Origin of the sequence: Clostridium sp. HCP1S3_C6 (assembly GCF_052066735.1) — a bacterium.
GTDB lineage: Bacteria > Bacillota > Clostridia > Clostridiales > Clostridiaceae > Clostridium.
Genome location: NZ_JBQHRN010000015.1, coordinates 1 through 55,535 on the forward strand (window position 1 = coordinate 1; position 55,535 = coordinate 55,535).

General features: G+C 25.4%; 65 protein-coding genes and 1 pseudogene. 14 read left to right on the top strand and 52 right to left on the bottom strand.

All coding sequences use genetic code 11. The features are described from left to right. Positions 1–139: 139 nt before the first annotated feature. From ACTNAO_RS07025 to ACTNAO_RS07120, 20 genes are all read right to left on the bottom strand, one after another. Positions 140–379 (bottom strand): hypothetical protein, encoded by a 240-nt coding sequence (locus ACTNAO_RS07025; RefSeq protein ID WP_441028356.1) that lies wholly within the window; start codon positions 377–379, stop codon positions 140–142. Positions 380–401: 22 nt separating this feature from the next. Next, positions 402–635, bottom strand: a complete 234-nt coding sequence (locus tag ACTNAO_RS07030) for a hypothetical protein (RefSeq protein WP_441028354.1) — start codon at positions 633–635, stop codon at positions 402–404. Next, complete coding sequence (locus tag ACTNAO_RS07035; protein WP_441028352.1) at positions 636–986, bottom strand: hypothetical protein; 351 nt, start codon at positions 984–986, stop codon at positions 636–638. A gap of 87 nt (positions 987–1,073) precedes the next feature. Continuing rightward, entirely contained in the window at positions 1,074–1,268 is a 195-nt protein-coding gene (locus tag ACTNAO_RS07040; protein WP_441028350.1) for a hypothetical protein, read from the bottom strand. Between the two features lie 4 nt (positions 1,269–1,272). Continuing rightward, positions 1,273–1,431, bottom strand: a complete 159-nt coding sequence (locus tag ACTNAO_RS07045; protein WP_441028348.1) for a hypothetical protein — start codon at positions 1,429–1,431, stop codon at positions 1,273–1,275. A gap of 2 nt (positions 1,432–1,433) precedes the next feature. Further along, positions 1,434–1,646, bottom strand: coding sequence for a hypothetical protein (locus ACTNAO_RS07050; RefSeq protein WP_441028346.1), 213 nt, complete (start codon positions 1,644–1,646; stop codon positions 1,434–1,436). 15 nt (positions 1,647–1,661) lie between these two features. Beyond that, the gene (locus ACTNAO_RS07055) at positions 1,662–2,672 is read right to left on the bottom strand and encodes a phosphoadenosine phosphosulfate reductase domain-containing protein (RefSeq protein ID WP_441028344.1); all 1,011 of its coding nucleotides are present in this window, start codon (positions 2,670–2,672) and stop codon (positions 1,662–1,664) included. 312 nt (positions 2,673–2,984) lie between these two features. Beyond that, on the bottom strand, positions 2,985–3,380 hold the full coding sequence (locus tag ACTNAO_RS07060; protein WP_441028342.1) for a single-stranded DNA-binding protein: 396 nt from the start codon (positions 3,378–3,380) through the stop codon (positions 2,985–2,987). Further along, on the bottom strand, positions 3,373–3,984 hold the full coding sequence (locus ACTNAO_RS07065; protein WP_441028340.1) for an HNH endonuclease signature motif containing protein: 612 nt from the start codon (positions 3,982–3,984) through the stop codon (positions 3,373–3,375). Before ACTNAO_RS07065 ends, ACTNAO_RS07060 begins: the two co-directional genes overlap by 8 nt. Before the next feature lie 4 nt (positions 3,985–3,988). Next, positions 3,989–4,243: a hypothetical protein gene (locus ACTNAO_RS07070; RefSeq protein WP_441028338.1), complete on the bottom strand. Its 255-nt coding sequence runs from the start codon at positions 4,241–4,243 to the stop codon at positions 3,989–3,991. Positions 4,244–4,256: 13 nt separating this feature from the next. After that, complete coding sequence (locus ACTNAO_RS07075) at positions 4,257–4,574, bottom strand: hypothetical protein (protein ID WP_320924754.1); 318 nt, start codon at positions 4,572–4,574, stop codon at positions 4,257–4,259. Continuing rightward, the gene (locus tag ACTNAO_RS07080) at positions 4,528–4,725 is read right to left on the bottom strand and encodes a hypothetical protein (protein WP_321064211.1); all 198 of its coding nucleotides are present in this window, start codon (positions 4,723–4,725) and stop codon (positions 4,528–4,530) included. The genes ACTNAO_RS07075 and ACTNAO_RS07080 overlap by 47 nt, the downstream gene beginning before the upstream one ends. Further along, positions 4,697–5,485: a phage replisome organizer N-terminal domain-containing protein gene (locus tag ACTNAO_RS07085; protein WP_441028336.1), complete on the bottom strand. Its 789-nt coding sequence runs from the start codon at positions 5,483–5,485 to the stop codon at positions 4,697–4,699. The genes ACTNAO_RS07080 and ACTNAO_RS07085 overlap by 29 nt, the downstream gene beginning before the upstream one ends. A 2-nt stretch (positions 5,486–5,487) precedes the next feature. After that, positions 5,488–5,862 carry a hypothetical protein gene (locus ACTNAO_RS07090; protein ID WP_441028334.1) on the bottom strand — a complete coding sequence of 125 codons (375 nt, stop codon included), beginning with the start codon at positions 5,860–5,862 and terminating at the stop codon, positions 5,488–5,490. Positions 5,863–5,869: 7 nt separating this feature from the next. Next, positions 5,870–6,049, bottom strand: coding sequence for a hypothetical protein (locus ACTNAO_RS07095; RefSeq protein WP_321064208.1), 180 nt, complete (start codon positions 6,047–6,049; stop codon positions 5,870–5,872). A gap of 10 nt (positions 6,050–6,059) precedes the next feature. Continuing rightward, positions 6,060–6,224, bottom strand: a complete 165-nt coding sequence (locus ACTNAO_RS07100; protein WP_321064207.1) for a hypothetical protein — start codon at positions 6,222–6,224, stop codon at positions 6,060–6,062. A gap of 94 nt (positions 6,225–6,318) precedes the next feature. Continuing rightward, positions 6,319–6,540, bottom strand: a complete 222-nt coding sequence (locus tag ACTNAO_RS07105) for a hypothetical protein (protein WP_441028331.1) — start codon at positions 6,538–6,540, stop codon at positions 6,319–6,321. Next, positions 6,533–6,676 carry a hypothetical protein gene (locus ACTNAO_RS07110; RefSeq protein WP_321064205.1) on the bottom strand — a complete coding sequence of 48 codons (144 nt, stop codon included), beginning with the start codon at positions 6,674–6,676 and terminating at the stop codon, positions 6,533–6,535. Before ACTNAO_RS07110 ends, ACTNAO_RS07105 begins: the two co-directional genes overlap by 8 nt. Position 6,677: 1 nt before the next feature. Next, positions 6,678–7,385 (bottom strand): Rha family transcriptional regulator, encoded by a 708-nt coding sequence (locus tag ACTNAO_RS07115; protein ID WP_321064204.1) that lies wholly within the window; start codon positions 7,383–7,385, stop codon positions 6,678–6,680. Positions 7,386–7,428: 43 nt separating this feature from the next. Continuing rightward, complete coding sequence (locus ACTNAO_RS07120) at positions 7,429–7,632, bottom strand: helix-turn-helix domain-containing protein (protein WP_321064203.1); 204 nt, start codon at positions 7,630–7,632, stop codon at positions 7,429–7,431. A gap of 187 nt (positions 7,633–7,819) precedes the next feature. Here ACTNAO_RS07120 and ACTNAO_RS07125 point away from each other — a divergent pair, with 187 nt between their 5' ends. From ACTNAO_RS07125 to ACTNAO_RS07135, 3 genes are all read left to right on the top strand, one after another. Next, on the top strand, positions 7,820–8,242 hold the full coding sequence (locus tag ACTNAO_RS07125; protein WP_321064202.1) for a helix-turn-helix domain-containing protein: 423 nt from the start codon (positions 7,820–7,822) through the stop codon (positions 8,240–8,242). Between the two features lie 17 nt (positions 8,243–8,259). Further along, on the top strand, positions 8,260–8,688 hold the full coding sequence (locus tag ACTNAO_RS07130) for an ImmA/IrrE family metallo-endopeptidase (RefSeq protein WP_321064201.1): 429 nt from the start codon (positions 8,260–8,262) through the stop codon (positions 8,686–8,688). A gap of 79 nt (positions 8,689–8,767) precedes the next feature. Next, positions 8,768–10,417 carry a recombinase family protein gene (locus ACTNAO_RS07135; RefSeq protein ID WP_321064200.1) on the top strand — a complete coding sequence of 550 codons (1,650 nt, stop codon included), beginning with the start codon at positions 8,768–8,770 and terminating at the stop codon, positions 10,415–10,417. A gap of 190 nt (positions 10,418–10,607) precedes the next feature. Here ACTNAO_RS07135 and ACTNAO_RS07140 read toward each other — a convergent pair whose 3' ends face one another. The 4 genes from ACTNAO_RS07140 to ACTNAO_RS07155 form a co-directional block, all read right to left on the bottom strand. Continuing rightward, entirely contained in the window at positions 10,608–10,760 is a 153-nt protein-coding gene (locus tag ACTNAO_RS07140; RefSeq protein ID WP_441028032.1) for a hypothetical protein, read from the bottom strand. A 12-nt stretch (positions 10,761–10,772) separates the two neighbouring features. Continuing rightward, positions 10,773–11,675, bottom strand: a complete 903-nt coding sequence (locus tag ACTNAO_RS07145; RefSeq protein WP_441046130.1) for a GH25 family lysozyme — start codon at positions 11,673–11,675, stop codon at positions 10,773–10,775. A gap of 80 nt (positions 11,676–11,755) precedes the next feature. Next, entirely contained in the window at positions 11,756–12,316 is a 561-nt protein-coding gene (locus tag ACTNAO_RS07150; RefSeq protein ID WP_441028034.1) for a rhomboid family intramembrane serine protease, read from the bottom strand. Positions 12,317–12,398: 82 nt separating this feature from the next. Then, positions 12,399–13,058, bottom strand: a complete 660-nt coding sequence (locus ACTNAO_RS07155; protein WP_441028035.1) for a DNA-3-methyladenine glycosylase — start codon at positions 13,056–13,058, stop codon at positions 12,399–12,401. 149 nt (positions 13,059–13,207) lie between these two features. Between ACTNAO_RS07155 and ACTNAO_RS07160 the strand changes: the two genes are divergently transcribed. Beyond that, complete coding sequence (locus ACTNAO_RS07160; RefSeq protein WP_441028036.1) at positions 13,208–14,911, top strand: diguanylate cyclase domain-containing protein; 1,704 nt, start codon at positions 13,208–13,210, stop codon at positions 14,909–14,911. Positions 14,912–14,946: 35 nt separating this feature from the next. Here the strand turns inward: ACTNAO_RS07160 and ACTNAO_RS07165 are convergent, their stop codons facing one another. From ACTNAO_RS07165 to ACTNAO_RS07185, 5 genes are all read right to left on the bottom strand, one after another. Next, positions 14,947–15,822, bottom strand: a complete 876-nt coding sequence (locus tag ACTNAO_RS07165; RefSeq protein ID WP_441028037.1) for a GNAT family N-acetyltransferase — start codon at positions 15,820–15,822, stop codon at positions 14,947–14,949. Between the two features lie 69 nt (positions 15,823–15,891). Beyond that, positions 15,892–17,808, bottom strand: a complete 1,917-nt coding sequence (locus ACTNAO_RS07170; RefSeq protein ID WP_441028038.1) for a bifunctional 4-hydroxy-3-methylbut-2-enyl diphosphate reductase/30S ribosomal protein S1 — start codon at positions 17,806–17,808, stop codon at positions 15,892–15,894. A gap of 35 nt (positions 17,809–17,843) precedes the next feature. Next, complete coding sequence (gene cmk, locus ACTNAO_RS07175; protein WP_441028039.1) at positions 17,844–18,503, bottom strand: (d)CMP kinase; 660 nt, start codon at positions 18,501–18,503, stop codon at positions 17,844–17,846. Between the two features lie 87 nt (positions 18,504–18,590). Next, entirely contained in the window at positions 18,591–19,802 is a 1,212-nt protein-coding gene (locus ACTNAO_RS07180) for an NAD(P)/FAD-dependent oxidoreductase (protein ID WP_441028040.1), read from the bottom strand. 4 nt (positions 19,803–19,806) lie between these two features. Then, complete coding sequence (locus ACTNAO_RS07185) at positions 19,807–21,180, bottom strand: SGNH/GDSL hydrolase family protein (RefSeq protein WP_441028041.1); 1,374 nt, start codon at positions 21,178–21,180, stop codon at positions 19,807–19,809. Between the two features lie 158 nt (positions 21,181–21,338). On the opposite strand from ACTNAO_RS07185, the gene ACTNAO_RS07190 reads away from it, so the two are divergent. After that, positions 21,339–21,785 carry an RrF2 family transcriptional regulator gene (locus tag ACTNAO_RS07190; protein ID WP_441028042.1) on the top strand — a complete coding sequence of 149 codons (447 nt, stop codon included), beginning with the start codon at positions 21,339–21,341 and terminating at the stop codon, positions 21,783–21,785. Between the two features lie 53 nt (positions 21,786–21,838). Here the strand turns inward: ACTNAO_RS07190 and ACTNAO_RS07195 are convergent, their stop codons facing one another. From ACTNAO_RS07195 to hydE, 9 genes are all read right to left on the bottom strand, one after another. After that, a complete protein-coding gene (locus ACTNAO_RS07195; protein ID WP_441028043.1) occupies positions 21,839–22,279 on the bottom strand; it encodes a hypothetical protein in 441 nt (146 codons plus the stop codon). 89 nt (positions 22,280–22,368) lie between these two features. Next, positions 22,369–23,304, bottom strand: coding sequence for a MurR/RpiR family transcriptional regulator (locus tag ACTNAO_RS07200; protein ID WP_441028044.1), 936 nt, complete (start codon positions 23,302–23,304; stop codon positions 22,369–22,371). Between the two features lie 40 nt (positions 23,305–23,344). Further along, positions 23,345–24,061, bottom strand: a complete 717-nt coding sequence (locus tag ACTNAO_RS07205) for a pseudouridine synthase (protein ID WP_441028045.1) — start codon at positions 24,059–24,061, stop codon at positions 23,345–23,347. A gap of 103 nt (positions 24,062–24,164) precedes the next feature. Beyond that, entirely contained in the window at positions 24,165–24,380 is a 216-nt protein-coding gene (locus tag ACTNAO_RS07210; RefSeq protein WP_441046132.1) for a hypothetical protein, read from the bottom strand. Between the two features lie 73 nt (positions 24,381–24,453). Beyond that, positions 24,454–25,074, bottom strand: a complete 621-nt coding sequence (locus ACTNAO_RS07215; protein WP_441028047.1) for a hypothetical protein — start codon at positions 25,072–25,074, stop codon at positions 24,454–24,456. An 80-nt stretch (positions 25,075–25,154) separates the two neighbouring features. Next, on the bottom strand, positions 25,155–26,897 hold the full coding sequence (locus ACTNAO_RS07220) for a methyl-accepting chemotaxis protein (RefSeq protein ID WP_441028049.1): 1,743 nt from the start codon (positions 26,895–26,897) through the stop codon (positions 25,155–25,157). A 148-nt stretch (positions 26,898–27,045) separates the two neighbouring features. Continuing rightward, entirely contained in the window at positions 27,046–28,575 is a 1,530-nt protein-coding gene (gene cls / locus ACTNAO_RS07225) for a cardiolipin synthase (protein WP_441028051.1), read from the bottom strand. 12 nt (positions 28,576–28,587) lie between these two features. Continuing rightward, positions 28,588–29,787 (bottom strand): [FeFe] hydrogenase H-cluster maturation GTPase HydF, encoded by a 1,200-nt coding sequence (hydF, locus tag ACTNAO_RS07230; RefSeq protein WP_441028053.1) that lies wholly within the window; start codon positions 29,785–29,787, stop codon positions 28,588–28,590. 42 nt (positions 29,788–29,829) lie between these two features. Next, the gene (gene hydE, locus ACTNAO_RS07235; RefSeq protein WP_441028055.1) at positions 29,830–30,915 is read right to left on the bottom strand and encodes a [FeFe] hydrogenase H-cluster radical SAM maturase HydE; all 1,086 of its coding nucleotides are present in this window, start codon (positions 30,913–30,915) and stop codon (positions 29,830–29,832) included. Positions 30,916–31,113: 198 nt separating this feature from the next. Here hydE and ACTNAO_RS07240 point away from each other — a divergent pair, with 198 nt between their 5' ends. Then, positions 31,114–31,320, top strand: coding sequence for a hypothetical protein (locus tag ACTNAO_RS07240; protein WP_441028057.1), 207 nt, complete (start codon positions 31,114–31,116; stop codon positions 31,318–31,320). A 158-nt stretch (positions 31,321–31,478) separates the two neighbouring features. Here ACTNAO_RS07240 and ACTNAO_RS07245 read toward each other — a convergent pair whose 3' ends face one another. From ACTNAO_RS07245 to ACTNAO_RS07255, 3 genes are all read right to left on the bottom strand, one after another. Next, positions 31,479–31,712, bottom strand: a complete 234-nt coding sequence (locus ACTNAO_RS07245; protein WP_441028059.1) for a hypothetical protein — start codon at positions 31,710–31,712, stop codon at positions 31,479–31,481. A gap of 132 nt (positions 31,713–31,844) precedes the next feature. Continuing rightward, on the bottom strand, positions 31,845–35,387 hold the full coding sequence (locus ACTNAO_RS07250; protein WP_441028061.1) for an AAA family ATPase: 3,543 nt from the start codon (positions 35,385–35,387) through the stop codon (positions 31,845–31,847). Next, the gene (locus ACTNAO_RS07255; RefSeq protein ID WP_441028063.1) at positions 35,387–36,595 is read right to left on the bottom strand and encodes an exonuclease SbcCD subunit D; all 1,209 of its coding nucleotides are present in this window, start codon (positions 36,593–36,595) and stop codon (positions 35,387–35,389) included. The genes ACTNAO_RS07250 and ACTNAO_RS07255 overlap by 1 nt, the downstream gene beginning before the upstream one ends. Before the next feature lie 104 nt (positions 36,596–36,699). On the opposite strand from ACTNAO_RS07255, the gene ACTNAO_RS07260 reads away from it, so the two are divergent. Both ACTNAO_RS07260 and ACTNAO_RS07265 read left to right on the top strand, forming a co-directional pair. Further along, positions 36,700–37,410 carry a tetratricopeptide repeat protein gene (locus ACTNAO_RS07260; protein ID WP_441028065.1) on the top strand — a complete coding sequence of 237 codons (711 nt, stop codon included), beginning with the start codon at positions 36,700–36,702 and terminating at the stop codon, positions 37,408–37,410. A gap of 43 nt (positions 37,411–37,453) precedes the next feature. Continuing rightward, positions 37,454–38,008, top strand: a complete 555-nt coding sequence (locus tag ACTNAO_RS07265; protein ID WP_441028067.1) for a hypothetical protein — start codon at positions 37,454–37,456, stop codon at positions 38,006–38,008. Positions 38,009–38,112: 104 nt separating this feature from the next. Here the strand turns inward: ACTNAO_RS07265 and ACTNAO_RS07270 are convergent, their stop codons facing one another. The 3 genes from ACTNAO_RS07270 to ACTNAO_RS07280 all read right to left on the bottom strand — a co-directional run bounded on the left by ACTNAO_RS07270 (position 38,113) and on the right by ACTNAO_RS07280 (position 41,416). After that, entirely contained in the window at positions 38,113–38,865 is a 753-nt protein-coding gene (locus ACTNAO_RS07270; protein ID WP_441028069.1) for a hypothetical protein, read from the bottom strand. Positions 38,866–39,355: 490 nt separating this feature from the next. Next, the gene (gene hisJ / locus ACTNAO_RS07275; RefSeq protein WP_441028071.1) at positions 39,356–40,147 is read right to left on the bottom strand and encodes a histidinol-phosphatase HisJ; all 792 of its coding nucleotides are present in this window, start codon (positions 40,145–40,147) and stop codon (positions 39,356–39,358) included. Between the two features lie 12 nt (positions 40,148–40,159). After that, positions 40,160–41,416, bottom strand: a complete 1,257-nt coding sequence (locus tag ACTNAO_RS07280; protein ID WP_441028073.1) for a VanW family protein — start codon at positions 41,414–41,416, stop codon at positions 40,160–40,162. 180 nt (positions 41,417–41,596) lie between these two features. Between ACTNAO_RS07280 and ACTNAO_RS07285 the strand changes: the two genes are divergently transcribed. After that, on the top strand, positions 41,597–42,949 hold the full coding sequence (locus ACTNAO_RS07285; protein WP_441028075.1) for a CCA tRNA nucleotidyltransferase: 1,353 nt from the start codon (positions 41,597–41,599) through the stop codon (positions 42,947–42,949). A gap of 1 nt (position 42,950) precedes the next feature. On the opposite strand, the gene ACTNAO_RS07290 is transcribed toward ACTNAO_RS07285, so the two are convergent. The 4 genes from ACTNAO_RS07290 to ACTNAO_RS07305 all read right to left on the bottom strand — a co-directional run bounded on the left by ACTNAO_RS07290 (position 42,951) and on the right by ACTNAO_RS07305 (position 46,944). Next, entirely contained in the window at positions 42,951–43,502 is a 552-nt protein-coding gene (locus ACTNAO_RS07290) for an ion channel (protein WP_441028077.1), read from the bottom strand. A gap of 307 nt (positions 43,503–43,809) precedes the next feature. Further along, positions 43,810–45,123, bottom strand: coding sequence for a S41 family peptidase (locus ACTNAO_RS07295; RefSeq protein WP_441028079.1), 1,314 nt, complete (start codon positions 45,121–45,123; stop codon positions 43,810–43,812). 1 nt (position 45,124) lies between these two features. Then, a complete protein-coding gene (locus ACTNAO_RS07300; RefSeq protein ID WP_441028080.1) occupies positions 45,125–45,256 on the bottom strand; it encodes a hypothetical protein in 132 nt (43 codons plus the stop codon). A 173-nt stretch (positions 45,257–45,429) separates the two neighbouring features. Next, positions 45,430–46,944: a hypothetical protein gene (locus tag ACTNAO_RS07305; RefSeq protein ID WP_441028082.1), complete on the bottom strand. Its 1,515-nt coding sequence runs from the start codon at positions 46,942–46,944 to the stop codon at positions 45,430–45,432. A 321-nt stretch (positions 46,945–47,265) separates the two neighbouring features. Here ACTNAO_RS07305 and ACTNAO_RS07310 point away from each other — a divergent pair, with 321 nt between their 5' ends. Next, positions 47,266–47,763, top strand: a complete 498-nt coding sequence (locus ACTNAO_RS07310) for a hypothetical protein (protein WP_441028084.1) — start codon at positions 47,266–47,268, stop codon at positions 47,761–47,763. Positions 47,764–47,783: 20 nt separating this feature from the next. Here the strand turns inward: ACTNAO_RS07310 and gshAB are convergent, their stop codons facing one another. From gshAB to ACTNAO_RS07330, 4 genes and pseudogenes are all read right to left on the bottom strand, one after another. After that, positions 47,784–49,991, bottom strand: coding sequence for a bifunctional glutamate--cysteine ligase GshA/glutathione synthetase GshB (gshAB, locus tag ACTNAO_RS07315; protein ID WP_441028092.1), 2,208 nt, complete (start codon positions 49,989–49,991; stop codon positions 47,784–47,786). A gap of 112 nt (positions 49,992–50,103) precedes the next feature. Beyond that, the gene (locus tag ACTNAO_RS07320) at positions 50,104–51,495 is read right to left on the bottom strand and encodes an exonuclease domain-containing protein (protein ID WP_441028086.1); all 1,392 of its coding nucleotides are present in this window, start codon (positions 51,493–51,495) and stop codon (positions 50,104–50,106) included. Between the two features lie 82 nt (positions 51,496–51,577). Next, positions 51,578–52,318, bottom strand: a complete 741-nt coding sequence (locus ACTNAO_RS07325; protein ID WP_441028088.1) for an RES family NAD+ phosphorylase — start codon at positions 52,316–52,318, stop codon at positions 51,578–51,580. Positions 52,319–52,653: 335 nt separating this feature from the next. Then, a pseudogene (locus tag ACTNAO_RS07330) lies at positions 52,654–53,064 on the bottom strand (transposase); the annotation flags it as partial. Between the two features lie 11 nt (positions 53,065–53,075). On the opposite strand from ACTNAO_RS07330, the gene ACTNAO_RS07335 reads away from it, so the two are divergent. The 4 genes from ACTNAO_RS07335 to tnpC all read left to right on the top strand — a co-directional run. After that, positions 53,076–53,240 carry a hypothetical protein gene (locus tag ACTNAO_RS07335; RefSeq protein WP_441028090.1) on the top strand — a complete coding sequence of 55 codons (165 nt, stop codon included), beginning with the start codon at positions 53,076–53,078 and terminating at the stop codon, positions 53,238–53,240. Between the two features lie 147 nt (positions 53,241–53,387). Then, a complete protein-coding gene (gene tnpA, locus ACTNAO_RS07340; protein ID WP_441048061.1) occupies positions 53,388–53,723 on the top strand; it encodes an IS66 family insertion sequence element accessory protein TnpA in 336 nt (111 codons plus the stop codon). Continuing rightward, on the top strand, positions 53,716–54,066 hold the full coding sequence (gene tnpB / locus ACTNAO_RS07345; protein WP_441029660.1) for an IS66 family insertion sequence element accessory protein TnpB: 351 nt from the start codon (positions 53,716–53,718) through the stop codon (positions 54,064–54,066). Before tnpA ends, tnpB begins: the two co-directional genes overlap by 8 nt. An 89-nt stretch (positions 54,067–54,155) precedes the next feature. Beyond that, on the top strand, positions 54,156–55,535 hold a 1,380-nt coding region (gene tnpC / locus ACTNAO_RS07350), incomplete at its 3' end, for an IS66 family transposase (RefSeq protein ID WP_441046295.1).

Genomic DNA, 55,535 nt, shown 5'->3' on the forward strand with positions numbered 1-55,535 from the left:
CTAACCAATTAGCATAAGATTTTAATTCTTCTGCTACTTCATCATCGATTACCCCCTCCTTTTCAGCTTTATTTATGAAATTTTCAATTATTATATTAATAGTTTTCATTTTTACATCTTCCTTTCTTAGTATTGTGAACTAATTATTCTCTCTTTTAATCAATTTTATTGAATCTATATCTTCGTATTTTATACTTCTAATATCACTTTTGTATTCTTTACTGGCGTCTATTTCAACATTGTTTGTATCAATAAATGTTATTCTCCCTAAACATTTTTTACTTATTCTATATAGTATTTCAACTACATCATTTTTTCTAAATTGAATAGTTCTTTTATCATCAGATACTTCCATAATATCAACACTTTCTATTTTCATCTTACTTCACCCTTTCTACATATTACGAATTAATTATTTTTATATCTTTAGGAATAAACTGAAATTCTCCAGCTACATCTTCTAATACTTTTAACTTATTATTTTCATCTATATAAATAACTGTTGCTTGTTCTAATAATGTCTTATCTTTTTTAGTTTCTTCGTCTATTCTATGAGAGATACATATTCCTAAATCTAAACAGTTCTTATACAATTCACCTTTGTAAATAACCATATAATTTTGTATATTAATCATTTATTCTTCCTCCTTCTTTTTATACTCTCTGCCCCAGAACTCTTCACATTCACTACAGTTAAAATCTCTACACCTGCATGTTGGAACATTTTCTCTAAAACAAATTTGTATAAAATTATCTCCAAATGTTTTTCTGATAATTTCTTTATACTTATCCGCATTGGTTACAAAAGGATGTTCTTTTTCCCAATCTTCAACTATTTTAATAGCTTCTTCTGGATAAAAAGTTTCAAATCTCTTACAACCTAGTTTTTTATTATTGTTAGCATGATATAATGGGCAATCAACACAATCCATTTCACATTTATTAGTCATTCTCTTTTTTATTTTAAAATATTCTAATGCATCCATTTATTCTTCACCTTCCAATTTAATATTGATTCTTTCTATTGCAACTATTCTGTAGAAATTAGGCTCATATTTATGTTCTTTTTGCTATTAAACTGCCCCCTCTTTCTTAAACATCCAAATACAATGCCCTTCAAATCTTATATCCCATGTTGGAAATCTAAGCACTATTGTATTTTTTTCTTTTAAATTTAATTCTTCATGGATCATTAAATGTACTGGTCCACTAGTATTATTTGTTCTGTCAGCTAACTTAACTATTATTCTTTCTAGTTCTTTAGTCATTAACTCACCTTCTTGTACAATTTCTATATCTAAGCTTTAACTTACTACACTCTATAAAGTATTTGCATTTATTCTTAGTGTTAGCTTTACACCTGCACCTTTTAACTTTTATTTCATCTTTATTTAAATATCTTTTATGAAATCTACAATATCCTGATGCCATAACTAACTCCTAAACTTATAAAGAAAATGTGTAATACCTTTTTTCTTTAATTCCTTTGCTAATATTTCTACAGCTTCAATTCTACTTTTAGCTTCAACTTCTGCTTTTTCATAATTTTGTGAATTTGTACTGTAAAATACAGAATATTTATTTAAATTCTTTCTTCCTAGAACGTCAAATACACTTATTTGACCTAAAACTTCTGTAGTTTCCAAAATATCACCTCACAACTATATCAATTTTGTTTGTAAATAACATTTCCCGTTGCATTTAATATGTTCTTTGTCTGTATAGGGAACATGTATATAATCAAGTACATCTGCCATTCCAAGACCTCCATCATCCCATTTTTTCATGCAGTAAGAATATAATTGTGGATGTGTTGTCTGCATTTTTTGAAATCTGTTCGGATATTTTTCTAAATGGCAACCAAATGCACAAAACATACAACCTGTTCTTTGTACTCCTGTTGTTCGATATATTCCATTTTCACAAACAATATCACCATACACACTACATATTTCAATGTTATTTTCTATTGCATATCTTAATATATCTTGCTTGGTCCAAAAGCCCAAAGGCTGACTTTTTGGAGCATTGGCATCATACACGTTGCAACCTGTCTTTTCGTATTGTCTTTGCCTTTGAAATCCTTCATCTTGTGTTATCCCTAGATATGGATATTTACCTGTTTCTTTATGGAATTTCTTAAATGGTTTTTTCTTCATAACATCACAACATTTTTCTGATGTATCAAATGGAGCATCTAATAAGAACTTCCACTTCTCTGCAAGTTTTCCCAACTTACCCCTTTCATCACCATTTAGTAAATAATTTCTATATCTTTCGCTTAAATTTCCATGTCTTAATTTTCTTATCTTCGCAGCAGTTTCTTTTGAGATTAAAGGATAACCATATTTTTTAATAACTTCTCTAAAGCTTATCTCTGGTCTTAAAATTGTTACATTATCAAATTTCCTTACGAACTGTTTTAACTCTGGATATTCAAGTCCAGTATCACAAAATACTGCCTCCACATCCGGGCAGAATTTTCTTACCATATGCAACAGGATTGTGCTATCTAATCCACCACTAAAACTAACATACACATCACCTTGCCAATAGCTGTACCAATCTCTTATTCTTCTCTCGCTTAACAATAATTTAAGGTCATAAGGTAGACCTTTTCTTTGTGCAAAAGCCCAATCCTTTAACTTTAAGTCAATATCTTGTATATACACTTTTAATCACCTGATTTATTTCTCTTGGCTACTTAAAACAAGGTTGAAAGTGTGTATTAATTCAGAGTACAAATATATTGTATGGAGGTATATTCACATCCTTTCATTTAAATTTTTTAATTAGTTAAAACTGACTAAGTAGATATTGAGAAAATATGTAAAAAAATTGGGGAGTGCTTCACATCCTTTCATAATTTAATTTGCACAATAGTCAGTTAAAACTTTAAGAGAATTAATACACAATGTTCTACGCTTACACCTCTATCTCAACCCTTTTTCAAGTAGCCAAGATTTTATTTTTTTATTTAATTTCTAAAATGGCATTTCTCCATCATCTTCTGGAACTACATCATTTGGAATACCTGCTCCGAAAGTATCATCATTACTGCTTGTACTATCACCCTTGTTGCCAATAAATTCAAATCTTTCAACATTCACATTAGTTGTGTATATTTTTTTACCTTCGTCATTTTCATAACTTCCAGTTCTTATATTTCCCTCAATAAGTATCTGTCTGCCTTTTACTAGATATTGGCTTATTGTTTCTGCTGTTTTACCAAATGCAACACAATTTATAAAATCTGCTCCATCATCTTTCTTTTTTCTATCTACTGCAACTGTAAATCTACATACACCTTTACCACTTCCTGCTGCAAATCTTAGTTCAGGATCTTTTGTTAATCTTCCCATTAAAACTACTTTATTCATTTATTCGCTCTCCTTTTTTAATAACTTTTTGAACCTTATCTGTAACTTTTGCAATAATAACTGCAGTTTCATTTAGTTCTTTATTATCTTTAAGTAAATTATCTCTATTGATAATTAATAACTCACTTCTAGAAACTAACTTTAAATTGTCTATTGAAGTATTTTGTTTATTTCTATCTAGAAATATCAATGCATGATTTCTTGGAAGTTTTCCATTATGTTTTTCCCATTCAGCTACATGCTTCAACCTCCATTTGTTAGGCTCTGCAACCTTAAGCATTATATATCCATCTTTAGTTATTCTCTCTGAACCTACTGGCTTGTGATTAATAGGGGTTTGTCCTTTTTTAAACCAACCTTTTTCAGCGCCTTTAGCACATACACCTTTTTGACCTTTATTGTGTGGAATTAAACCTTTTTCAAATCTTCCATCAAAACCAGTATTTAACTTATATCTACCTATTGCATTTTTAACTAATTTAACTGTAAATTCTCTATCGAATTTTTTATTCATAAGTTCTGCTATTTCCACATAATGATGACCTGGTGTTATTTCTTTCAGATATTCTTTTTCTTCATCTGACCATTTAATGCCATATCCCATACTATTAACCTTCTAACAACTTTGAAGTTTGAACTGTACTTCTTCCAAGTGTTTCAGCTTTGAATTTTTCTGCATTTAATACTAAATTTGCATTATCAACTATCTTAGCAGCTACATCTGTTATAGATTTTGCTCTAAGTATTTCATTTTTTAATTCATCACCTTTTAAATCTTTATCATTAAGTCTTTTCATTTCATCAAAAAGATAATTGTTAAGATCACCTAAATTATTATTGTCATTATTGTTGTTATTATTCATTATTTCATCACTCCTATAAACTTATTCTTATTTTAGGTCTGTTTTGCAGTATTTTTTTCTGCCTTCTTTCGTAATCCTTTTGTTCTTCTAATTCAAGTTCATTTAATTTTTTTATCAAATCAGGTCCTTTTAAATTAGTTTCTACCTTCTTTATCGCTTTTGGTGGTGGATCTAAATCTCTAGTCCATTTGTAAATTAAGTTTTTTGCTCCAGCTTTTGTATATCCAAATTTTTTAGAAACATCTATTATTAAATCTCTATTTGTTGTACTACTGTAATGTTTTCTAACATATACTCTTGCTTTTTGTGTTCTCTCTAAATCTTGTTTCAATTTCTTCCACCTCCTTCTTTGCTTCACTTAATAGCTTGTAATGTGAAGTATAGTCATAACTTTTATCTTGTAGCTTTACTGAATCATTCCAATGCGAATGGTCCAATAACTCACTATCAGCCTTAAGAAGCATTTTTATTTTCTTCATCATCTTTATCCCAACCTAACAATTTCTTTTCTAAATCCTCATAGTCATATTGTCTTGGTTCAAAATTATTGAAATTAGAAACAGAACTACTGTTTTTACTTCTAGTCCAATTATTTTCTATTGCTCTTATTAATGCTCCAATTCTATTATTGAAATTTCCATTATCAATTATTTCTAACTTTTCCTTAACAACAGCAACAACATTTTTACAATTAGATTTTTTACAAACAGATAAAATTATTTTACTTTCTGCTTTATTACAACCAACTATTTTTTCTATCTGTTGCTCTGTCTCTATCTCTATCTCTGTCTCTATCTCTGTCTCTGTCTCTGTCTCTGTGTTACATTTTGTTACAGTAGCGTTACATTGTAACGCTTTTTGCTCTCCATTTTTCTTCTTTTCTCTGTGTTTACGCACTCTTTCGGCACTTCTACCTTCTTTGCCGATACACTCTACAGTTTTTGGTAATAAGTATTCATCTTCCTGTACTTCTTCAATTAATTTGTTTTTAATAAGGAAATTTATGGTTACTTGGATATTATCTACATCTTCATCTATTTCTAATGCTAATTGCTCTGCAAGGTTTTCTTCTGTACCTTCAAATTTCAATATCCCCTCGTCCTGAAGAGTAAGCAATTGCATTTTTAAATAGATAATAGTGTAAGTGTCACCACCTGCTATTTTCCTTAATTTTTTAATTTCTTTTTGGTTAAAGAAATCTTTTTTTAACTTTAACCAATAATATTTTTTAGGATTTGACATTTTTAATCACCTGCTCTTATTAATTGTTTTCTTTTCAATAAATCTGTCAAAATATAAGCTGTAACGGTTATGTTAGGATAGTAACCATATTCAGCACTATGTTGACTTAAATTAATTAAGTCATTATCTATGCCTACAATAGTTCCAACTACCCCATTTTCATGCTTAAATTTATCTCCTACCTTGAAAATATAATTCCCAAGGTGTACACTGTTATTGAATGTATTTGCTTGATTACTGTTGCTTTGGTCGGTGCAGTAATCGGCATATTCTTTCAATGCTTTTTTATGTGCTTCTTTGTAATCTATTCCTTCTTCAACAAGTCTTGAAGCTTCTTCTAATATTTCATCTGAATAATCTGCAATATTTTTCTTCAACTTTTTTTCATCTCCTTATACTTACCAACTTTCCACTTGACATATGTTCAAATACATATCTATTTGTTAATTCCTCAACTAAATTAAAATCTCGTGGATCTACACCTGCGTCCACCAATTCAGCAATATGTCTTAATCGTAAATTGTTAATTTTTCCTCTTTTTCTAAATGCTATTTTCTTCTGCATATTTCCACCTTTAATTAACTAGATAAATAAATCCACCCATGCTACATACCATTAATGCAGCATACATAAAGAAATACCTATCATTGTCATCTTCCCATGCATTTTGTACACTTCCTGCACTTAGCAAAAAACTTATTACTAATGCAAGAATGCCCATTATTCTTAATACCTGCATATTACTTACCCCATATTCCATTGCTATTAATTATTAGACTTTCTTTTATGTACTTTTTATCTAATAATTTCTTTAATTTTTTTAACACTATTTATCACCTCTTTCTAATCTCTACTCCAAAACTTCTTAGCTTATTTGCTGTATGCCTGTACATTTTTAAAAATTCTAAATACTTTTTTTCATCAGGCTTACTGCCCTTTCTTTTATGAACTTCTACCATTTCCCAATAATATCTAAGCTTAATTAATAAGCTATTTACTGCATTTATATCTTTTACCTTGTTTGGTATTATTGCTTTATATTTTTTCTTATGCACTTTTCTCACCTTTTTTCTTAATTGGAGTAGTAAAAAAACCTATGTTTATTTTTGCTTTTTTGTAAGCTTCATCAATTTCCTCAACTGATTTATAACCAAATTTTTTCATCATATCTTGCACTTCTTTACTTACCATATCAAGACACCTCCATTGACATTTGATTATTAACTTGAAATATTTCACTATCTAATGCTAAAGGCAATTTGTAATTATTAATTACATCAATAGCTTTACTTAATTCACATCTTTTTATTGCCTTATAACTTCTTACTTGAAACTGTCTTTTTAATTCTCCATATATGTCTGTATAAACTCTTCTGCGTAAAGACTTATCTTTATATGCATTACTGTTTTTGCTTCCAAGTAATCTAACACCAACACCATGTACAGTTTTTGTAACTTCATCACAATCTACACCAAGCAATGGCAGATTGTTTTCTATGTTATCAATTCTCTTTTCAATTTCCACTGTTCTATTATCTAGAACAAAAATAGCTTGCAGTTCTTTAGAAAGTTGAGGAACAGATTGTTCCATTTTATTAAATGCTTGTACATATTCAGCTGTAAAAATAATGCCTTTTTCACCAGTCATTTTATTTGCTACCATTTCACAACCTTGTTTTGTTAATAAATAACAATCATAAGTTTTATTATTTCCTTCTACTTTGTAATTATCCCTGATGAAAAAATTTTGAGAATCCAATTTTGGATTTTCAGAAATTACTTTTTCATAACTTTGTATATCTCTCATCAAATGAGAATGCTTTTTTCCTATCATTTCTGCTACTTCTCTACTATCTACTACATTGATACCTTTGCAATTTTTAATTATTAATTCTTTCACATTCATTCCTCCTTAATAAAATATATTGCGTTTACGCAAGTTTTTAAATAAAAAAATATTCTGTTGGATTGTTTATATCTAGTATGTTCATAATTTTTTGCACTTCTTTTACTGTTAAGTTATCTCCATTCTTATTGTTAATTTTTCTGTTTAATGTAGATGGATCTATCCCTAGTAGTTTTGCTAGCTGAACTTGCGTAATTTTCTTTTCTGTCATTTTTGCTTTAATCTTTTGAGTATTTATCAAATTTTCACCTCCAATTTTTCTTGCGTAAACGCAATTACAATATTATACTAACATCACCATTTTTTTATGTCAACATTTTTTTTGCATTTACGCAAAAAAACATTGAATGATTAAATTAAATACTTGCAAATATGCAAATATATTATATAATAATATTATAGTTGCAATATAAAAGAGAGGTGTTAGCATGGGAGTAAATGATAAAATTAAAGAAAGAAGGTTAGAATTAAAATTAAGTTTAAAGGATGTAGCAAATGCTCTTGGGGTAGCCGAATCAACAGTTTCAAGATATGAAACTAAAGATATACAAAATATGGGAATAGATAAAATAGAAGCATTAGCTAAAGTTTTAGAATGTTCTCCTGGATATTTAATGGGATGGGAAGATAATAAAGCTACAGAATTATCTCATAAAGCTGAAAAAGATATTAAAAAAGCTTTAGGTGAAACATTAGAGCAATTAGAAAGCTCTCAAGATGCCTTAATGTTTGATGGTGAACCGATAGATGATGAAACTAGGGAACTGTTAAGGTCTAGTCTTGAAAATTCTATGAGAATTGCAAAAAAAATAGCAAAAGAAAAATACACACCTAAAAAATATAAAAAATAAAAATAGGTGGTGGGGGAATGAGAGAATATATAAAAAAAGAAGTTGTAAAACTTGTAAAGAAATACAAGACAAGAAACCCTTTTGAAATTGCTAAAAATGAAAATATTATTGTAATATATGAAGAACTTGGTTCTATCAATGGATATTATAATAAATTTGCCAGGCAAAAATTCATTCATATAAATTCAAACTTATCTGAACAAATGCAGATTGTTACATGTGCACATGAATTAGGACATTCAAGATTACACCCTAATGCTAATACTCCTTTATTTAGAAAAAATACCTTTTACTCTATTAATAAATTAGAAAGACAGGCTAATTACTTTGCATCTGAATTATTAATAGATACAGATAATTTTATTTACGAATATACAATAAACCAATTGGCAAATTACTATAAAGTGCCCATTGAATTAATAAAAATAAAATATAATGTTTTTTAAGCCATTAAAAGTAATATTTTTTTAATGGCTTAATTTATAAATCTATGCTAAACATATGTTTGCACAAGGAGGGTAAATAATGAAAATAGCAATGTATACCAGAGTTTCAACACATCATCAAATTGATAAAGATAGTTTGCCATTACAAAAACAAGATTTAATTAACTATGCTAAATTTGCATTAAATTGTGAAGATTATGAGATTTTTGAAGATGCTGGCTTTTCTGCAAAGAATACAGATAGACCAGAATATCAAAAAATGATGAATAAAATCAGAAAAAATGAATTTACACATTTGCTTGTATGGAAAATTGATAGAATTTCTCGTAATCTCTTAGATTTTTGTGATATGTACAATGAACTTAAAGAACATAATTGCACATTTATTAGTAGAAATGAACAATTTAATACTTCTAGTGCCATGGGCGAAGCAATGCTTAAGATTATATTAGTATTTGCAGAACTTGAAAGAAAACTTACAGGAGAACGTGTAAAAGCTATTATGTATGATAGAGCAAGTAAAGGTAAATGGAATGGTGCTCCTATCCCATTAGGTTATAAGTGGAATGATAAAATAAAATTCCCTGAAATTGATGATAATGAAGCTGCAACAGTAAAATTGATTTTTGAGAAATATGCAGAATTAAAAACAACTTTTGGTGTTAAAGAATTACTTAATACAAATAAAATAAAAACTAAACGTAATGGATCTTGGACCACTAAAACAATTTCTGATATTTTAAGAAATGTTTTTTATATTGGTACTTACAGATATAATTATAGAAATGGTTCGCATGGAAAAATAAAAGATGAGAAGGAATGGATTGTAGTTGAAGATAACCACCCTGCTATAATTTCTAAAGAACTTTTCAAAAAATGTAATAATATATTAGATGAAAATGCAAAAAGAAATTCTGCACTTTATAGAGCTAATTCTAAAGTACATGTATTTGCAGGATTAATTGTGTGTGGTGAATGTGGTCATAACTTTAATGCAAAACAAGATAAAGCACGAAATGATGGCTTTAGACCTTCTATTTACACTTGCAAAGGAAGATATGACCATTTAGGCTGTACTCAAAAAACCATCTCTGAAAACATTGTAGGTACTTTTTGTTTTAATTTTATAAGAAATATAATTAATTTATCTAATATTCTAGATAAATATAAAATTACTGAAAATGAATTTGAAAAGAAATTGATATCTGGAAGTTGTTTTAATAAAGTTATAGGAATATCTAATATTACTGAAATTTATAATGCTTATCAGGGAATTGTAAATGATAACTATAAAAATAAAACATCTGGTAGCAATAATGTAATTAATATAGATATAGAATTACTAAATAAAAATAAATTAAAATTTGAGAGAGCATTAACTAGACTTGATGATTTATATCTATTTGATGATAATGCTATGAGTGAAAAAGATTATATTATAAAGAAAAATAGTATAACTGAAAAATTGAAAGAAATAAACAATAAATTAAAAAATACTTCTAGCAATACGCAAAGCGACAATATTTTAATAGATAAGATGTTGTTTGCTGAATTAAGTAAAATTCTTAAAGGCGAAATTAATTATAGAAAAATTATTGATGATATTGGAAGAGAAAAATTAAAAGAATTTGTTAATGAATTATTTAACAGTATAACTGTAAAAGATAAAAAAATCTTGAATATAAAATTAAAAAATGAATTAGAAATTAATTTTATATATGCGGAATAGGCTATTTTATTGACTTAAAATTCTTCTTTACTTAAACTAACGGACAACCCCATGTTTCTATATAAAAATATTTATTTTCTTTATTCATTAATTTTTCTTTCCTTTCATTTGTAAATCTAAATCATTATATCATAAAAAAGACTGGCAATAAACCAGTCTCTTTTTTAAAAATATTTTTATGCTACATCTACTACCATTTTCTTTTATAGTTTTCAAATTTAGCATTAAAGTATACTTCATTTATTAAAAAAATCTCATAATAAAAGGTTCCAAGTTTAGTAAAGGCATGAATATGAGCTAAAGTTTCTAATCTCTCCAATTTTTTTCTCTCACACTCTTCCATTTTAGATACCTCCTATAAACCAAGTAATTTAGTCCAAGTCATAATACCTACAATACCATCATCATTTATATTCCATTTTCTTTGCATCCATTTAACTGCATTTTCTGTATCATTCCCAAAAATTCCATCAGGATTTGCACCACACCTTAATTGAATCCAAGTAGTAATATTTCCTCTGGCCCCTTTTTTAACCACAGGGCAGGCACTTAAAGTTAAAGGACCAGGTATCCCGTCTTCAACAAGTTTATTGCCATTTTTATCTTTAAATCCTTGCACATTTAATTCCCTTTGAAGTGTTAGACATTCATTTTCATTACTATAAGAAATAGGTGAAACAGGTGATGAATTATTTATAAATACACCTAAATTGAAATCATTTATATCACAAATTCCATTTACACCATTTACCCTTGCTGATTCTGAATATTGATGACCAATTCTTACATTAAAAAAGTTATTTGGCAGATTCCATGGCGAGTCATTATAATTAGCTTCCCATAATTTGTAATCCTTGAATTTACTGCTAATATAATTCTTTATAAAAGAAGTATAAGAATAAATGCCAATTTCCATATTACTTAAGGATATGAATTTATTAATAAACCTATACATATAGTCATTTAAATTAGTGAAATTCCTTTCAACATCTAACATAGGAACTAAATCATTTTTGTAATTTTTTATTTCATTAAAGAAATTTTCTGCCTGGGTTTCTGGGCTAGATGTGGCAACAAGGAAATGGTAAAATCCTACATATAATCCACTTTGCTTAGCCAAATTGTAAAATGTGTTTTTATATTTATCAACAAAAGTTGTTCCTTCAGTTGCTTTAACATATACACATTCAATTCCACTTGATTTTACATTACTAAAATTAATTGAGCCATTGTTATTACTTACATCTATTCCTTTCATTAATATCAATCCTTTCATAATATAATATTAAAGAGCAAGGCTTTTTGCCCTACTCTTTATAAAATTTTTTTATGTATAATTTACTCGGATTTTCTTGAAACTAGACCAAATATGCAACCACAAGCTCCACCAAGTATATGTGAAAGCTGAGATATGTTATCAGTATTTAATATTCCTGATATAACTTGGCCTCCTATGTATGTTAATGCAACTAAAATCAATGTAAGTGGTATTGCACCTTCAGATGTTTGAGTTATGGACGCTAATAGTATTAACATAAATACTATTCCACTAGCTCCAATAATGCCAGTATTAAAAAAAGCTAAATTAAATAATGATGTTATTAAAGTTGTAAAAAGGATCATTATTAATAATTTTTGACTACCATATTTCTCTTCAACCATAGGGCCTATAGCAAGAATAAGCATTATGTTTCCAGTAAAGTGTTCCCATGATGTATGACCTAATACATAAGCAAATAGTCTTATAAAAAATCTAAAATCATGCATGGAACTACGGTATACTGAAAAATACATCTTATTAGCATAACCATTAGTATAAGTATTTATACATAGCACTAAAAAAGCAAGAATAACAAAAGTAAGTATAACCGGTGAATTATATTTAATTTTTTTCAACAAAGCAATTAACCCCTTTCCCCAAAATACATATATAATTATACCATTATAAAGCCAATTATAACAACTTATAGAAAATAATTTATTAATTTTTATCTTTTATAGATACATATGGATTATCCTTAAAATAAAATCTATACAAATAATCCCTTGCTTCCATAGCATAATCAATGCCTATTCTTTTGCTTGAAACTATTAATCCTTCTTTTTCTTCATTTCTTTCTATCATATCTTTAGTATTCTTACAATTATCTAGTATATATAGATCATTTTCACCTAGTAACTTATCATTTTGTTCTTTTGTTATATTTAGGGCCATACATAATTTAGAAGGACCTGAAGTCAAATTTAATATTTCCTTTTTTGTAAGACTATTAAAAAGTTTATTATATCTAAATTGCGCCATAGAATCTAATGAAAATAAAGGTTCTATAGCTCTTATTAAAACACCCTGAGGTTCACCTTTTTTTACTGTAATAATATTTAAGCAAACATATTTTCCATAAATAGAATAAATATATGTATTTCCTGCATCACCATACATTGGCATAACCCTTGGAGTTTTTTTCCCACCATAAACATGGGCAGCTTTATCATTAATTCCTGTATATGCTTCTACTTCTACAATTTTTCCTCCAACTATTTTATCCTTTACTTTATGAACTAAATATTTTCCAAGTAATTCTTTAGCAACTGTAATAGTATCTCTTTCATAAAAGTTTTTATTTAATATTTGTAATTCCATATTAAACCCCTTTAAATAAATTTTATAAACATATTTTAACCAATTATATAACAAAGTATTAAATTTTTTCAAATTTATTATTTTCTTTTGTCTTTTTATAGTATACTTATAATATGTATATATAATAAATTTTTAAGGGGTGTTTTTTTTTGAAGGAACACAATAATAAAATATCAAATTTATTTAAAATATTATATATAATTATATTTGTTGTAACATTAATAGTTTTATTTTTTCGTATTTATGTGAGAAATGCTATATATTTTGCATCAAATGAAATAGTATTTACTGATGATACAAAGGTTAAAATAAATGATAATGAAGAAGAATTTGTTAATTTAAAGGATTTTTCTTTCAAGCCCTTATCTACTGGTGATACTTTTACTATAAAAAAGGTATTGCCAAATACAAAAATTGATAACCCTGTAGTAACTTTTTTAGTTTACCATGCAGTTATAGATTGTTATTTAGATGGAGACTTAATATATTCTTATGGACATGATTTATATAACAAAAATCTTCCAGTAGGTAGCGATTATTATAAAATTCCAATACCTGAAGATTTTCAAAACAAAGAATTAACTATTAAGCTTACTGTTACTGAAAAGAATGCCTTTTCAAGTATACATTCTGTTAAGTTACAAAGTTCAGAAAATACTTATAAAGGCTTTATAAATAGTAAAATATTTATAATATTAATTACAGTGCCTATGTTATTACTTGGACTTTCAGCATTTATAATTTCAACTAGTGCATTAGTATTTAAGGCAAACAAAACAAAACTTATATACATATCATTATTTGCTGTATCAGTGTCCTTATGGATTCTTAGTAGTAATCAAATATTTGGTTTAATTTTTCATAATACTTCAGTTATTTCAAATATTGAATATTTGTCATTATACTTAGCACCAATACCATTACTTTTATACTTTTTTAAAATGCAACAAAATGAACATTATAAAAAAGTTTTTTTGTTAATGGCTCATTTACTTATGATTTTTAATGTTTTAGTAATTATATTAAATTATTTTAATATAGATCACTTATGTAATTTTTTAACTTACTTTCAAATAATAGCAGGTTTATCAGCTATATTTATAGTATATTCTACATTTAAAGTATATAGACAAAAGCAACAACATGAAAAAATATTAACTAATGGTATTTTAATTATGCTTGCCATATGTTTTACAGATATAATTAGATTTTATATGGAAAAATATCTTCAAATAACTAACGTGCAACTTCAAATAAGTTTGGTTCCTTTTGGAGCATTTGTACTTGTTATTGCATTCTTGTATAGTTATGGAATAGAAACATTAAATATGCTTTATAAAAATTTAGAAAGGCAAACACTAATTAATCTTGCTTATGTAGATGTTCTTACTAAAATTCCTAATAGAGCAAAATGTGAAGCTACTATAAATGAACTGGAAGACAAAATAGATAGTGAAATTACTATTATAAGTTTAGATTTAAACAATTTGAAAAATGTTAATGATACATATGGGCATCAATATGGTGATGAAATGATTTCTAAATTTTCATCAATTCTTAATGAAGTTTTTTCAAACATTGGCTTTATTGCAAGAATGGGTGGCGATGAATTTATTGCTATTTTAACAGATGTAAGTAATAACAAAGTTGAAAAAGCTTTATATGATTTGTCAGAAGAATTATTAAGCTTTAATAAAACTTCTAAAACTAATTATTCCTTGTCAGTAGCTTATGGATATGCTACTAGAAATAAAAATGATAATGTTTCTTTATGGCATATATATGAATTAGCAGATAAAGCAATGTATAAAAACAAAAAAATTCAGAAACAAATGTTAAAAGTAAATATTTAAAAAAGAATCTCATTACTTTAAAAATAATGAGATTCTTATTTTTTATTTTCATATAACCAGGTAGAAATGATACCTTTATCCATAAATCCTGATTTCTCATATAGTTTTCTTGCAATCTTATTGTTAGAATCTACTCTTATGAAAATATTAGAATTTATTTTTTCTTTAAAATGTTTTATAAGGGCATTTAAAAAAACTCTTCCATACCCCTTAGATCTAAATTCTTTTATAACTCCAAAATTTACAATCATATATAATCCTCGTGTATATATAATTTGACCATAACCTATATATTTTTCTTTAAGTTTCATAAAAAGACTCATATTATCTAAAAAATAATCCTGCTTCTCATCATAATATATATCATCAATGCTCAAAGGTGCTCTATTTTCATTTTCAAAAATATTATTTTGAATTTCACATCTTATTTTTGCATCCTTATTTTTAGCATATTCAGCAAAAGAAACATCTTCTTGATTTTTTTCATTTAACAAATTATTATCTTTATACTCCATAATTTGTGAGATCCTAATTCTTTTCATATTTAATATTTTAAGTAATTCAATCATATATGATGTTTCATAGGTTTCAAATAATATATAATCAGAATTAAAGCTTTTTAGTATATATGAATTAAGATAGTAAAAATATTCCTTTCTTATATACAAATCATTAATAGTAAGAGTTTTTAAATACTTAAAGTCAAACCAAATATAGCCTACGCACTCTCCATTAACTAGAATTAACTTTACATTTTTTCTTATAAAATATTTTACTAAAAAAGATCTTTCATTATAATAACTATAAAAATCAAATTTAAATAATAAATCACTTTGTGATTCCTTTAATAACTGTTTAAAGGAACTTACATTGTTATTAGACAATTTTTCTATTGTCATTTTACCTCTCAATTTTTTGCCCCCATATTCATAAAAAGCTCCTATAAATAATAGGAGCTTAAAAATATTATTAACTAAAATTTAAACATCTTTCATGCTTAAGCTTATTCTCTTCTTTTCTTCATCTACTGATAAAATTTTAGCTTTAATTTCTTGACCAACAGTTAATACATCAGCTGGATTTTCTATTCTATCATGGCTTATTTTTGAAATATGAACAAGAGCATCAAGTCCTGGTTCAAGTTCTACAAAAGCGCCAAAATCATTAATTCTTACAACTTTTCCAAGTACTACAGAACCTTCTGGATATTTTTCTTTTGCATTTGCCCAAGGTTCTTTTGTTAATTGTTTTATACTTAATGATAATTTTTTGTTTTCTTTATCAAGATCTATTATTTTAACATCAACAATTTCACCTTTCTTTAAAACATCCTCAGGTTTTTTAACATGTTTCCAAGAAATTTGAGATAAATGAATAAGTCCATCTACACCATTTACTTCTGCAAATGCTCCAAAGTCTGTAAATCTTTTAATTTCACCCTTTACAACATCTCCAACATTAAAAGAATCCCAAGCCTTAGCTTCTTTTTCTTCTTTTTCCTTTTCAAGAATTACTCTTCTAGAAGCAATTACCTTTGATGGCTTTTCAGTACTGAATTCTATTAATTTAACTTGAAGTGTTTGATTTTTGTATTGTTCCTTATCGCTTACAAATTTAGTATCAATTTGAGATGCTGGTATAAATATTCTTATACCTTTGTAATAAGCAACTAGACCTTTTTCTTTTACTTCACTAATTTTAACTTCAAAAATTGTTCCATTAGTATATAATTCATTTAATTCATCAAGTATTTGTTTCTTTTCATACTCTAATCTTGATAATACAACATAACCATCTTGGTTTAATTTAATTATCTTTGCTTTTATAACATCTCCAACATTTAATGTTGAAGCCATTTCTTCAGGATCAACTGAATTTGTTAATTCTTTAAATGGAATAACGCCATCAGATTTATAACCAACTAAAGAAACTAATATTTCATCTCTTTTTATAGAAAGAATTTCACCTTCGATTTCATCACCGATAGAAAATCTTTTATCCATTTCCTCCATTAATTTAAGTTGTTCATCATTTTTGTTCATTTCATCTTGCATATTATTAATTACCTCCCTAATTATCCAATCTGGTGTAGATGCACCAGCTGTAACACCAATATTTTTAAATTTACTATTCTTAATATATTCTTCTGGCAATTCAGAAGAGTTTTCTATATGTATTGTATTATTACAATATTTTTTAGCTATTTGATAAAGCTTTGTTGTATTAGAACTATTTTTTCCACCAATTACAACCATTGCATCAACACTTTTAGCAAGTTCTAAAGCGCTTTGTTGTCTCACTTCAGTGGCAGAACAAATAGTATTAAAAGCTAATAATTCACCTTTAAAATCAGATAAATTATTCATGGTTTTTTCCCAATTTTCTTCCTTCTCAGTAGTTTGAGAAACTAAACATACTTTTTTGTATGATTCATCTGATAAATCAATATTTATACTACCATCTTTTGTAATGTAAGCTTTAGAATCACACCAACCACTTATACCTTTTACCTCTGGGTGATTTTCATCACCTAATATAATAATAGAGTAACCTTCTTTTGAGTATTTCTCTACCTTTTTTTGTATATTAGTTACAAAAGGACAGGTTGCATTATGAACAATTAATTGTTTGCTTTCAAGTAAATTTATTACATCTTTTGATACTCCATGAGATCTTATTACAATTACATCATTTTTATTTAATAAATCTATATTTGAAAGTTCAATGGCAAAAATATTATTTTCTTCTAAATATTTTACCACATCATTATTGTGTATAAGGGGACCAAGTGTATAAATCTTTTTATTATATTTTTTTTGAATCTTAAGTGCTTCTGTTACTGCCCTTTGTACTCCAAAACAAAAACCTGCTTCTTTTGCTAATTTTACATTTGGCATTTTTATTTTCTCCTAAATTAATTATATGCTAAAAATTAATTTTTTATATTTAATTTTACTTGTTCAACTATTTTATTTACAACTTCATTTATTGATAAATTAGTTGAATCAATAAGCACAGCATCCTTGGCTTTTTTTAATGGATCTACTTCCCTATTTTCGTCCAAAAAATCCCTATGCTTTATATTTTTTAATATTTCTTCATAATTACATTCAATATTTCTTTCAGTTAATTCTTTATACCTTCTGTTTGCCCTTTCCTCTGCTGTTGCAGTTAAAAAGAATTTAAAAGGCGAATCTTTTAATACTACTGTGCCAATATCTCTTCCATCCATTATAACATCATATTTCTTTGCCATATCCTGTTGAAGCTTTACTAAAAGAACTCTTACTTCTTTTATTGATGCATAAAGAGAAACAATACTGCTTACTTCTGGCATAGTTATTTTATCTTGAATGTTTTCTCCGTTTAAATATAAATCATCATTAATAAACTCCATATTAAAAGAACTTATTAATTGTAAAATTTCATTAACAGATTCTGGATTTAATCCTTTTTCTTTTGATTTTAAAGCTACCGCTCTATACATAGAGCCTGTATTTATATACATTAGGTTTAATTTTTTTGCAACCATTTTTGCAATAGTACTTTTGCCTGCACCTGCAGGTCCATCAATTGCTACTGATATTTTCATATTAATACTGCCTCCGTAATGTACTACCAAGATACATTATATATTTTTTTTTGTTAATAAACAAGCCAAAAAAATTATATTTTTATTTTAAATACTTGATCCTGCAATATATCCTGTAGATAAAGCTATTTGAACATTATAACCTCCTGTAAAGGCATCAACATCTATAACCTCCCCTGCAAAGGACAAATTGCTTATTATTTTAGACTTCATAGTTGAAGGATCAATTTCATGAGTATCAACTCCACCTTTTGTTACAATAGCTTCATTTAAACTTCTTAGACCTTTAACATTAAAGGTTAAATTTTTCAGTAATGAAACAAGATTCTTTCTTTCTTCTTTAGTTATTTCATTTACTTTTTTATCTTCTTTTATATTAGATAACATAATTATTGTGTCTATTATCTTTTTAGGTAATAAATCATTTAATGAATTTTTAAATTCTTTATTAGAATATTTCTTGAAATCACGAAGAATTCTATTATCTAATGCTTTAAAATCTAATGCTGGTTTTAAGTCTATAGAAACTTTATATTTTTCATTTTCTTTTATAAATCTGCTGCCACTTAAAACAAGAGGACCAGATATGCCAAAATGGGTAAAAAGCATTTCTCCTAATTCATTATAAACTACTTTGTTATTTTCAAATATTTTAAGGTTAACATTTTTAAGAGAAAGTCCCATAAGATTTTGAACAAATTTTTCTTCAAGTTCAATAGGAACAAGGGAAGGCTTTAGAGGAATAATTTTATGTCCCATTTTTTTTGCAAATTTTTGTCCCTCTCCTTTTGAACCAGTAGATTCATAGGATGCTCCACCAGTTGCAATAATGAAGTAATCTCCTTCTATTATCTTATCATTACATACAACAGAAATTATTTTATTATTTACAACATTTATATCAGTTACTTTATGATTAAATAAGATATTAACATTGTTTTCTTTAAGTGCCATTTTTAATCCTTTAATTATATCAGAGGATTTATCTGAAAGAGGAAAGACTCTATCACCTCTTTCTACCTTTAATTTTATTCCCCTGCTTTCAAAAAATTTCATAGTATCTTCATTTGTAAAAGAATATAGTGAACTATATAAAAACTCTGGATTTCCCTTTATATAATCAAAGAAATCTCCTATGTTTTTTGCATTTGTAACGTTACAACGTCCTTTTCCTGTAATAAATAACTTTTTACCTAGTTTATCATTACCATCTAGTAAAAAAACATTATTGTTTTTTGAAGCTTCAATTGCTGCCATCATTCCTGCTGGTCCTGCTCCTATTATTATAACTTTTTTCATTAAGCTATTCCTTTCTTGCTTTTTTTGTTTTTATTATTATAAATCTAGTAACTATACAAGTTAGCGCTAATATAAAAACAAGTAAAAATTTATACAAATAATCATATGTGCTTAATTTTTTACTTGAACTTTCATTTGTATTTGTTTCTAAATTTGAATTATTATCTTTATCCGAAACTTTATTTATATAGCTTGAATTATCAATATTAGTATTTAATGTACTATCTGTATCAGTATTTGAAATATCATCTTTAGATGAGTTATTTTCATCTTCTTGTATTTTTATAGAAGTACCTGTAACTGTAATATCACCATAAAGACATCTTGAAGGTAATATAGCCTTATATACTCCATTTGATATCTTTTCTGTTTTAACTATAGCTGTAAGGTTATCATATTTTGCATATAAATACATTGGTGCTCTATAACCTTTGTCAGTATAAATATATACAGTTGGTGATAAATTATCATTATTATATTCTAAAGTACAATTTGCATTATTTAAATTAAAATTAATGTTATTAGGATACTCAGATGTAAGAGTTTTATATAGTGATAAATATATATCATTGTGACCATATTTGTCTGGATGAATATCCATATCGCCTATGTTAGATACATCAAGACCACTTTCACTTTTCATATAAAAAGCTACATCAGAGGTAACTACATTTTTATTATCAGCAGCATTTATAATATGTGAATTTAATTCATTAATATAAGGATTTATAATATCACAAACATGATTAAACATGGCTATATTACTTAAGGGATTATATAGAGTTTGTAAAACTATTTTACTATTAGGATTTAATGATTTAATCCTTTCAATTACTTTTGGAAATGTTTCTTCAAAGGATTTTAAACCATAACTTATATTACTTTTTATTTCCTCATCATATTTACCATTTAATAAATCATTATAAAATTCTTCATATTTACCTAGTAAATCACTATAACTTGAATTTTCATCATCTGCATGAATATGCCTATTTATTATATCTAAAAGCGGAAGCATTACATCATTACCACCTATTGAAATGTTAATTATTTCAGCTTCTTTTACTTTATTTATGTAATCTTCATTGTTAAGTTGGTCTAATAAACTTTTTGAAGTTGAACCATTAACAGCAAGATTAGTATAATTCATATTAAGTTTAGTTGATAATTTTTTTCCATAAGAAAAATCTTCTGATGATAAACCATATCCAGTACCAATAGAATCTCCTAATACAAGAAAATTTTTATTTAAATAGCTATTTTTTATTTCTAATAATTGATTTTCAGAGTAAGAACTAATAGCAGCTGTAGCTACTATATTATTAGAAAAAATAAGTCCCATACATAAAATTCCACACATAATTTTTCTTTTAACCATAATAATCCCCCTAATCTCATAACATTATTACTATTAATTATACCATAAAAAATATACATGAGAATTTTTTAAATAAATATTTTATTTTAAATCTTGAAATACAATTTTATTATTGTATAATAATTCATATATGAATAGTATATAAAAGGAGTGATAATATGAAAATTTCTTCAAAAGGAAGGTATGGCCTTGCTGCTATGATATATATAGCTGATAAAAGTCGTAATGGAGAATACATTACAATTATTAGAATAGCAGAAGATTTGAAAATATCAAAAATATATTTAGAACAAGTTTTTTCTTTGTTAAAAAGAGCTAATCTAGTTGTTTCTATAAAAGGTGCTCAAGGAGGATATAGATTATCTAAAACCCCTTCTGAAATATCAGCAAGAGAAATATTAGAGGCTATTGAAATATCTCTTTTTGAAAAAGCAGATAAAACTGTGCCCAAAACTGCTCCAGGCATTGAAAATGCTATGGAAACTTTACTTTGGAATAATCTTGACAATGAAGTTGCAATATCTCTTGCAAAAGTTTCTCTTCAAAACTTATTAGAAGAATCAGAGAAATATATTGATAATAATGAAATTATGTATTATATATAACATAAAAAAACTATACAAAAAAGTTTTTAGCTTTTTTGTATAGTTTCTTTTTATTATTTGCTTTTTTTATGAAAATATACTCCAATAGATATTCCAATTATTCCTGCAGCAATTGCACCTGCAGCACTTGCTATTAAAAGCCTTTTATGTTCTTTGCATGTTTTCTTTATACAAGAACAACGACCATTTTCTTGTATATCTATTTCTTTTTCAAGTTTTCTTGCTACATAATAAGCTGTCATAAATTTTTCTTTAGAAAAATTTTCTTTTAATTCCCCTAATAGACTTTGTAAATATTCCATATTCCATTCTTTTGGCTCTGTCTTTAAATTATCATCAGTATTTTCTTCAAAAATACCATATGTTTCTGCAAGTTCTATAGCATCCTTAAATACTTCATGAGGATAATCAGTTCCTATTAATTCCTCTGTCATTATTTTTCTTGATTTATCAATATCCTTTTCACTTATTGCCATTTTTAAATCTTCTAGCATATTAACCCCTCCAAAATATATTCTTTTAAAATAAATTTTATCATATAATATTAAATTTAGTATGAATATTTAATAAATTTTTATTAATATTAATAATTATCTTCAGTACTTTTATTTTTATTATATGAATAAACATTGTAATCTTTCCAAATTAATTCAAGCCTATTAAATATATCAGAAATATTTTCCTTTTCACGCATTCCTACAGCAATTATAAGAGCATTAATAACTGATAAGGGAGCTACTAATGAATCTACAAAGGACGCCATATTACTTTGAGCAACAAGGGTAATATCAGCCTTACTTGCAAGTGGAGATGCATGACTATCAGTAATAGCAACAACATTTGCACCTCTGTTTTTTGAAAAATCTAATGCATCAATAGTTTTTGTTGCATATCTTGGAAATCCAATTCCAATAACAATATCACCTTTTTTCACATTTATCATTTGTTCAAAAACATCAGATATGCCATAACTTACAGTTTTTACATTTTGAAGTATAATATTCAAATAAAAGCCTAGAAATTCTGCAAGGGCTGTGGAGCTTCTAAGACCAATTATATATATATTATTAGCGTTGAATATTAAATTTAATACCTCTTCAAAGGCATTTTCATCTATTTTTTCAAGGGTAGTTCTTAAATTTTCCATATCAGCTTTTATTACTCCCCTTAAGGCATCTCCATTAGAAATATAATCTTTCGATAATTCTAATCTTTGAACTGTAGTTAGTTTATTTTTTATAAGTTCTTGTAAAGCTTTTTGAAGTTTTGGATATCCAGAGAAATCTAATTCATTAGCAAATCTAACCACTGTAGATTCTGATACTCCAACAGAAATTCCAAGCTTTGAAGCTGTCATAAAGGCAGCTTTATCATAATTTTTAAGTATATATTCTGCAATTAATTTTTGACCTTTACTTAGTTTTTTATACTTAAATCGTATTATTTTCATTAAATCCTTTGAATTATCATTATCATAAGTATTTTTATCTAAATCTTCATTATATATATCTTTTTCCATAAATTTTCACCTTTATTTTATAAATTTATAACATAAAAACTTAAAGACTATTTATGTAAGAAAGCTCAGCATTTGTAAGACTTCTAAAATCACCAGTTTTTAAGTCGCCTAATTGAATTTGTCCAATAGAAACTCTCTTTAAAGAAATAACATCATGATTAAGAGCACTACACATTTTTCTTATTTGTCTATTTTTGCCTTCATGAATTGTTATTTGAGCAGTACTTATGTTATTTAAATTATTAAAGTTTATTTCTTTTATAGCTGCTGGTGCAGTGGTATACCCTCCAATATCTATACCTAATGCAAATTTTTTCTTTTCTAAGTCAGTAAATCTTCCTTTTACTGTTACAATGTATTTTTTGTCTATTTTTACTCTTGGATGAATTATTTTATTATAAATATCTCCATCATTTGTTAATATAATTAATCCAGAACTATCATAATCAAGTCTACCTATTGGATATATTCTCTCTTTAACAGGTACTAAATCAATAACTGTTTTTCTTGATTTTTCATCTTTTACTGATGTTATATATCCAGTAGGTTTATTTAACATATAATAAACTTTATTTTCTTCTTTATTTATTATTTTATTTAAATATTTTACTGTATCCCTAGAAGGATCAACTTTTATTCCAAGTTCCTTTACTGTTATATTGTTAACTTTAACCTTTCCTTCCATTATTAATTGTTCACATTTTCGTCTTGAGGCAATACCACAACTAGCCATATATTTTTGCAATCTTTCTTCCATAAAATTATTCCACCTAAAATATAATATAGGCGCTTAATAGCGCCTTTTTAAGATTCTTATTAGGCAGTAAGCTTATTTATAGCTAAACTGCCTTTTTTTTATCTTACCAGAAAAAGCCCCCCCAGCCAAAGCCAAAGAATAATAAAATTATCCAAATAAAATTAAATCCTCCACCAAAGCCGTTTCCAAAACAATTCCCAAATCCATTACAATTTCCAAAGTTGTTGCATCTATTACAGCAACATCTTCTACAGCAAGAATTTGAGCAAGCATTTCTGTTTGCGCAGCAATTATTATTACATCCTCTGCAGCATGACATAGTAAATCAACTCCTATTCTTTAGATTACTATATCATATTCGTAATTAATTAATTTTGTTCTAAATATAATAATTAAATTAAATTTTCTAAAATGCAATAGGAATCTAATTTAAACAATATATTTTTAAAAGTATTTTTCATATATGTACTTTTTTCAAGTTCAAAATAACTAACTGCATTAGGATCTACTAGCAATATTTTATCATAATTTTCACCATATATCTTATATAAAATTGAAATAAAACCTTTTTTTATTACTTCATAGTCTTCATTATTAGAAGTTTTTAAATAATATATGTCATTGCTTACTTTTTCAATAATAACATAAAGTTGATATATTTCACTTAATTCTTTTAATGAAAACAAATGATTTAATGAAGAAATTAGTGCAGAGTAATTACGGCTTACTGGCAAAAGATAAATATCTTTATTTAGATTAATTGATTTTAAACTTCTAATGCTTTGAAAAATAGCATTTGCTATATCTAATCTAATAGCATTTGCATTATCACAAATACATTTGTTTCTTATAGTTTTATCATAGATTTTTTCCGAATCTTCTTTTTCTTTTTCGTGGGTAAGTTGTTTTTTGTACATTTTATTGCTTATTATATAACTTGAAAGAGCTCCTAAAAGGGACCCAAGTATAATAGATGCAGCAGATATTATTGATGTAACAACTTGAATTTCCATAAAAAAACTCCTTTTTTAAATATAATATATTATAAATACTTAATAATATTATAGACAAAAAAGGAGAAAAATATAATTTTTTAATATTTAAATTTTTGAATATTATTTTTCATTTCTTCTGCTAATTTTACAAGTTTATGAATAGATTCATTAAATTCGGATATAATTGCTGTTTGTTCTTCTATTGCAGAGGCTACTTCTTCAGTGGCAGAAGCATTATTAACTGCTATAGATGATAAATCTTTCATAATATTTATAACAGATTCTTTTTCATTTTCCATTTTAATAGATGTCTCTTTTATGTTATCTAAATCATTAATAGATTTTTGAGCACTTAAAGATATTCTATCAAATGCTTCATTAGTTAGCTTTACATTTTCAGATTGAGTATTAAATACACCAATAATATTATTAATAGTATCAACAGCTTCAGAAGTTTTTACTGTAAGTTCATCTATTATCTTTTGTATATCTAAAGAACATTCAGAAGACTTTTCTGCTAAATTTCTCACTTCTTCTGCTACAACCGAAAATCCCTTTCCAGATTCTCCTGCTCTTGCAGCTTCAATTGCTGCATTTAATGCTAAAAGATTAGTTTGTTCTGATAATTCTTTTATTGCAATACTTGATTTTTTAATTTCCATAGATTTATCATTTGTATCATTTATAATATTTGAAATAGAAGTTGCAGAAGCAATGCTAAGTTTACTACTTGATGATAATTCATTAATATAATTTATCCCTTCTTTTATAAAGTTTTCCACTTCATTCATTGCTACTGTTAGCTCATTTAAAAGATTCTTGTTATTTTCTATATATTTACCTAAAGATTGTACATTTTCTACCCCTTCTTCTGTTTTCTTAACTTGATCAGCAGCTTCTGTTGCTACTTTAATTACAACATCTGATATCTCATTAGCAGATAAATTTACTTGCTCCATATTTTGTAAAAGTTCTTTAGAATAATTAGTTACATTGCTTGACAAATCAAAGGCTTTTCTCATAAAATCTTTTAAATTAATAACTATAAGATTTAACGCCCTTCCTACTGCACCTACTTCATCTTTTTGTTTTTGAAGATTTTTAGGAACATCTTTAGAAACATCAAGATTTTGAATATTTTTAGTAAAAAGTACTGTTTGCTTTAATCCTTTGGTAATGCTCTCGCCTATAAAAAGTACAATTGCAATTGATAATATAATAGCAACTACAGAAATAATTATAAAACCTTTTGCTATTGTTGAAATTGAAGATTTAACAAAAGCTAGAGCATCTTCTTTTGGAACTGCCACAGAATATATTCCTACAATTTTTTTGGAATTATTATATATAGGTCTATATGCAGCTTCATATGTTTCTCCTAAAAGTTCAATTTCCCCAATAAATTCTTCACCATTTTCAATTGCTTTATATGCATCAGATTCAGGATCAAGTTTTTCTCCTTCAGGTCTTTTTCCAGAATCCTCCATAAGATTTGTGGTAACAATTACATAATCATCATTAACCTTCTTATATATTGTTGCTGCATCATTACTATCATCATGAAATTTATTAACAACAGTATAATTAGATTCTATAGAGCCACCTTTTACATCTATCAATTTTCCTAAAGAGTTAATTTCCATAAGTTCTGAAGAATGATAGAATTTCATGTAACTGGTAAAAGCGTTTAAATCACCTTCAACTCTTTCTACGGCTTGGTCATTTGCAATTTTCATCATGTTTTTATTAGAAGTATAATATCCAAAAAAACTTATAACAGATATAATACTAAAAATTACTATAGAAAATATAATTACTAATTTTACCTTTATGCTTTTCATTTTTTATCACCTCGGTCATTATAATATCTTTAATGTCAGAAAGAATATTTATTGACATTTAATCTTATTTATATTATATCATAGACCCTTTTTCAAGGTAACATTTTAACTATTTGTTATTAAATAATTTACAATAAAAAAGTTTTTTCTACATTAGTGGAGAAAAAACTTTTAAAATTGCCCTGGTTATTCGAGTGTGCAATTTTACTTTTTTACAATCTTCATTTTCTATTTGTTTACATTTTTTTAAGGTCTCTAAAAAATCCTTTTTTATTTCAAAAACAGTATTAGTTTTAAATAAAAACACACCACATTCAAAGTGCAAATAAAGACTTCTATAATCTAAATTTATAGTTCCTACAGTTGCAACTTCATCATCAGATACAAAAATTTTTGAATGAATAAAGCCTGGTGTATATTCATAAATTTTAATTCCAGAATTAATAAGCTGATAATAGTAAGATCTAGTAACCATGTGAATATATTTTTTATCTTCTATGTGAGGTGTAATTATTCTTACATCAACACCACCCTTAGCTGCCAATGTTAAGGCTGTAACAAGTTCATTGTCAATAATTAAATAAGGCGTGCATATATAAACATATTCTTTTGCCTTATTAATAATATTTAAATATACATTTTCACCTACAAGTTCCCCATCATAAGGGCTGTCTCCATAAGGCTGAACATACCCTTCTGCCTTTTCATAAAATCTTTTTTCAGGTTTATATTTTAAATAATCAATCTCCTCATGAGCTATGGCAGACCAAACCTGAAGAAACATTATTGTGAAATTCCATACAGCCTCTCCTTCTATCATAATAGCAGAATCTTTCCAATAACCAAATCTAACTACCTTATTTATATATTCATCAGCTAAATTTATGCCCCCTGTAAAGGCTATATTTCCATCTATAATTGTTATTTTTCTATGGTCTCTATTATTTACTACAGATGACAAAATAGGAATAAAAGGATTAAAAATAACACATTTTATATTTAGAGATTCAAGCATTTTGTTATACTTAGGTGGCAATGTATTTATACATCCTACATCATCATATATAATTCTAATATCTAATCCTTCTTTAGCTTTTGATACAAGAATTTCTAGTATCGTATCCCACATTATTCCTTCATGTACTATAAAATATTCCATAAAAATAAACTTTTTTGCAGATTTAAGTTTTTTTATAAGTTCATCATAAAACTTTTCTCCTGGAGAAAAATACTTTGATAAAGTGTTTTTATGAATTGGATATGAAGAAAAATCTTTTATGTACTTAGCCATAAAATAAACTGATTTATTAGTTTTTTCAATATCCTTAAGAACTTTTTTATCTTGCTTTAAATATTCTTTTGTTTCTTCAAAAGATTTTCCTATTATATTTTTAAGACTTTTTCGCATTTTATTACCACCAAAAAGAAGATAAAAAAGTCCACCAAATACAGGAAACAAAAGAACAGTAATTACCCAAGCAAGTTTAAATGAAGGATTGTCATATCTACTTACAATATATATAACTACAATCACACTAAGAAATGTAAAAAAACTAGTTAAATACACTGAATAATTACTTAATCCCCAAATTGTAATTCCAAGAATAAACAATTGCACAAGCATCAAAAAGCCCAAAATCACAATTCTAGAAGATAAAATTTTTAATAGTTTTTTCATAATTACTCCTTTTTATGTATTGCTTTTATTAAATATCTCCTTACTTCTATCTAGAGTGTTAGTTAAATAGGATAATATTACTCCATAATTAACTATAGGAATTTTTTTTCTTTTACAAATACTAATTCTATTCATAATAGTTTTTCTATTTATCATGCATCCACCACAATGAATAACAAATTTATATTTATCTAAATCACTTGGAAAATCATATCCAACCATATAAGTATAATCAAGTTCACCACCAACTAATTTGTTAAGCATTTTGGGTATTTTAACCCTTCCTATATCTTCATGAGATACATTATGAGTGCAACTTTCTAAAACTAAAACTTTATCCTTTGGTTTTAATTTTTTTATATAATTTGTGCCATTAATAAATTCATTTATATCACCTTTTTGTCTTGCAAAAAGCATAGAAAAACCAGTTATTTTAATATTTCTTGGTACAATATTAGCTACTTTTTTAAATGCCTGTGAATCAGTAATAACAAGGTCTACATCCTTTATGTCTTCAATAGCACTTTTTAGTTCTGTATCACGTACTACATAACTTTTTATGCCATGATCTAAACAATCACGTATACATTGAACTTGAGGAAGTATAAGTCTTCCTTTAGGTGCCTCTGAATCTACTGGCACTACTAATATTACCTTTGAACCATAAGGCAAAAGATCTCCTACAAGAGGTAATTCTTCCTGTTCTTTTTCAATAATTTCTCTTAAAGAATTTTTCAAATCTTCTATTCCTGAATTATCCTTTGCAGATGTAATTATTCCATTACTATATTTTATCTTTATGTCATCTAAAATATCCTTAGATACATTGTCACATTTATTAAATACAAGAACATAAGGAATGTTATATTGTTTAAAAAGCAAAATTCCTTCTTTTATTTCATCTTCGTTTATATCATTTATATCTGAAACATAAATACCTATATCTGTTCTTTTTAAAAGGTCAATTGTTTTTTTAGTTCTCTCACTACCAAGTTCTGTATTATCATAAAGTCCTGCAGTATCATAAAAAACTACAGGTCCAACAGGAATAAGTTCCATAGCTTTTGAAACTGGATCCGTTGTTGTACCTTCCTTTTCTGAAACAATAGATATATCTTGTCCAACTAATTTGTTTATAAGGGATGATTTCCCAGAATTGGTTTTCCCATATATAACAATATGTTTTCTATTTCCTAATGGCGTATTATTCATATTAACATCTCCAATAAAATATTTTTATAACATATTATAAGTTTAAGATAAATTATCTTTACTATGATTTAATGTCCAAATTATATTATCTCCTCTACCTATTTCCACTTCATATCCTGCAAAATTAATTCTTCTTTCAATACATCCTCTGCATTCTGCTGCTTCATCACCAGTGCATATTTTTCCATCATATAAAGCATATTTATCTCTTACACTTGTTGGTGATAAATTAGGCATTACAACATTACAACCAACCTTTAGCCCCTTTTCTCTTCCTGTAGGATCAATTGTTCCAAGAGCTGTTGTAGCTGGCAAAAGAACTGTAGGAAGCATTAATCTTATAATTGATAAAAGCAACAAGGTATCATCAAGAGTTCCGCCTTTAAATTTATGAAGAGGAGTATCTTTTTGAGGTATAAATGGTCCTATACCACACATATCTGGATTTAATTTTTTTATATATATTAAATTATTTACCTTATCTTCTACTGTTTCATTAGGTAAGCCTACCATGAAACCTGCCCCAATTTGATAGCCTATTTCACGTAAATTTTCAAGACATTTTCTTCTATTTTCAAAACTTGCTTTTGGATGAAGCTTTTCATAAACACTTTTGGTTGCAGTTTCATGCCTTAATAAATATCTATCTGCACCTGCTTCAAATATTTTTTTATAAGAATCATAACTTCTTTCACCAACAGACATGGTAATAGCAACATCTTGCATTTCAGCCTTTATAGATGATACAATATCTACTAATTTTTCGTCAGTGAAAAATGGATCTTCTCCCCCTTGAAGCACAAAAGTTTTATATCCGAGTTTATATCCAAGTCTTGCACATTGTAATATTTGTTCTTTTGATAATCTATATCTATCTGCATTTTTATTATCTGCTCTTATACCACAATATTTGCAATTCATCTTACAATAATTTGTAAATTCAATTAACCCCCTAAGGTATACACTTTTACCATAATGCCTTATTCTAACTTCCTTTGATTTCTCAAACATATAATTTTTATTTTCTTCATCAATATTTTCAATTAAGTATGATAATTCTTCTCTTGTAGCATTGCTTTCTTTATAAAGTTTATTAATAATTTCTTTCAGTTTATTATTTTTTGTCATTTCATACCTCTGCCTTTAATATTTTATATATCTTGTTATTATTTTAACACAATTATTGTAACATAAACTATATCATAAATCACTTTATAAGTTTACAATATTACTTTTTTTTAATTTGTTTTTTATGTATATTTATTGGAAATAATATTGTATAATAACATTGTATGTGAATTAAAAATGTGGGGGGTATAATTAACTATGACATTTAGATGTATCATAACAAAAGAAAAATCAAACTACTTTATTGGGAAAGATTATAATGGACATAAGTTTAGAATATTAAAAAATAGAAATATTAACTGCAGAGTTGGTGATGATTTTTATTTTTATGCTAACTTAAAAGAAGGATTATTTTATAATACATTAATCCCTATTTCCTCAGAAGAAGCAGGTGTAGTTGAATAAAAAGTTAAAATAATATAAAAACAAAAAGCAATATTATTTGCTACTATATATGCCTTGATCAATAGTAACAAATGATATTGCTTTTTTTTGTAAAAAGATAGCCAACTCAAATTTAAGAAAGCTATCAAAACCAAGTTATAAGTATATTAAACTTATTTTTATGATTCTTTTGTAATACAAAATAGTAAAACTCCCCCAGCAACGATTATTACTATTATTTCAGGAACTATTTTCTTAATATCAAATGTATTAGAAACTTTTTCTTGATTATCTTGTATTTCATAATTATGAGTATTATTTTCTGATGCATATGCACATTTATTATTTAAAGGAATAATTCCTATGAATGCAGTTAAAATCAAAAATACATACAACCAAAATCTCTTCTTCATAAACATTGCCTCCTTTGCCTTACCCTTGTATAATTATATATTACATATAAAAGTTTACTAAAACAACCTTTTACCGTGCATTTAATATACTTTTTAATATGTACATATTATATTAATAAAAGAATTAAATTGTTAACTAAATTCTATGAATATTTTGCTACCAGATACACCAGCAGAAGCCTTTTGTACATTAAGTTTAACTGGCACCCTATTTTTTATAGATTCAACATGACTTATTATTCCAATTTTTAATTTATCATTGTGTATTTTCTCAAGAGAAGACATTACAACTTCTAACAAATCTTCATCTAATGTTCCAAAACCTTCATCTAAGAAGAAAAGTTCAAGTGGAGCTGTTCCCTTAAGTTGAATTTCTGCTGACAAAGATAATGCAAGTGATAGTGAAGCCAGGAATGTTTCTCCTCCTGAAAGTGTAGATGTATCTCTTGAAACACCGCCATTTTTATAATCTCTTATAAAAAACTTACCATTATCATCCACTTCTAAACCATAATTGCCATTTGTAATATTGTAAAGTCTTCTTGATGCATCTTTTGATATATATTTCAACCTTGATGTAGCTATATATTCAATAAATCTTTTACCCTTAAATATTTTTTCAAGTTCACTTAAAATAGAAAGTTTATGAATGTATTCATTCATTTTTTCTGAAAGAGAGCCTAATTCCTTTATTTTTTCATTAATAAGATTAAATTCTTCATTACATTTTATTCTTTCCTCATTTTTGAGAGTAAGTTCATTTCTTTTCTTTTGCAAATTACTAATAAATTCATTGTATTCTTCTTCTGTGATATTTTTATTATTAAGTTTTTCTTTAAGTCCTTTAATAGTACTTTTTATTTCTAGCATATTATTATTAAATAATTCTATTTCAGATTTTATGCTTAATAATTCCTCTTCTTTTAATAAACATTTACATACTTCCTCTTCATTTGTAAAATTCTCTTGTAACAATAATACACTTATTTTATTAGAAAGATTTAAATTTCTTTTTTCAATTTCACTTAATGCACTTTTATTAGAAATATAACTATTTTTTAAATTTTCTAATTTTTGAAGTATACTTTCTTTTTCTTTATCTAATTTATTATAAGTAGATACTATGTTAGTAATTTGAGTAGATATATTATTTAAAGCACTATTAAGTCTTGAACTAAATTCTTTTATATAACTTTCAATGTCACAATAAGTATCTAATTTATTATCTGGAAATTTGCTATTTAAATTAGAAATTTTATTTTGTATATTTTTTTCCTTTTCGCTTATAATTGCTGTGCCATTTTCTATTCTTTTTTCTAATTCATTAATATCATTTGTTAACTTATCTTTATTTGCACGAAGTTTATCTATAATTTCCTTTGTATCTTTTGAATCTTTAATTAAATTATTACGTTTATTTTCTGCTTCTTTTATTTTGTTATTTTCTTCTTCAAAATCATCTATATTTAGAGCAGTTTTAATATTTGTAATAAGCATTATATTTTCTTTAATTTGATTTTCAAGTTCTTTAGATTCGTTATTATTAGTAATAATTCTATTTTTAATATCTATAAGAGTTTTTTCTAAATTTTTAATATTATTTTCAGTAAGGATATATTCTTCTTTTATAGTTTTTTCTTTTTTATCTAATTTATCTTTATTTTCTTTACATTTGTTTGATTTATTTAGTTCATCATTTAATTTTTCTTTTTTTATATTTATTTGATTTTCATCTAAGGAATTATCTAATTTTTCTAATTGACTTTGTAATTTTGAAATATTAAGTTCTTTTTCTTTAAGTTTTGATTTAGATACCTTTAATTTAACTTCATAGTCTAAAATATCCTTTGAAATCTTTTCTTTTGATTCTCTTAAATTAAGCATTTCATTTTCATTAACAGAAATATTTTTATAGTCATTTACATGGTGTAAGCTACCACATACTGGACATGGCACATTATTTTTAAGTTTTTTACGAAGAAATGAAGCATGATATTCTTCTTCCATATTTTCTAGTTTACTAGAAATAGCTATATCTTCTTGTTTTAATAAAGTTAATTTTTTTATATATTTTTCATATTCCTCTTTCTCTTTATTTAAAATATTATTTTCTTCTTTTAATTGTTCCTTAAATTTGTTTTTTTCTTTTAATTGTTCTTCACATTTTATTATTTCCTTTTGTAAATTAAATAATTCATCTTCTGATAATATTTTTTCTGAATTTAATAATTTTATTTCACTTAAAATATTGTTATATGTATCCTTTAAAGAATTATAACTAAATTTTAATTTTTTAAGAACACTTTCATTTTCTTCTTTGCCTTTTAAAAGCTCCTTATTTTTACTAACTAAATTATTATATTGATTTTTTAAAGTAATATATGTGCTATTAAGAATAATACCTCTTTGAATTTTTTCTTTTACAACACTATCAATTTTTAATTCTTCTATTAAAAAATCAATTTTTTTATCTTTTTCTAAGTTTACTTTTATTTCACTAGTTATATAGTTTAGTGAATTTTTCAATTTACTGTTTTTATTATTTAGTTCTAATTTATATTTATTTAACTTTTCATTTTCCAAATATAATTTATGAATTTCATTTAATTCTAAAACTGCATTATCTATTTTTTGCTTTTCTAATATAAGGTTTGGCAGTTCATTTTCATTTTTGTCTTTATATTCAAGATAATTTTTACTTATTTTTTCTTTAAGATCATTAGATTTACTTATTTTTTCTTCTAATTCACCTAAAGAATCATTAATATTATTTATTTTATTTATATTAATGTTTTTTTCCTCAATATATGGATATAATTTTTTTGAAGCTTCACCTTTTATTAATATTTCATTTTTTACATCTATTTCTTCTTTCTTTTCAAGTAATATATTTAAGCTATTTTCATATTTATTTAATTCTTTTATGTTATTCCATAATAAATTTATTTCATTTTCCTTAATCTTTAAATTTTCATATTCCTTATTTAAAAAATCATACTCCTTTGTAAGATTTTTAAGGTTTTCACTACAAATATTAAGCCTTTCAGTTGTATATTCCTCATACCCCTTCATCTGACCTTCTAATATATTTTTTTCATTTTTAACATTAGATATTCTTTTATATAATTTTGTAGATAATTTGTCACCATATTCTTCTAAATTAAAAAGTCTCTCAAGCATTTCTCTTCTGCTTTTACCTTCAAGCTTTAAAAATTCACTAAACTTTCCCTGAGGTAAAACAACGGTTCTTGTAAAATCATTTATAGAAAGGCCAATAATTTCTCTACACTTTTCATTTACCTCTCTTACCTTGTCGCAAAGAACTATTTCATCCTTTGTAATATCTGAAAGTCTACATTTTGTAGATAATATTTTGTTTGTTTTTTTATCTCGTTTATATTCCCTTACAACTTTATATATGTGAGTTTCTTTTCCTGATATTTGAAACTCATAAGATATATTGCACTTGTTACAATTTATATTAATAAAATCACTGCTTTTACGGGATATTTCACCATATAAAGCTAATGTAATACCATCAAGTATAGTAGATTTACCACTTCCTGTTGGCCCAAATATTCCAAACATACCTTTTGAAGTTAATTTGTTAAAATCAACAACCTGCTCTTCAATAAAGCTGTTAAGTCCTTTTATTTTTAACCTTATGGGCTTCATTACTCTTCCTCCTTAATTATATCTAAAATTGTTTCTGTAAGTTCTTCAGTTGCCTCCATTCCTGTAGTTTTTTTGTAAAAATCACAAAAAAGTTCTTGAAAGGATTTTTCAGCTACATCTCCAACAATATTATCACTAAATTCTTCTTCTATTTTTAATATAGGAGTAATTTGTACTATATCACCTTTAAGGTTCTTCATTATTTTTATATCTTCTTCAGAAATAAAAACATCTGTTTCTATTTCTATATATACATAAGATTCTTTATTTTTATTTTTCTCACACATATCTATAGCTTCTTTAATGCTTCTACATTTCCAAATTTCTATAGGCTTATATGTTTTAAATTTAATTGTACTTATTTTAGGTTCTTCTAAGGGTTTTATGTCAATTAAATAACATCCCTTTTCATAATTAATTTCTTTTTTATTATATTGAAGAGGTGATCCTGAATATCTAGCTCTCTTATTAGTTCCTTGAACAATTTGAGCTTTATGTATGTGGCCTAAAGCAATATATTGAGCTTTTTTAGGAAGACATTCTCCATTTACAATATAACTTCCTCCAAGTTCTATACCTCTTTCAGAACCTCCTTCAATGCTTCCTAAAGTAAATAAATGTGATATAGCAATATTTATTGTATCATCTCTATATTTTGATTCTAATTTATTAAAATATAGTTTAATTCTATCATTATATGATTTAATATTTTCCTGATCCTCATCCATATCACCATATAACGCTTCATTTAAATTCTTTTCACTAGGATAAGGAAGTGCTATTACTGACACAACTTCATTTTTCATTTTAAGCCTAAAAAAACCTTCAGTGCTGTCAAAAACTTCAGCACAACCATATTTTCCTTCTTTTACTATAGATTTAGGAGTTCCAACCATAATAATTCCTAAATCCTTAGCTAAATTTGAAGCTGCAACAAGTCTGTCAGGACTATCATGATTTCCTGATATTAATATAATAATTCTATTTCCATTATTTGAAAGAGTCTTTAATGTATCATAAAACATTTTTTCGGCTATTGCCTTTGGATTACTATTATCATAAATATCTCCTGCTATTATTACTATATCAATATTATTTTCTTCAACTATACTGCAAAAGTCCTTTAAAAATTGCTTTTGCTCATTTATTCTGGAAATTCCCTCTAGATTTTTTCCAAGATGCCAATCAGATGTATGAATTATTCTCAAAAATATAACCTCCCAATTTTATGTTAAATATATTATACAACAAAGTTTGAAATTTATAATGTTTTGCCTTAAAATAATAATTAAATTATACGGGAGATGATTACATGGGGATATTTAACAAAATAAATATTATAAAAGCAAATATATTTTATAGTCAAGGAAATTTAGAAGAAGCATTAAAAATATATAAAAAACTAGCAGAATCTAAAAAATTAGAAAATGCTGTTAAACTTCAAGGGGCTTATGCTGCCATAAATTGTGGTGATTTAAAATATGCAAAAATATTTTTAGATAAAATAAATTACAATAAATTAGAAAATGATAATTATAAAATATCATACAAACAGACAGAAAGTCTTTATTTTTGGAGAACTGGTCATTTAGATTTGGCTATTAAAAATTTAAAATCATTAGATAAAGAGTTTGAAAATACAGCCACTTATGAAACTCTTGGATATTTATTAATATTAAATAAAGATTATGATGAGGCTTTAAAATATAATACTAAAGCATATGAATATAACCATTCTAATATAATTGCAGATAATTTAGCTGAAAGCTACTATTATTTAAATAATTATGATAAAGCCTATGAAATATATAAGAATATTTTCAATAAAGAAACCCTTCCTAATTTTCCAGAACCTTATTACTTTTTTGCTTTAACTATTTTAAAGAAAGGTTATTCTTATGGTGAAAATTATAAAGAAGATGCACTTAAATATTTAAATACTGCTTTAAGTAAAAAAGAATCATTTTTGTCAGATTTAAATAAGGATATTATAAATAAAGAAATTGAAAAATTAAAAAAGTAAAGATAAAAAGGAAATGGTGGTAGTATATATGAGGAGCGGCTAAATGGAAGAAATAAAAAAATTAATGAAAACTAGGAAAAATATAATAAACATGATTACATCTGTATTTAGCATAGCTATAGTTATATTAAATTTTGTTTTTGTAATTAAAAATAAGAAATCATTATTTGGAGATACTTCAAATTTTATCATATACATATTAGTAAATGCAATAATATTAGCCATTATATGTATATACTATTTTTCTAATAGAAATGAAGACAAAGAATTTATAAATATGATTGAATCTTTAAATGAAAATGATAAAAAAATTATACAAGACTCCTATGATAATCCAATTATTAAATCAAAGACATTAAATGTGTCAAAGCTTGGATTGATTGGTATTAATAGAAATGCATGTGTATTAATCAATTATAAGGATATAAAAAAGGTTGTATTAACTGGAACAAGATATTCTTATAGCATAAGAATTCATACTGAAGATGGTTGTTATTGCTATGATGTAGAATCTCTTGAGGATTTAAAGATATTAAAAAATAAAATTAAAGCTAAAAGTGGTTGTGAAATACAAAAAACTTTTAATTTAGGTATGTAATTAAAAAGAGGTGTAGTATCAGTATGTTAGGTTCTTTCTGAACTTTGGGTATAAAAAAAGGCATCGCACTATTTTTTAGTGTGACAGCCCTTTATTACTATCTTTTATTGTATACTTTCATATGCTAAAACTGGACCTGATTCATTTAATGATTTTATGCATTTTGCAATTCTATAAACTGCCATTATTAAATCATTGTTATCAATTCTTTCAAATTTATTAATAACATCATTTAAAAGTTCTAATGCTTTTTCTGGTGCAATTTTAGAATCATTTGATGTAGTTCCCATATAAGAATCCTTTTTAGATTTCACATAATACTTAACATTATTTGCTATATATTCCAATAGTGTTAATGTATTTTTCAAATCAACTTTATAACTTAAAGAATTTATGTTTTTAACTGCATCTATTAAATATGGAAATACAGATGGTTCTAATAATATATGTGAATTAGCAGAATTTATAACACTATTTATAATACATAACTTTACATCTGGTTCTAATAATGGATTTTTAAAGTCAAGTGATTCAATATATTCTAAATTAGCAGCCCCTATTCCATTTTTGAAAATTAAATATGGTTTAGCTTTGTATGAATCGTTTTCGCTATTGTAAATACCATCTACAGCTATTGTTTGACCAGCATGAGATCTTAAAAGACTTTGGCATGTATCAAGAAGTGAACCATCAAATTTTTGAATTGATTCATCCTTATAAAATTCACCAGTAATTGTTGTGAAAATAAGCTTTAATCCACATTGACCATACTTTTTGATTTTATATTTAATTACATCTTCAACTAAATTATCAGCTTCAAGATCCTTTAAATTATTTTTTTTAACATTGTTTAACATTATTTATCCCCCCACATTTATAACAAATACCTTATATATTAATTGTTTGTAAACTTATACATTACAATTAAAGTATACCAAGTTATTTAAAACTAATCAAATGTTTTAGTAAATGTTTTCTGTTTGTTAACAACTTTAAATGTGAAATGGTGCCTCAATTATTTACTTCATTAAGCTTTTTATTCTTTATCATTTTTAACTTTGATTGATTAATAATTAAGGATTAAGGATTAATAATTAAGAATTAAGAATTCAGGACATTTTTGCTCCTTACCTTGCAAAAATCTTAATTTTATATTGTATGGATGGACAAGCTCCATATTTCAAAGCCTACCTCAATCTTATATAGGACTTAATTATGCTAATGCTTTGAGCCTAGCTACAATAATTCTTAATTGCACCTTTGGTGCTGGCTTTAAACGAAGTGAAAAAGCCACTTAATTATTAATTCTTAATTTCACAGCTAAAGTGTAGCCTAACTATTCTATCCCTAAAACTTAAAATCCTTACAAACATCTTCAGCTTTATGAGAATCAGAACCATATATGCATGTTACATTGTACTTTTCTACCATTTCTTTAAATATTCCTGATGGGTATATTTCTTTACAGTATGGCTTTCTAAGACCTGCTGTATTTACATCTATTTCATAGCCCCTATTTTTTATTTCTTTTACTACTTCCTCTATTAAAGCATAATTTTTATATTCATGTGGATATAATAGATTAAATATTCTAACTAAAGTTGGATGACCTATTCTTTTAGGTTTGTATACGCCAAGGTCACTTTTTACAGCTCTTAAAAGTGTTTCAAAATATAAATCATATACTTTATCTAATGACTTAAGAGATTCTAATAATTCAGTAAAATCTTTTTCATAATCAATAGCATAATATTTATTATTATATTTTACAAAATGAACAGATAAAATTGAATCCTCTATTACATTGCCATATTCATCTAATAATTTTTTTGTTTCTTCTTCTAATCCATCTACATAATCTACTTCAAAACCTAAATTAATTTTTATTTTATCTTTATATTTTTCTTTTATTCTTAACACACTTTCAATATACTTTTTTGTTACTTCTTTGCTCATACAGCACTCATCTAAAAAATCTTTATCAGCAAATACACATGGATATGGCATATGATCTGTAAAAGACATTTCATCCATATTATTTTTTATTGCCTCATTTACATACATATCTAAAGAATCATCTGTACCATGTGGGCAAAATGGCGAATGTATATGACCATCTTTTCTTTTTAAAATCTTCATAAGTTCCTCCTTTTAATGACTTCTATAAGTATCTTCCGATATAAACTCTCTTTTTACTTCATTTCCTTCACTATCAAATGTAACTAAATAAGATTCGGCTGTAAGACCATAAACATTACTTTCCATATCATAAGTATAACCCTTAAGAGCTGCTGGATCACCATAAATATTAAATCTTACAATACCATCTTTTGCAATTCCCTGAATATAAATAGGAAAATCGTATATATTCTTAAATTTGTAATCAAGTGTACCCCAATCTCCTAAAGTAGCATCAAGACCTGGCCTTGTATAAAAAACAGTATACATATGAGGATGTCTTTCCACTGATTTTATATTTGACTTCATTACTGCTCTATAAAGAGTAGTACATGGTTGACATATACCTCCTCCTTCAACATTAACAACTTGTCCATCAACATAACCAGGAGCATATTCATATTTGCCTATACCTTTTTTTGCATATTCTCCATAACTAAATTCATCTCCAGGCATTAACAAGGTACCATTTATTATATTTGTTACAAGTTTAATATTACTACTTCTTGCATAGCTTGAACTAGAATAATCTGTTTCAAAACTTCCCATTATTCCAGTAATTTTTCTTAATTCCTTTGAAGTAATTTCAGGAGATACTTCATTAAATTTAACATTAATTTTTTCATTTACATTATAACATAAATTGCTTACAATTTTTTCTTTCAAATCATTTTCATCTGTTGATCTTCCATTTACCCCTTCCTTAATTTCAAAATTATTGTCTTTTATAGTTATAGATGCATTACATGGAGGAATATCATTTTCATTTTTAATATTACTAATTATTTTTTCTATGCTTTCTTCAGGACAATTATATGATACATTAATTAATACATTGTTACTTTTCTTAATAGATAAAAACTTCTTAAAAATACCAAAATTCTTTCCATAATTAACAGCTTCCTCTGCAGCCTTTTCTATATTGTAATTACCATTTAATTCTGAATAATTATATATATAATTATTATTATCAACAGATATTTCTAGTTTATCATCATTTTCCTCTGAAATTATAGTATCATTTATTATTTGCATAATTTCTTCTTTATTTTTAAAGCTTACATCTATATCACTTATTTTTATACCTTTATAAGCAGTATTAGAATACTTGTTGGTTACTATTATAAAAAATAGTAAAATTGCAATAAAGCTTATAGTAATACCAATAATGCAAGCTCCGACAATCTTTACAAATTTTATTTTGCTCCCTTCCTTACTATCATTCCCCATAATATATTCACCTCAAATTATATTTTATGCATTACTATTTTACTATTTAATTCCATTTATTATGATGATTTTTTAAAAGTTTTTATATTATTCTTATAAAGTTTTCATATAACAATGCTATTATGGTAACATTGTTATATAATAAAGATAGTAACTTAAACTTTTGAGGTGAAGCAGTTTATGAGTAATATAAAAAATAATAAAAGTGGCCTTCTTGCAATTAAAATGCTTCAAAATAAAGGTTTTGAAGCAGGTTTTGTAGGAGGCTGTGTAAGAGATTACATAATGGGATTAGAAGCAAAAGATTTTGACATTACAACAAGTGCTATGCCTAATGAAATAGTTGATGTTTTTAAAGAATATAAAACACTAGATATTGGAATCAAACATGGTACTGTTGTTGTAATAATTGACAATGAACCAATAGAAATAACTACTTATAGAATTGATGGAAATTATAGCGATGGAAGACATCCTGACAGTGTAACTTTTACAAGAAATTTAATAAATGATTTAAGTAGAAGAGATTTTACACAAAATGCTATATTTTATAATGATGCTCAAGGGTTAATTGATCCATTTCATGGAATTTCTGATATAAAAGAAAAAGTAATAAAAACTGTTGGAGAACCAGAAAAAAGATTTCACGAAGATGGTCTTAGAATAATGAGATGTTTGCGTTTTGCATCTACTTTAGGCTTTTCTATTGAAAGAAATACTAAAAAAGCTATTTTAGACAATATAAATTTATTAAAAAATATATCCATTGAACGTATAACTTGTGAATTTGTAAAATTAATGGGTGGAAATAATGCTTGTGAGATTTTGCAAGAATATAAATCTGTATTTGCATTCTTTATTCCAGAACTTAAAAAAACTTTTGATTTTAATCAGCATAATCCTTATCATAAATATGATGTTTTTACTCACATAGTTGAATCAGTTAAAAATTCTCCTAATTTAAAAATAAAACTTGTTATGTTATTTCATGATATTGGGAAACCTCAATGCTTTTTTGAAGATGAAAAGAATATTGGACACTTTTATGGTCATGCTGATGTATCTTATACCATAACAAAAGAAATTTTCAAAAGGCTTAAAATTTCTACAAGTAAAAATTTATCCAAAAAAGATATAGAAGATATTCTCCTTCTTATTAGGCTTCATGATATTCAGTTAAATCCTACTACTAAATCTATTAAAAAAATCTTGTTAAAATTAAATGGGGATACTAATTTGTTTTTAGATCTTTTAAAAGTAAAAAAAGCTGATACTCTTGCAAAATCTGATTTTAAAAAAGAAGAATCTCTTAAAATTATAGACCTTTGTCAAGATATTTTTATGGATATTTTAAATGAAAATTTGTGCTTGTCCATAAAAGATTTAAAATTAACAGGTAATGATATTAAAGATTTAGGACTTAAAGGCAAAGATATTGGCATAATGCTTAATTTGTTACTTCAAAATGTTATAGAAGAAAAGCTTCAAAATAATAAAAAGGATTTAATATCCTTTGCGAAAAGGCAGCTATAATTTAGTTGCCTTTTTTTACAAAAATTCTATTAAAGCTAAAAGAAATAGTAATTATGCTTGTAATTGAAATTACTATGGACATTATTTTTCCTTGATAAAAAGATGGTACAATATCTCCAAAGCCTACAGTTGTAAAAGTCACAATTGTGTAATAAAGCAAATCAAAATAAGATATTACTCCTATATAAGAATTTTTATAAAATATTTCTACCATACATGAACCTAAAAATAATATATAAATAATTCCTGTTAAATAATAAATATATAAACAACAGCCTTTTCTATAAATAATGCTATTAAAAGCATAGCTAAGAATTTCCTTCATAAAAATACAATACATTATTATATACCCAATAAAAATCAAGGCTTTTGAAATAGCATTACTATTTCTTAGTATATTTACAAATTGAACTGATGTAAATACTAATAAAGAATATGAATTTATTAAAAGCATTAATACTGCATATTCTTTTTTGCTTTTTGAATTTAACAATCCATATCCATATATATAATAAAACAAAAAATATACAAAAAGTGTTATTATAATTTTCACAAAAGTATACCTTATATTTATTTGAATAAAAATCACATTAAAAGCTAATGCAAAAAAAGTAAAATGACTTAAAAATATAATTGTTAGTCTAATTATTTTTTTATTTGAAATTTCATTTAAATAACATAAATTAATTTTATTTTTTATTTTAACTATTTTTTTATTAACTTTTAAAAATTTATCTATCAAAGATACAAATATATAAAAATTAGTAAAACATATAATTATATATATAATTATAATCATTTTAATTACCCTATTAATTATTCTTTTTTATCTTACTAAAAAAAGATCTTAAATATTACATTTAAGAATCCTTTTTAGAAATAATTTCATAAAACATATCTAAAGCTTCATTAGATTTCACATTGTAATCTACCCTTTGGATACTTTCATTTGCAACAGCTGTATCTGGTCTTATGAATTTTTTATATGATGTTTTTAAAAGAAGCTTAGAATTAGGCAAACAAAAATTTATAACATCTCCATAAGAACAAGGACTGTTAGATGATGGCTCACCTATTACTTTTGCTATATTATTATCTTGAAGTGTTACAGAAAACATCATTCCTGAACTAAAAGTTTTACTTGAAGATAAAACATATATATTGCCTTTGTATAAAAAATCATTATACTTTTTATTATGTTTTTCATTTGAATTTTTAAAAGTATAAGGTCCATATCTTGCTACAGATGAAAAGGCCTTATAATTATCTATATCAACATATTTTATAAATTCTTCAATAACTGCTGAATTACCTCCAGAATTATTTCGCAAATCAACAGCAATATTAGTTATACTATTATCCTTTAATGCTGAGAAAAAATTTTTAAGGGATGATTTATATTCTTCATTCATTATGCAAGTATTAATAGCTATTACTGCAGCAGATTTTTCATAATCAATACTATATTCAACTTCATTAATTTTTTTAAAATCTTCATTAGATTCTAAATCATATTCTATCTTATCATTTACTATTTTACTTTTATCCTCAGAAGAAACTGTTTCTATAGTAATAAAATCTTTTTCAAGAAGCTCATTTAACACAAAACATATTCCATTAAAGGACTTTAAATATGACTCAAAAGCATTTCTTGCATAATCTTCATTTTCAAAAGAAAATTTTGATATAAATTCCTCATATAATGTAAAAACATCCTTATTGTTTATCTTAAATACAGGTTTTTTATTACCATAGTTATCTATTACATATAAATCCTTATCTTCCATTTTAAAATCAAAACTTGCTCTTTTCTCATTATCACATACTAACTTAATAGATGTATGAGCATCTTTAAGTTTTGATAATATTCTACCTATGGCTTGCCAAAACTCCAATACAGTAATATTATCACTTAAATTTGATTTTTCTTCTTCTACCTGAACTAAAAATTCATTAGGTAAACCTTCTAATGAAGCTATATGTCTTTCCTTAATAATTTTTTCAACGTAATTAATATCTTCAAGGGCCTGTTTTTTAGTAATAGTTTCAGATGCTTCTTTAGAATTAACTACTACATTTTGAGAACCTCTAAAAGGGTTTAAGTTATAACATATAGTAATTGATACTAATAAAAATATAATTAATGCAAAAATTAATTTTCTGCTAAATTTCATATTACATCCCCACTATTTTATTATTAAGTTCATAATCATAATATTTTTTAAAGTTATTTAGACCCTTCCATGATGGTCTTATATTTATAGTTCTGCACACTTTAATATAACATTGAAAAATAGTAAAACTCATAATATACCACCCTTTATGTAAATTTTTACCATTTGGTAATTAAATTATAACTCTACTTTTAATTTTTTTCAACACTTTTTACAAATTATGTAAAACTTGAAAACACAAAAAATATATGCCCTTTAAGCAGTAGTTTTTAGTAATTACTTTTGCTTAAAGAACATATATTTTTCTTAAATAATTATCATATCTTTTTCAATTTTTTCTATTTTGGTTAATGAACCAAAAGGGGATATTTCAAAATAAATTTTAATAGGCTCCCTCTTTGATGTATTTAAAATAACATAATCATAAAATTTATCAATTTTGCCTGCTGAAATTGCAGATACATCATCCATTTTACTCATTTCAAGAAGCGCCATTTCAATTTTAAATAATTCACTACTATTAAAATCTTTTATACTATTGTATATTTCTTCTTTAATTGTGAAACTGTTAAATGTTTTAGTCCATCTATCCTTTATTATATCCACTCTTTTCTTTGATATTTCTTGAAATTTTATTTTATCAGTTTCTATGGTTTTAATAAATGTTTTATTTTTCTCTTCCACTTCATTAAGTAAAGTATTGATACTTTTTATTTTATCATTAGTAGAATTTAATTCTGATAAAATATTATCTAAAGATTTTGCAGCATATAATCCTTCATTGTTTATATTTTTTAATTTATTTTTTAACATATCTATACGCTTTTGCAATTTAAACACTTCAGCTTTTGCTTCCATTTGAGCATTTTCATCTAATTCATTAAATGTATCTGTGTTTTTTTCCTTTTTTTCCAATTCATTTTGTATTTTTTTTATATCTTTAGATAAATTCTCTTTACTCAATTTTAACTTGCTTAAATTTTCCATGCAATCATTTTTTCTTTTTTCATCACGTTTAATTTTTAAAGAAAGACCTCTAAGGTCATGCTTTAAAGACACAATATTTTGATTATTTGCCATTGTATAAACATTACTATTTTTTATTTTAAGTAAAAGATCATTAAAACTTTCTTCAAATGTTTTGTCATAAGACACTTTAAATTCATTTATTTTGGGATATATTCTGTCAAGAGAAAATACAGACAATAAAAAAGTAATAAAAGCTAGAATTTCTGACACAACTGTTTTTATACCATTATTATAAATATAATCTTTTGTAACTAATAAGTTTTTTTCTATTGAAAATCCTCTATTTACTGTTGCAATTATTTTTTTATCAATTTTAGTATATTTTGAAAATTTATCTTCTAATTTATAAATACTATCATGGTATCTGACATTAATAAAATTATAATATTTTTCGCAAATGTTTTTAGATTTATTCAAAGGCATTTCATCTAAATTAATACCTAAGAAATCACAAACGTTATTAATAAGGTTTATACATAACTTATCTTCAGATATATCTTCATTTATGTCCAAAATACTACATAAAGATTTTTTAAATTCACTTACTAATTGATCTCTACTTAATGTATTTAATTTTGACAATTTTTCATTAATAAATAAATTATAATCCTCTGTTTCAAATTCATTATCCTTAAATATACTAGTAAAATAGCTAGCAAATTTTAATATTTTCTTTCCAGCCTCTTTAATACCAGTATTTTCTTTTATATTATTAATTACCTCAATTATGGCTATTTGATTAGCTATTTCCGAATCTTCTAGAATATCTAAGCCACATAATATATTAGACATAAGCCACCTCTATTTTTAATATGTTTTTATTTATATAATACTATTAATTTTTATACTTATACAATAACATTATACTAGCAATAATATAAATTTTGCAATTAAACAAAATATTGTTAACATTAATTTAATTATTTATATACCTAAATTACTCTACTAACTTCCTCATAGCTTAAATTTTTAAATTAATATCTTTATGAAATATTATCTGCTACTTTATTATTTTAGTAATAAAATTTTTAGCAATAAATTTTTGCTATTTATTTACATTTTATTGAAATTGTGTTAATATTTACTGGTAATATTTGTAAATGGGGTGGTAAAATGGTTTTTATAAGAGAAACTAATGATTATATTCTTTTAAAAAGAATAAGAAAAATAATTTTATTTATTTTATCAATAATGATACTTACTTTATTGTTTGTAATATCATATTTTGTTACATGTAATTCTTCCTCCATAAACTGTAATCCAACAGAAATACTTAATGAATTTGTTGATGGTGTAAATAGTTATAATGCAAAAAAAATAGTCAGTCTTACAAATATAAATTGTGATAATGTAAGAAATAGTGAATATATAACGGATACTAGTGAGTCTTTAACTAAAAATATAGAAAACTGTAACTTAAAAAAAATATATACTTCTGGAAGTCATCTTGTACTTCAAACTTCTGATTATATTATTTACAACACAACTTTTGACATAACAAATAAATCTGGAGAAAAATCTAAAGAAACAGTTCCAATTATGTTTGTTAAAGATAATGATGGGAAATGGTATATTGATTATTCATCAGTTTTATCTGCTATTAATAGTTAAAGGCGTGCAATTTGCACGCCTTAAATTAAATCTAATAATTTTAATATATCCTTTGCAATATTTCTTTCTGTTCCTTTGTATGGAAAACAATGAATATGAATAGCTGGATTAAAATTAAGTTCGATTATTCCATACTCTGAATTTATATTAGTATAATCGTCTATAATCATATCTACACCACAAATATTAGCTCCAATAGCCTTTGCAGCTTTTATTGCTATTTTCTTAAATTTATCATCAATTAAATCTGTGTAATCTACACTATCTCCACCAGTACTTATATTAGAATTTTCACGAAGATATACTATTTCATCTTTTTTAGGAATATAATCTAAATTTAAATTTCTCTGACTTAAATAAAATTCAACTGTACTATCTATTTCTATTTTTTCTAATGGAGAAGTATAACCATGCTGCCTTAATGGATTTTTATTTTTTATTTTAATTAACTGAGAAATAGTATTTATTCCATCTCCTTTTATATTAGCAGGGACTCTTCTAAGAATTCCTGATACCTTATCTCCAATTACAAGAAATCTATATTCATTACCCTTAATAAATTCTTCTGCCAAAACTGTATTATCATATGAAAAGGCATTTTTTAAAGCTAATATAATTTCATTTTTGGTAGACTCACTATTTAAAATAGTAATACCTTTACCAAAGTTGGTTGACTTAGGCTTTATAACTATATTATGCTCAACTAACATATTAATAGATTTTTCTGCTTCATCTAATGAAAAGAATTCAAATCCCTTTGGTACCTTAATATTATTCTTTCTTAATATTTTTTTTGTTACTATTTTATTTTCCATAGCAAGAACTGTTGCATAATTATCCTTAGAGGTTTTTGTAGCCTGTTTTATATATTGTACATTATTTCCATTACTTATACATATAAAATTATCACTTTTATCTAAAATATCTACTTTTAAACCTCTTTTTATAGATTCTTTTATTAATATTTGAGTTGATAATTCCATATCCTCATATCCGTACAATTTATATCTATTATTAAAGGCATCCTCTTTATTTTTTTTAGCTATTTCCATAGCAAATGGTATATATCCTTGCTTTTCTATATCTCTTTTAATTTTATAAGCTGTTGTTAGTTTTGAATCTTTTATTATATTTATATATTTGTTTAAAAGATCATCTTTTTCTAATGATAAATAATTATTAATATCTTTCATCTTATTTAATATAATCATTGAAAATTCTTCTCTTGTAATATCTTTTCCTTTATACTTTAACAAAATATTATCAAGACCACTTTCTGATATTATATCAGAATTATAAAAAGCTTCTTCTTGAAAATTATTATGGTTAATATCTTCACTAAATAATAAAAATAACATAAATATATTTAAAAAGTCTATTTGATCTTTCTCTATTCCTGTTTTACAGTAAGGGTTAATATCAATATTTCTAAATTCTAAATATTCTATTCCATCATTAATTAAGCTTTCAAGATTTCCATCATTCTCTTTAGATTTAATTCTAACAGATGAGTATAATTCTTTATATTCTGAAATTATTCCACTTTGTATATTTTCATTTATTGATTTTGCATATTCTGTTATTGAATTATAATTTAAAAATACTTTATGCTTATTATTATATCCAAAGGAACTATTTCTAAAAGAAATTCCATTTGTATATTCTTTTGTTTTTTGGCTATCTAAATTGAAAATTGGAGTAGCTCCCATAACATATACTATAAACCACCTATAATAGCTATATTTTTTTGCTAAATCAAGATATAATTTATTTTTAAATTCTTTAAAAGACATTTCACTGTTAAAATTTAAATATAATTTATTCAAAAAATCATCTTGAAAAGAAAAATTATAATGTATACCACATATAAGCTGCTTAAATAATCCATATTTTTTAAGCAATCCTTCTCTATAGTTTTTGTTTTTTAATCCAACTTTACTACTATCATATTGAGCAATTTTAACATTAGAATCAAATACGCAAGGCATTGATAAAGGAAATAGATATTCATCTTTATATTCATTTGCACATATATCATAAAGGACATTCATAAATTCATATATATCCTTAGATGATTTTAGTGGTGGTGTTACAAATTCAAGCTGACTTTCAGCAAAATCAGTTGTAATATATGGATTGGTTATTTTATTTCCAAAGGATAATTTATGATCTTTTTTTGAAATAACACCTTTTTCATTTACCCTTAATGTTTCTCTCTCAATTCCCATATTAAATATTGATTCTCTATTTATGTTGAAATCTTTTATTAATAGCACAATTTTACCTCTCTTTCCATAAGCTTATTAAAATATAAGTGGTCTCATAAGAAACCACTTATATTTATATTATTATTTTTTGTTCTATAATTTCTGGCAAATCAATTTTTACAAAGGATTTAATTAAATCCCTCCTATCATAATCTACCTTTAGAACATATTTTTTTATGTCATCATTACTTAAAAAACATATTACAAATTCCATTGGAATGTCTTTTACTAAGTTAAATTTAATTTTCTTGTAAGTTTTTTTAAGTTCATCAATGGGAATATCAGCCTTTAATGACTTAATAAAACACACAATACTATATGTAATACTATAATCCTTATTGGTAAAATTATAATTCCATAAAAAAGTTTTTCTCATAGCTTCTTTATACATTTTACGTAAAATAAGTGGATCATAATCATAATTTTTATACGCATGAACAACTTTCATTAAATCTATAGCATCATCTAATGCATTATGTTTTACCTTTCCTGAAATATTATACATTTCTTTCATTTTTTCAAGACCTATACATTTTGATATAACTTCATTATTTAAAGTAAGATTTTCTGAAATTTCAACTTGTATATCATACATGTTCTTAAAAATTTTATTATATATAAAACCTAAACCATTGCCTTTTAAAATTTTACTTAAAGCTACTTTATCAAAATTGCCCCAATTATATATTATGCCATTTCTTAAATATTTATTTATCCATAATGCAAATTTGTTCATAACATCCTTTAAATTATCAGCATTATCAACTTCATCCTGAGTTAAATGAGTTATTTCCATACATGTTTTTGATAAATTTTTTTTATTTACAGTATTAATGAGACTATAAAAAGAATCTTTAATTTTTACACCATCTAAAGTTACAACAGCACCTATTGAAATAAACTCTGCCTTTTGTCTATTTTCAATATCAAATTCAAAGTCAACATATATTGATGTTTTAGCTTCTCTTAATAAGTTTATACTATTTTTTTTAAAATTATTATGTTTATTATTTACACTTAAAACTTCTAAATTAAAAATTTCATTTATTTTAAAAGCATTATATACATTCATAAGATTGTATACATCTTCAAGTTCATCTTCTATATCTGGCTTTAGAATATCATAACCAAGGACTAATTGTCCTAAGCTAATATTATTTACATGATGCAAATTTTCACAAGAATCTATTAATAAATTTTCTATACAATTGATTTCCTCAATAACTTTCAATAATTCCTTATTATCATAAAATGTTTCAAGAAGTTCTTTTTTCATTTTATTATTAAACGTAATTATGCTTTCATAATCTTTAGATAATATTTCTAAAATATCACCTTTGTCTGTTTCTAATGTTTTTACCATAGAATTAAGGACCACTTTATTTTCATCTTCAATTAATGCAGAAAAATTATAATTCTTGTCCATATTAACATGGTCATTAATTGTAAAAAACAATGTTTTCATTATATACCTCTCTTTTTTGAGACAATAGTCTTACATAATACAATTATTATATAACCTAAATATAAATTCATGCAAGACAATTTTAAGTAGAGATTTTTTCATAAGCATATTTAACCTTATTTATTTTGTATATGCTCTTTTTAATAATTTCAACTCCATCATTATTAAAGAAAACAAAATTTTCGCCATTATCACACATTACACTTTTATAAGAAAATCCATTATACCCTCTTTTCTTTATATATTCTGCTAAAAATTGAAATGGAAGATAATCAATATCTTTATTGGATTTTATTATTGATGATAAATCATCATTAATAATATCAATAAGTACTTCAAGCTTCTTTGATTTTAAATACTCATCAGATTTTTTTTCATTAAAATACTTTAAAATATTAAAAGAAAATATTCTATCTTTTTTTACATTTACTTCAGCAATAGTTATTATATCTCCTTTGGTAGGCTTTACTTCATTTATAGCTGTTTCAACATTATTTGTTAAATAAAGATATGATATGCCCATAGGATTACAACGACCTGATGTAGCTTTATTCATAGGCGGTGACAGCATTTCCTTATTACTAGAATGAATAAAGTTTCCTATTCTTGCTCTATAAAACAATGTATTTTCTATTGTGTATCCAGACATTATATTATAATCACTTTTAAAATTTTTATTTGACATATTTATTTCATCAAGAAGTTTAACAATTTCTTCTCCTACAAAAAATCTATTTGAATGTTTAATATCATGTTTGAAATTTTTCCATAGTTTCATAACATCTTTATATATTTCTTCTGAATAAAATTCCTTTGAATACAAGACAATCACCTACCTAAGCATATATTAATTTATCGATAGCATTTTTCTTTTCTTTATATTTTATGCATGTTAATTAAGTGTAGTCCTTGAAATTATAGCTGTAAAATTAAGAATTAATAATTAAGTGGCTTTTTCGCTTTGCTTAAAGCCAATCTCCAAAGAGATAATTAATAATTATTGTGTTTGGTTCCAAAACATTAACTTAATTAAATCTTATATAGATTTTATTGTATGCCTTGAAATTGTAGCTTGTCTACCAATGCAATATAAAAATATCCTGAATTCTTAATTATTAATACTTAATTATGGATTGTCAACACTTTTTTATACAGTTATTATTCGGTCATATTAGAAATTCTATATTCTACTGGTGTCATATAACCTAAAGCACTATGTATGCGTTTGTTGTTATACCATAGAACATAACTTCTTAATTCTAATTTTAATTGTTCCAAGCTTTCAAAAATCCTATCAAATGCAAATTCAGTCTTTATTATTTTATATCCTGCTTCCGCTACAGCGTTGTCATAAGGACATCCTTTTTGGCTTAAAGATCTTTCTATTTCAAAAGTATCAAGAAGTTCATCAATAATTTTATTTTTAAATTCATTTCCCCTATCTGTATGAAAAATCTTTACCTTCTTTAAATTAATTGTAGAATTCATAAATGCTTCATATACTAGCTTAGCATCCTTATTAGGGCCAGCAGAATAGCCAACAATTTCTCTATTAAATACTAGAATTATATAAATCAGGAATGACAGTTTCTGAAATAAGCAGAGAATATGAAATTGCAGGTTCTACTATCAATGGCTGGATTAAGAAAGGCAGAGAAATTAGAATCAACGAAGATGAAGTTATTACTGTAAGTGAAATTATGAAATTAAAGAAGGAAATGGCTATGCCTATGGAACTGATATGACCAACAGCCTTGTTATAACTGCACTTAAAAAAGCTTATTATTCTCAAAAACCTAATAAACAGCGTAACCGTCAAAGATTTCACGTCTACATAAATTATGATTCTCCTTGTAAAATTAAGTGAATAATGATTTTACAGGAGGATTTTTATGTATAAGAAATTAAACAATAAAGAATGGGAAGAAGCTGTTGATCTTTATTATAAAGAGAATAAGAACATATCTATAAAGGAATACTGTACTAAAAATAATCTTAATAAAGGTCAATTTTTTTATCATAAAAGAAGAATTAAGAATATTGAACATAAAGAACCAATATTTCAAGCCATTCAATTAAATAATCATGGAGAAATTATCAAGGAAAATATATCTTCTAAGTTATCATCAGAAATAAAGATAACTATTGGAGTTGCTAAAATATCTATACCCACGAGTGAAACAGCTCTTATTAATTCTATAATTAAGGATTTGATGTTAAATGTTTAATATTAATAAGGTTAAGACTGTTTATCTAGCCTGCGGCATTACGGATTTAAGGAAAAGTATTGATGGATTAGTTATGATAGTACAAAATGAAATGAAGCTAGATCCCTTTGATAATGTTTTGTTTGTGTTTTGCAATAAACAAATGAATAAGTTAAAGATATTGCACTTTGATGAAGGGTTCTGGCTTTACTATTATAGATTAGAACATAGTCACTTTAAATGGCCTCAAAATCCAGAAGAAGCACTTAAGGTAAATAAGGATGAACTAAAATGGTTATTAAAAGGTTATGAAATTAGAAATACGTCAAAATTCAAGCCTGTTACTCAAAAAAATTACTATTAATAATACATTGCAAAATGTCCGAAACCCTTTGAAAACAAAGGGTTTTTGTGGTATAATAAAGTTATTAATTAGCAGTTTTGAGGTAACAAATGAACGAAGAAATTTATGAAAATCAATTAGATGAAAAAATAAAATCTTTAATGTCTGAAATGGAAAAAAAGCTTGATGAAAAAGATGAAAAAATCAATAATTTGCAAAATGAAGTTGCATTCTTAAAAGCTCAATTAGCAAATAGAAATAAAAAGATATTCTCTTCTACAAGTGAAAAAATTGATCCAAATCAATTATCTTTATTTAATGAAGCTGAAAAAGAGAGTAATTCAAATATAAATGAACCTGTTATTGAAGAAGTGTGCTATACAAGAAAGAAACCTTCTAATAATACAGGAAAGAAAGATAATTTAGAAGGTTTAGAAAAGGTTATTATAGAACACAAACTTTCTGAAGAAGAAGCTATATGTAAAGAATGTGGCTCTCCATTAGAAATAATAGGAGTTAATTCTACTAAACAAGTATTAAAATTTGTTCCGGCGAAATTATATGTTGAAGAACATATAACATACAGCTACGCTTGCCGTAAATGCGAAGCAGACAACATAAATTCTAATATTATTACTACAAAAGCTCCTAAAAACCTAATAAATAAGGGGATGGCTTCTAATAATCTGTTAAGTCATGTTATTTCATTAAAATTTCTTTATTCAGTTCCATTATATAGGCAAGAAAATTACTTTAATATGTTAGGAGCTACTTTATCTAGACAAACCTTATCTAATTGGGTTATTGGAGTAGCTGCAGAACTTACGGATGTATATAATCTAATGAAAGATGAATTACTTAAGTCTAATTATGTTCAAGCTGATGAAACAACGGTAAAAGTTATTGAACATAATGGCAATGAATCTAAAGCGAAAAAATATATGTGGCTATATAAAACAGGTTCAAGCCGAAATCCGATAATCCTTTATGATTATCAAAAAACAAGATCTAGTTCTTGTCCTAAGGAATTTTTGAAAGGCTTTAGTGGATTCTTGCAAACCGATGGGTATCAAGGATACAATAAAGTTGAAAATGTTAAGCGAGTATATTGTTTAGCACATATACGTAGAAAATTCCATGAAATTGTAGAAAATTTAAGTGATGAAGCCCTAAAAAACTCAAGAGCAATTATAGGGTTTAATTATTGTGAGCAAATTTATAAATTAGAAAAAGACATAAGAGAACAATATGGTAACGATGATGATTATTATCAAAAACGTTATGAAATAAGGCTTAAGAAGTTATCACCGATTTTAGAAAATTTTGAAAAGTATATAAATATAGAAATCAAAGATGCACTTCCAAGAAGTCCTCTCGGGAAAGCATTAGAATATGCTCAAAAAACAGTTCCAACAATGAAGAATATATTAGAAGATGGTTCTTTAGAAATTGATAATAATGCAGCAGAACGTTCAATAAAGCCATTTGTA

What these genes read in the sequence shown, in the direction of transcription:
- ACTNAO_RS07025 (WP_441028356.1), bottom strand. Translation starts at nt 379, where the DNA reads ATGAAAATAGAAAGTGTTGATATTATGGAAGTATCTGATGATAAAAGA.
- ACTNAO_RS07030 (WP_441028354.1), bottom strand. Translation starts at nt 635, where the DNA reads ATGATTAATATACAAAATTATATGGTTATTTACAAAGGTGAATTGTAT.
- ACTNAO_RS07035 (WP_441028352.1), bottom strand. Translation starts at nt 986, where the DNA reads ATGGATGCATTAGAATATTTTAAAATAAAAAAGAGAATGACTAATAAA.
- ACTNAO_RS07040 (WP_441028350.1), bottom strand. Translation starts at nt 1,268, where the DNA reads ATGACTAAAGAACTAGAAAGAATAATAGTTAAGTTAGCTGACAGAACA.
- ACTNAO_RS07045 (WP_441028348.1), bottom strand. Translation starts at nt 1,431, where the DNA reads ATGGCATCAGGATATTGTAGATTTCATAAAAGATATTTAAATAAAGAT.
- ACTNAO_RS07060 (WP_441028342.1), bottom strand. Translation starts at nt 3,380, where the DNA reads ATGAATAAAGTAGTTTTAATGGGAAGATTAACAAAAGATCCTGAACTA.
- ACTNAO_RS07065 (WP_441028340.1), bottom strand. Translation starts at nt 3,984, where the DNA reads ATGGGATATGGCATTAAATGGTCAGATGAAGAAAAAGAATATCTGAAA.
- ACTNAO_RS07070 (WP_441028338.1), bottom strand. Translation starts at nt 4,243, where the DNA reads ATGAATAATAACAACAATAATGACAATAATAATTTAGGTGATCTTAAC.
- ACTNAO_RS07080 (WP_321064211.1), bottom strand. Translation starts at nt 4,725, where the DNA reads ATGATGAAGAAAATAAAAATGCTTCTTAAGGCTGATAGTGAGTTATTG.
- ACTNAO_RS07085 (WP_441028336.1), bottom strand. Translation starts at nt 5,485, where the DNA reads ATGTCAAATCCTAAAAAATATTATTGGTTAAAGTTAAAAAAAGATTTC.
- ACTNAO_RS07095 (WP_321064208.1), bottom strand. Translation starts at nt 6,049, where the DNA reads ATGCAGAAGAAAATAGCATTTAGAAAAAGAGGAAAAATTAACAATTTA.
- ACTNAO_RS07100 (WP_321064207.1), bottom strand. Translation starts at nt 6,224, where the DNA reads ATGCAGGTATTAAGAATAATGGGCATTCTTGCATTAGTAATAAGTTTT.
- ACTNAO_RS07110 (WP_321064205.1), bottom strand. Translation starts at nt 6,676, where the DNA reads ATGGTAAGTAAAGAAGTGCAAGATATGATGAAAAAATTTGGTTATAAA.
- ACTNAO_RS07125 (WP_321064202.1), top strand. Translation starts at nt 7,820, where the DNA reads ATGGGAGTAAATGATAAAATTAAAGAAAGAAGGTTAGAATTAAAATTA.
- ACTNAO_RS07130 (WP_321064201.1), top strand. Translation starts at nt 8,260, where the DNA reads ATGAGAGAATATATAAAAAAAGAAGTTGTAAAACTTGTAAAGAAATAC.
- ACTNAO_RS07135 (WP_321064200.1), top strand. Translation starts at nt 8,768, where the DNA reads ATGAAAATAGCAATGTATACCAGAGTTTCAACACATCATCAAATTGAT.
- ACTNAO_RS07140 (WP_441028032.1), bottom strand. Translation starts at nt 10,760, where the DNA reads ATGGAAGAGTGTGAGAGAAAAAAATTGGAGAGATTAGAAACTTTAGCT.
- ACTNAO_RS07145 (WP_441046130.1), bottom strand. Translation starts at nt 11,675, where the DNA reads ATGAAAGGAATAGATGTAAGTAATAACAATGGCTCAATTAATTTTAGT.
- ACTNAO_RS07155 (WP_441028035.1), bottom strand. Translation starts at nt 13,058, where the DNA reads ATGGAATTACAAATATTAAATAAAAACTTTTATGAAAGAGATACTATT.
- ACTNAO_RS07170 (WP_441028038.1), bottom strand. Translation starts at nt 17,808, where the DNA reads ATGCCAAATGTAAAATTAGCAAAAGAAGCAGGTTTTTGTTTTGGAGTA.
- cmk (WP_441028039.1), bottom strand. Translation starts at nt 18,503, where the DNA reads ATGAAAATATCAGTAGCAATTGATGGACCTGCAGGTGCAGGCAAAAGT.
- ACTNAO_RS07180 (WP_441028040.1), bottom strand. Translation starts at nt 19,802, where the DNA reads ATGAAAAAAGTTATAATAATAGGAGCAGGACCAGCAGGAATGATGGCA.
- ACTNAO_RS07185 (WP_441028041.1), bottom strand. Translation starts at nt 21,180, where the DNA reads ATGGTTAAAAGAAAAATTATGTGTGGAATTTTATGTATGGGACTTATT.
- ACTNAO_RS07190 (WP_441028042.1), top strand. Translation starts at nt 21,339, where the DNA reads ATGAAAATTTCTTCAAAAGGAAGGTATGGCCTTGCTGCTATGATATAT.
- ACTNAO_RS07195 (WP_441028043.1), bottom strand. Translation starts at nt 22,279, where the DNA reads ATGCTAGAAGATTTAAAAATGGCAATAAGTGAAAAGGATATTGATAAA.
- ACTNAO_RS07200 (WP_441028044.1), bottom strand. Translation starts at nt 23,304, where the DNA reads ATGGAAAAAGATATATATAATGAAGATTTAGATAAAAATACTTATGAT.
- ACTNAO_RS07205 (WP_441028045.1), bottom strand. Translation starts at nt 24,061, where the DNA reads ATGGAAGAAAGATTGCAAAAATATATGGCTAGTTGTGGTATTGCCTCA.
- ACTNAO_RS07210 (WP_441046132.1), bottom strand. Translation starts at nt 24,380, where the DNA reads ATGTCATGCTGCAGAGGATGTAATAATAATTGCTGCGCAAACAGAAAT.
- ACTNAO_RS07215 (WP_441028047.1), bottom strand. Translation starts at nt 25,074, where the DNA reads ATGGAAATTCAAGTTGTTACATCAATAATATCTGCTGCATCTATTATA.
- ACTNAO_RS07220 (WP_441028049.1), bottom strand. Translation starts at nt 26,897, where the DNA reads ATGAAAAGCATAAAGGTAAAATTAGTAATTATATTTTCTATAGTAATT.
- cls (WP_441028051.1), bottom strand. Translation starts at nt 28,575, where the DNA reads ATGAAAAAACTATTAAAAATTTTATCTTCTAGAATTGTGATTTTGGGC.
- hydF (WP_441028053.1), bottom strand. Translation starts at nt 29,787, where the DNA reads ATGAATAATACGCCATTAGGAAATAGAAAACATATTGTTATATATGGG.
- hydE (WP_441028055.1), bottom strand. Translation starts at nt 30,915, where the DNA reads ATGACAAAAAATAATAAACTGAAAGAAATTATTAATAAACTTTATAAA.
- ACTNAO_RS07240 (WP_441028057.1), top strand. Translation starts at nt 31,114, where the DNA reads ATGACATTTAGATGTATCATAACAAAAGAAAAATCAAACTACTTTATT.
- ACTNAO_RS07245 (WP_441028059.1), bottom strand. Translation starts at nt 31,712, where the DNA reads ATGAAGAAGAGATTTTGGTTGTATGTATTTTTGATTTTAACTGCATTC.
- ACTNAO_RS07250 (WP_441028061.1), bottom strand. Translation starts at nt 35,387, where the DNA reads ATGAAGCCCATAAGGTTAAAAATAAAAGGACTTAACAGCTTTATTGAA.
- ACTNAO_RS07260 (WP_441028065.1), top strand. Translation starts at nt 36,700, where the DNA reads ATGGGGATATTTAACAAAATAAATATTATAAAAGCAAATATATTTTAT.
- ACTNAO_RS07265 (WP_441028067.1), top strand. Translation starts at nt 37,454, where the DNA reads ATGGAAGAAATAAAAAAATTAATGAAAACTAGGAAAAATATAATAAAC.
- ACTNAO_RS07270 (WP_441028069.1), bottom strand. Translation starts at nt 38,865, where the DNA reads ATGTTAAACAATGTTAAAAAAAATAATTTAAAGGATCTTGAAGCTGAT.
- hisJ (WP_441028071.1), bottom strand. Translation starts at nt 40,147, where the DNA reads ATGAAGATTTTAAAAAGAAAAGATGGTCATATACATTCGCCATTTTGC.
- ACTNAO_RS07280 (WP_441028073.1), bottom strand. Translation starts at nt 41,416, where the DNA reads ATGGGGAATGATAGTAAGGAAGGGAGCAAAATAAAATTTGTAAAGATT.
- ACTNAO_RS07285 (WP_441028075.1), top strand. Translation starts at nt 41,597, where the DNA reads ATGAGTAATATAAAAAATAATAAAAGTGGCCTTCTTGCAATTAAAATG.
- ACTNAO_RS07295 (WP_441028079.1), bottom strand. Translation starts at nt 45,123, where the DNA reads ATGAAATTTAGCAGAAAATTAATTTTTGCATTAATTATATTTTTATTA.
- ACTNAO_RS07300 (WP_441028080.1), bottom strand. Translation starts at nt 45,256, where the DNA reads ATGAGTTTTACTATTTTTCAATGTTATATTAAAGTGTGCAGAACTATA.
- ACTNAO_RS07305 (WP_441028082.1), bottom strand. Translation starts at nt 46,944, where the DNA reads ATGTCTAATATATTATGTGGCTTAGATATTCTAGAAGATTCGGAAATA.
- ACTNAO_RS07310 (WP_441028084.1), top strand. Translation starts at nt 47,266, where the DNA reads ATGGTTTTTATAAGAGAAACTAATGATTATATTCTTTTAAAAAGAATA.
- gshAB (WP_441028092.1), bottom strand. Translation starts at nt 49,991, where the DNA reads ATGGGAATTGAGAGAGAAACATTAAGGGTAAATGAAAAAGGTGTTATT.
- ACTNAO_RS07320 (WP_441028086.1), bottom strand. Translation starts at nt 51,495, where the DNA reads ATGAAAACATTGTTTTTTACAATTAATGACCATGTTAATATGGACAAG.
- ACTNAO_RS07335 (WP_441028090.1), top strand. Translation starts at nt 53,076, where the DNA reads ATGACAGTTTCTGAAATAAGCAGAGAATATGAAATTGCAGGTTCTACT.
- tnpA (WP_441048061.1), top strand. Translation starts at nt 53,388, where the DNA reads ATGTATAAGAAATTAAACAATAAAGAATGGGAAGAAGCTGTTGATCTT.
- tnpB (WP_441029660.1), top strand. Translation starts at nt 53,716, where the DNA reads ATGTTTAATATTAATAAGGTTAAGACTGTTTATCTAGCCTGCGGCATT.